Genomic DNA, 50,814 nt, shown 5'->3' with positions numbered 1-50,814 from the left:
AGCGGGGTTGCCCCGCGATGCGATTTCCCTGACCCACCGCAATCGCTGGGCAAGCCCGCTCCCACAGCTGTTTCATCGATTTGTCATTGGTGCGCCGCTAAATCGTAACGCCGCGTAGTCAGGCTGAAACTCCCGCACTCGATCAGGGAGATATGCAATGGCTCGTGAACTCGATGGCTCGTACCAACCCAACGCCAAGTCCCGCAAGCAGCAGGAGAAAGATCAGCGCCGCATGGAGTACCGCCGCGCGATCGAAAGCTACTCCGAGCAACGCCGCCTGCTTCAGGAAATTGCTGATTACCCCGAATTGCAGGCTATCAGCGTGTGGCAGGTATCGGCGGCAAACTCCCCGAAAAACGCTCAACAAGCCCGCTGATTTGCGTTCGTTCGCTACGGATGAATGCAAGAAAGGCCAAGGCCACCGGCGATTGCCGCTTGGCCTTGGACTGCACCACACACCAGCTGCGGTACAGTGGCAGCTCTTCAACCGGTAACTCGCGCAGCACACCGGTGGCCAGTTCCAGGTTCAGCGCATGGCGGGTCAGCAGGGCAATGCCCAGCCCGGCAATCACACATTCACGCTGGGCATCGGCCGAGGCGACTTCAAGGGTCTGGGTGAAGTGCACGCGCTTGTCCTTGAAGTACTCCTCGCAGGCTTTGCGGGTGCCGGAACCTTGTTCGCGAACCAGCAGGGTGTGCGGTTCCAGGTCTTGCAGGCGCAGCTTTTCAAGTTTGCACAGCGGATGGTCGGGCGGTGCCACGGCGACAATCGGATTGTTGAGGAACGGCAGGAACTCCAGACCCATGTCCTGAGGCACCATGGACATGATGATCAGGTCGTCACGGTTGTCCGAGAGGCGACGGATGGCCTGGGCCCGGTTGACCACGGTGAGGGTAAGATTGACTTCTGGGTGCTGGCGCTTGAAGGCGGCGAACAGGTGCGGGACGAAGTATTTGGCGCTGGATTCCACTGCCAGTTTCAACTGCCCTTGCAGCGAGCCTTGCATGTCGGACAGCTGCATATCGAGGCTTTCCAGGCGCCCGAAGATGTCTCGGCTGGCGCGCTGCAAGGCTTCGGCAGCCTCGGTCAGGTAGAGTTTTTTGCCGACGTACTCGAACAGCGGCTGGCCCACCAGTTCTTCAAGTTGACGGATCTGTAGACTAACGGCGGGTTGCGTCAGGTTCATCTCCTCGGCCGCGCGGCTGTAGGAACGCAAATCACAGACCTCATTGAAGATCTGCAATTGACGCAATGTCATACGCATCAATGACTTACGCATTTTTTTCTTATCTCGGCAAAACCTTGTAACAGCACTATAAGCTTTTGCTAATGCACGCCCTAATAAATATTGATTTTTGTTTATCCAGAGACAGCGCTAGGGTAAAGATGCGACTGGCCAGCGACGATTGGTCACGCGCCGACCGGCGGTGCCGGCTCGTTTGTTCTAGCGGCCTTGGGAATACTCCAGTGATAAAAAAAATCCTGATCGCCAACAGGGGTGAAATCGCAGTTCGGATCGTGCGTGCCTGCGCCGAGATGGGCATTCGCTCCGTGGCGATCTACTCCGACGCCGACCGCCATGCCTTGCACGTCAAGCGTGCAGACGAGGCCCACAGCATTGGTGCCGAGCCCCTGGCCGGCTACCTGAACCCGCGCAAGCTGGTGAACCTGGCTGTGGAAACCGGTTGTGATGCGCTGCATCCCGGTTATGGTTTTCTGTCTGAGAACGCTGAGCTTGCGGACATCTGTGCTGAACGCGGGATCAAGTTCATTGGTCCGGCAGCCGAAGTCATTCGCCGCATGGGCGACAAGACCGAAGCCCGGCGCAGCATGATCAAGGCCGGTGTGCCGGTAACCCCGGGCACTGAAGGCAACGTCGCCGATATTCATGAAGCGCTTGAAGAAGGCGATCGGATCGGTTATCCGGTGATGCTCAAGGCCACCTCCGGCGGCGGTGGTCGCGGTATTCGTCGCTGCAACAGCCGCGAAGAGCTGGAACAGGCATTCCCGCGAGTCATTTCCGAAGCGACCAAGGCCTTTGGTTCGGCGGAAGTGTTCCTGGAAAAATGCATCGTCAACCCGAAACACATTGAAGCGCAGATCCTCGGCGACAGCTTCGGCAACGTTGTGCACTTGTTCGAGCGCGACTGCTCGATCCAGCGCCGCAACCAGAAGCTCATCGAGATCGCCCCAAGCCCGCAACTGACCCCTGAACAGCGCGCCTATATCGGTGACCTGTCGGTGCGCGCAGCCAAGGCTGTGGGTTACGAGAACGCCGGTACCGTGGAGTTCTTGCTCGCCGATGGCGAGGTGTACTTCATGGAGATGAACACCCGGGTGCAGGTGGAACACACCATCACCGAAGAAATCACCGGCATCGACATCGTTCGCGAACAGATCCGCATTGCTTCGGGCCTGCCGCTGTCGGTCAAGCAGGAAGATATCCAGCACCGCGGCTTTGCCCTGCAGTTCCGGATCAACGCTGAAGATCCGAAGAACAACTTCCTGCCCAGCTTCGGCAAGATCACCCGTTACTACGCACCCGGCGGTCCCGGCGTACGTACCGATACGGCGATCTACACCGGCTACACCATTCCGCCGTTCTACGACTCCATGTGCCTGAAACTGGTGGTCTGGGCGCTGACCTGGGAAGAAGCCATGGACCGCGGCCTGCGAGCCCTGGACGACATGCGCTTGCAAGGGGTGAAGACCACTGCCGCCTATTACCAGGAAATCCTGCGCAATCCGGAATTTCGCAGCGGTCAGTTCAACACCAGCTTCGTTGAAGCTCATCCAGAACTGACCAACTATTCGATCAAGCGCAAACCCGAAGAGCTGGCCCTGGCCATCGCTGCCGCCATTGCCGCCCACGCAGGCCTGTGAGGAATCCCATAATGTCCAAGAAAATCTTTGTAACCGACACAATCCTGCGCGATGCCCATCAGTCCCTGCTGGCCACCCGCATGCGTACCGACGACATGCTGCCGATCTGCGACAAGCTCGACAAGGTTGGCTACTGGTCGCTGGAAGTCTGGGGCGGCGCAACCTTCGACGCCTGCGTGCGCTTCCTCAAGGAAGACCCGTGGGAGCGCCTGCGCAAACTGCGTGCAGCGCTGCCTAACACCCGTTTGCAGATGCTCCTGCGCGGTCAGAACCTGCTCGGCTACCGCCACTACAGCGACGACGTGGTCAAAGCCTTCGTGGCCAAGGCTGCCGTCAACGGTATCGACGTATTCCGCATATTCGATGCCATGAACGACGTGCGTAACCTTCGCGTGGCCATCGAGGCGGTAAAAGCGGCCGGCAAGCATGCCCAGGGCACTATTGCCTATACCACCAGCCCGGTGCACACCATCGACGCTTTCGTGGCCCAGGCCAAGCAAATGGAAGCCATGGGTTGCGACTCGGTGGCGATCAAGGACATGGCTGGCCTGTTGACCCCGTACGCCACGGGTGAACTGGTCAAGGCGCTGAAGGCCGAGCAGTCGCTACCGGTGTTCATCCACTCCCACGACACCGCTGGCCTGGCTGCCATGTGCCAGCTCAAAGCCATCGAGAACGGTGCCGATCACATCGACACCGCGATCTCCAGCTTCGCTTGGGGCACCAGCCATCCGGGTACCGAATCGATGGTTGCGGCACTCAAGGGCAGCGAATTCGACACTGGCCTGGATCTGGAGCTGCTGCAGGAAATCGGCCTGTACTTCTATGCCGTGCGCAAGAAGTACCATCAGTTTGAAAGCGAGTTCACCTCCGTGGACACCCGCGTGCAAGTGAACCAGGTACCGGGCGGGATGATTTCCAACCTGGCCAACCAGCTCAAAGAACAGGGCGCGCTCAACCGCATGAGCGAAGTGCTGGCTGAGATCCCACGCGTGCGTGAAGACCTCGGTTTCCCGCCGCTGGTGACCCCGACCTCGCAGATCGTTGGCACTCAGGCGTTCTTCAACGTCCTGGCTGGCGAGCGCTACAAGACCATCACCAACGAGGTGAAGCTGTACCTGCAAGGCGGTTACGGCAAGGCTCCGGGTGTGGTCGACGAGAACCTGCGCCGTCAGGCCATCGGCAGCGAAGAAGTCATCGACGTGCGTCCGGCAGACCTGCTCAAGCCGGAAATGACCAAGCTGCGTGCCGATATCGGCAACCTGGCCAAGTCCGAAGAAGACGTGCTGACCTTCGCCATGTTCCCGGATATCGGGCGCAAGTTCCTCGAAGAACGTGAAGCCGGAACCCTGACCCCTGAAGTGCTGCTGCCGATTCCAGAAGCTGGCAAGGTCGCCTCGGCTGGCGGTGAAGGTGTGCCGACCGAGTTCGTCATCGACGTCCACGGCGAAACCTACCGCGTCGACATTACCGGTGTCGGCGTCAAGGCCGAAGGCAAGCGTCACTTTTACCTGTCCATCGACGGCATGCCGGAAGAAGTGGTGTTCGAACCGCTCAACGAATTCGTCGGCGGCGGCAGCAGCAAGCGCAAGCAGGCCAGCGCTCCGGGCCACGTCAGCACCACCATGCCGGGCAATATTGTCGATGTCCTGGTCAAGGAAGGCGACGTGGTCAAGGCCGGTCAGCCGGTGCTGATCACCGAAGCCATGAAGATGGAAACCGAAGTCCAGGCGGACGTCGCCGGCAAGGTCACCGCCATTCATGTAGCCAAGGGCGACCGGGTCAACCCGGGCGAGATTCTGATCGAGATCGAAGGCTGATTTTCAGGTCTTCATCTACAAGCAGTTAACCTCTGGGGAGCAAATGCTCCCCTTTTTTTGCGCTCTGTAGGAGCGGATTCATCCGCGATGGGGCGCGTAGCGGCCCTAAATAGGCCTGCTATGCAGGCCATCGCGGATAAATCCGCTCCTACCGGCACGCTTCGAGGGTTTGCACCTGGCCGCCAGGCTTTTGGTTATCGCTGCCCAGCCAGCGCTCAAACCCCGCCGCAACCGCCGGCCACTCATCGTCGGTAATCGAGAACCACGCGGTATCGCGGTTACGGTCCTTGATCACCATATGCTTGCGGAACACCCCTTCGAAGCGGAAGCCGAAGCGTTCAGCGGCTCTTTTCGAACGGGCGTTGTCGTTGTTGCACTTCCACTCCAGGCGACGGTTGCCCAGCTCGAATGCCAGCTTGCCCAGCAGGTAGACCGCCTCGGTCCCTTTGGGGGTGCGCTGCATGGCGGCGCCGAAGGCGATGTGGCCAATTTCGATACGGCCCTGCTCAGGCACGATCGACATCAGGCTGAGAATGCCCTGGGTCTGGCCGCTGGCACTGTCGATGACGCTGTAGAACAACGGATCGCTGCTGGCCGCATTGCTGTCGAGCCAGTGGTCGAAGTCTTCGCGTTCGGTGAAAGGCCCATAGGCCAGGTAGTCCCAGAGTTTCGGGTCGGCTTCGGGGCCTTGGAACACCTGCCAGAGGTCTTCGCGGTCACGACGCGGATCGAGTTTTTCCAGGCGAATGAAACGCCCGACCAGGGTTGTCGGATGTGGGCGCTTGGCCGGGTGCCAGTTCAACGATTCACTCATGTAATGGCTCCTGGGATTACAGCGGTTTGCGAAACTGGATGAAACCAGGTCGCTCGGCGACTTGCTCATAGAGACTGATCGCAGTGGCATTGGTTTCATGGGTCAACCAGTGCACCTTGGCGCAGCCTGCTTCCTTCGCCGTAGCGTAGACGTATTCGATCAACTGGCGGCCGATACCCAGGCCACGTTGCTCATTCTGGACATAGAGGTCCTGCAGGTAGCAGGAGTTCTCGATGCTCCAGTTGGAGCGGTGATAGATCCAGTGGACCATGCCCACCGCCTTGCCTTCGACCCAGGCCAGCGCGGCATTGGTCGGCTCATCGACGTCGAGCATGCGTTGCCAGGCCACGGCACTCACCTCTTCGGCAATGCGGGTCTCGTAGAAGCGCTGATAGGCTTGCCACAGTGGCAGCCAGGCGCTGTGGTCATCGGCGGTTACCGGGCGGATCGTAACGCTGGGCATGAGAGATTCCTTCACGATTGGCGCATTACTGCGGCCAGTTGGTTGTCCAGGGGATTGGTGCTGTTGGCCAGGCTTGTACGCACACCTTCGATATCGATGGCCGAACGGTTCTGACTGAGTTTGCGGGTGCCTTGCAGGCGCTCGATGGGCAGGGCAAAACCGACGATGGCCTTGAGCATCCCGGCCATGTAATCGGCGGGCGCCTCATCCACCGACCAAGGCTTGGCCTGAGTCTGTTCATGCTGGTCGCTCAGGCGCCGGACGATGTCCAGCAGCCGCTTGGCATCGTGGTAGACCTCGGCCTTGCCCCAGGCATGTACGGCCACGTAGTTCCACGTCGGTACGGTACGCGGATCTTCAGCCTTGCTGGGATAGTAGCCGGCGCTGACATAGGCGTCGGGCCCGGCAAACACCACCAGGGCTTCGGCACCGTTTTCCAGTTCTTGCCATTGCCGGTTGGCGCGGGCGAAGTGACCGTAGAGGGTGCCGTTGCTGCCTTGGCTGCGGTCCAGCAGCAGCGGCAGGTGGCTGGCCTGCAGCCCTTGTTCACCCTGAGTGACCAGCACGGCCAGACGGGTCTGCTCAATCTGCTGCTGCAGTTGGCTGAGGTCGGTTTCCTTATAGCTCGAAGGTGTGAACATGGGCGTTGTCCTTGGCGAATGCTTCCATCCTAGGCAGGCTATTGGTCTATGGTAAGAGCCATTCCTGGCTAATTTGATAGGTCCATTGTCATGAGCGTGCATCCTTTCACCCTGCCGTTCGACCCGACCGGCATTGTTCTTGATCGCCGCCAGGGGCTGAGCCGCCAGCTATACCAGGCACTGCGTCTACGCGTGCTGGATGGTCGCTTGAGTAGCGGCACCCGCTTGCCGGCCACCCGTGACATGGCGGCGGCATTGGCGCTGTCGCGCAACAGCGTGGTGCGCGCCTATGACCAGCTTTATGCCGAAGGCTTTATTGAAAGCCGGGTAGGTGACGGGACTTACGTGAGTCAGCTGCCAAAACTATCCACAAAAGTATCCACAGGGTTATCCCTGGGTTTTTCCACAGGGTTATCCACAAAATCGCCGGATAATACTGAGTTTTTATCCAGTAAGGTTATCCACAGCGGTCCCTTGGAGCGACTCGAGAAGCATCATTTACCGGCGCCAAAAAGCGGTCCGCCGCGCGCTTTTCGTGTCGGTTTGCCGGCGCTGGATCTGTTTCCTTTCGACGTCTGGGCCAAGCTGCAAGCGGGATTCTGGCGCAATCCGGATCCGGCGGCGCTCGGTTACGGCGACCCTGCGGGTGAATCGCAACTTCGTGAGCTGATTGCCACCTATTTGCGTCGATCACGCGGGCTTTCCTGCACGGCTGAACAAATTGTGATCACCAGTGGCGCACAGCAGGCCATTAGTCTTTGTGCACAGCTGCTGCTGGAGGCGGGGGATGTGGTGGCTGTGGAAAACCCCGGCTATCGCGCCGCCGGAAATGCTTTTGCGTTAACCGGTGCGCACGTACGGGGTATTGCCGTCGATAACGAGGGTCTGGACTGCGCAGCCCTGTATGACCTGCCGCACTGTCGCTTGAGTTATGTGACGCCCTCGCACCAGTACCCCACTGGCGTCACCATGAGCCTGGCCCGGCGCCTGGAGCTGCTGGACTGGGCTCAGCGCAAAGATGGCTGGATCATCGAGGACGATTACGACGGTGAATACCGCTACAGCGGTGCGCCGCTGGCCCCGCTGGCGGCACTGGACCGTAGTGGGCGGGTGTTGTACATCGGCACCTTTGGCAAGATTGCCTTTCCCGCCTTGCGCCTGGGTTATCTGGTACTACCGCAACAGTTGGTTCAAGCTTTCTCGCGTTGCCGGGCACTGTCCGTCAGGCACTCGGAAGTCGGTACGCAGGCGGTAATGGCGCAATTCATGGCACAGGGGCATTTTCAGCGGCACATTCGCCGTGTGCGCCGTGCCGCCCTGAACCGGCGCAATGCTCTGCAGCAGGGCTGGCCTGTGGATATTCCTGGCCTCGGGCCGATGCCTGAGGTCGCGGCAGGGTTACACGTAAAGATCGATGTGGACAGTTATGCCCGCGAACAGACATTGATCGCCCAGGCCGAAGCCGTCGGGGTCGAACTCAATGCCCTGAGCGATTATTGGTTGCCGGACTCGGCCACTCCTGTGGATAACCGCGCAGGGCTGGTGCTGGGCTTCGCCGCAGTGGACGAAGCCCGGATTGCCGACGCGCTGGCACGCTTGCAGCGTGCCTGGCGTGGTTAACGATCAGGTCCCGGCCTTGATCTTGGTCCAGGCCCGGGTGCGCGCACGCTCTGCGTCGCGAGCCAGAGGCTGCAAGGTATAAAGCTTGGCCATGGCCGCTTCGGTCGGGTAGAGGTTGGGGTTGTCGCGAATCGCCGGAGCGACTAGCCCGGTCGCGTCCTTGTTAGGGTTCGGGTAACCGACAAAGTCGCTGATCGGCGCAATCACCTTTGGCTGCAACAGGTAGTTGATGAAGGTATAGGCATCTTCCGGGTTGGCTGCACCTTTAGGGATTGCCAGCATGTCGAACCAGATCGGCGCGCCTTCCTTGGGCAGGCGCATATCCACGACCACGCCGTTCTTTGCCTCCTTGGCGCGGTTGGCCGCCTGGGAGAAGCTGCCCGAGTAGCCTACGGCCACGCAGATGTCGCCGTTGGCGATGTCGGCCATGTACTTGGAGGAGTGGAAGTAGGTGATATGAGGCCTGATCTTGAGCATCAGCGCTTCAGCCTGCTTGTAATCGGCCGGTTTGTCGCTGTTGGGCGGCAAGCCCAGGTACTGCAGGGCCAACGGCAGGATCTCTGAGGGCGAGTCGAGCAGGGCAACGCCACACTGCTTGAGCTTGGCGATGTTTTCTTCTTTGAAGATCAGGTCCCAGCTGTCGACGGGGGCGTTCTCGCCCAGTACCGCCTTGACCTTGTCCGGGTTGAAGCCGATCAGCACGGTGCCGTACATATAGGGCACGGCAAACTTGTTGCCGGGATCGTTGGCCTCGATCAGCTTCATCAACTTCGGGTCCAGGTGTTGCCAGTTTGGCAGCTTGCTGCGGTCCAGTGGCTGGAACACCCCGGCTTCGATCTGCTTGGCGAGGAACACGTTGGAGGGCACGACGACGTCGTAGCCGGAGTTGCCGGTCAGCAGCTTGGCTTCGAGGGCTTCATTGGTGTCGAAGATGTCATAGATCAGCTTGACCTGGCTGTCTTTCTGGAAGTCCACCAGGGTTTGCGGGGTGATGTAGTCGAACCAGTTGTAGACGCGCAACGTGCGCTGTTCGGCGGCCTCGAGGTTGCCGACGAGCAGGATGCTACAGAGCAAGGGAGCGAATAAGCGCTTGAGCCGGGTCATGCTTGAGTCTCCTGATACGCACGTTCAAAGCCTTCCAGGACGTTCACGGCATTGATACCGATTTCTTCGACTGCATAGCCGCCTTCCATGACGAACAGCGTCGGTTTACCCAGGCGCGCGATGCGTTCGCCCATCTGCAGGTAATCGGGGCTGTCCAGTTTGAACTGGGAGATCGGGTCGTCCTTGAAGGTATCTACCCCAAGCGACACGACGATCACGTCCGCAGCATAGCTGGCGATGCGCTCGCAGGCCTGATCCAGGGCGTTGCTCCAGGTGGCCCAGTCACTGCCGGCTGGCAGCGGATAGTTGACGTTGTAACCCAGGCCTTCACCTTCACCTTGTTCGTCGGCGTAGCCGAGGAAGAATGGAAACTCGGCCTGTGGGTCGCCATGAATCGAGGCGAAGAACACATCGCTGCGCTGGTAGAAGATTTCCTGGGTGCCGTTGCCGTGATGGTAATCCACATCCAGGATCGCGACTTTGCGGTGGCCCTGGTCGAGAAATGCCTGGGCTGCAATGGCGGCGTTGTTCAGGTAGCAGTAGCCGCCCATCACATCGCTGGCGGCGTGGTGTCCCGGTGGTCGGCACAGGGCAAAGGCACTGTGGGCGCCGGCTTGCACCGCAGCCTGGGCGGTGAGTGCCACTTGCGCTGCGCTGTAGGCAGCCTGCCAGGTACCGGCAGTGATCGGCGCACCGGCGTCGAAGCTGTAGTAACCCAGCTCGCCATGCAAACCGCGGGGTTTGACGCTGCGCAAGGTGCGCGCCGGCCAGGTAAAGGGCAGCAGGTCGCCCTCGTGGCCGAGACTGGCCCAGCGCTGCCAGGCACCTTCGAAGAAGTTCAGGTAATCGGCACTGTGCACGCGTAGCAGCGGTGCGCGGCCAAAATCCGCAGGGCCTTGTACCGGACCCAGTTCACAACTCTTGACCCGCTCTAGTACATGGTCAGCGCGTGAGGGCATTTCGAAGCAAGGCATCAGTTGCCCGTCGATCAGCTCGCAGCGGCCGTGATGCAGGCGATGGTCATCGGAATATATTGTCAGCATTTGTTGTTCTCCGGGGTCACTGGCATTGATCCATTGTTGATGGATCAGCCCCGGTTCAGAACGGCGGAAACGGCCAAAAGGGGATCGATATGGCCAGTATGAGTGTCCGGATTTCGCCCCCAGGCCGTTTACCAGGTCAGGCGCGGAAATGGCTAGGTGCTACACCGCTCCAGCGCAGAAATGCATGGCGAAAGCTGGCGGTCTCGCTGAAGCCCAGTGCTTCCGCGATTTGATAGATCGGCACTTGGTCATCGGCCAGCAATTGCTTGGCCCGCTCGAATCGCAGCTCATCGAGCAACTGCTGGTAGCTGCTGCCCAGTTCTTGCAAATGCCGACGCAGGGTGCGCGATGAGCAGTTCATCTGTTTTGCCAGGCCTTCCAGCCCGGGAGCGGCGTCCAGTTGGTCGAGCAGTAGCTGACGGATGCGTCCCAGCCAGGCCTGGCGACCGGTGAACTCCAGGTTCTGGCGGCGGCAGCGTTCACTCATGGCCCGGTGGGTGATCTGGTCAGCCAACGGCAAAGGGGCATCTAGCCAGCGGCGCTCGAAGGCAAAGGCGTTATCACTGGCCTCGAAATGCAGCGGGCAGTTGAAGGTATCGGCGTAAAGCGCCTGATAATCCGGAGCGCTATGGACAAAGCGTGTCGCCAGCAGCGGCAGCGCCTGGCCGAGCAGGTCGTCACAAATGACTTTCAAGGAGGTCAGGCAGAACTCGGCATTGAAGGCTGCCAGGTGCGGATCTTCGCGATAATTGCTGGCGCTGAACCAGATGCGCTCCCCGTCTTCAATCAGGCGTAGCTGGAAAAGTGTTCCCAGCAGCGCCGGATACTGCATGGCCAGACGCAAAGCGTCACCTAAGGTGGCACTGGAGAGCAGGGCGTAACCGAGCATGCCGTAGCAGGAAACATGCATACGCCGACCCAGCTCCAGGCCCACTTCACGGCGCCGCGCCACGGCGTTGGCACAGACCATCAGCTCCTGGCGCGTGGTAATGCGCGAGTCGGCGCGGCCCAGGTCCGCCAGGCTGATGCCGCTACCCTCGAGGAGCGCTGCAGCCTCTACGCCATCGTCCTGGAAGGCCTGCAGAACCAAGGACACAGCGTTGAGGGTAGTGAGGTGTGAGTGGAGCATGTCGGGCTTCCTGCTGAAGGGCTGCCTGCAAGCGAGCAATATGCGTGCCTTGCCGGGGTCAGCGCAGCTCTCCACAGAGGTCCAGTTCGATCAGGCGTCGCACTTCTGCCGTCGGCAAGCCTGCGCCAAGCAGCAACTGCAACTTGCCGAAAGCCGCTTCGCGGGTCATTCCACCACCGGACAACACCCCGACCTGACGCAGGCGGCTGCCGGCTTCGTACACGTCCAGTTCGACCCCGCCTTCATGGCACTGGGTGATGGCTACCACCACGATGCCTCGGGCTTGCGCCAGGGCCAACGCGTCGAGAAAGTCTGGATTGTCAGCCGGCCCGGTGCCGCTGCCGAAGCATTCCAGGATCAAGCCTTGTGCACCGCTGTTGAGCGCCGCTTGCAATAACGCAGCGCCGAAGCCGGGTACCAGCGGCAGTACGGCAACAGTAGCGATTTGTTTTGACTGGCGATAATCCAGTTCGGTTGGTAACGGCTGCAGCCTGGCTGCACCGCCAGAACGCTTGAGCGTAACGAACGGGTGGCGGCCGAAGCTGCGCACCTTGGCGCTGCGGTTGGGTTCAAGCAGCTCGCCGTGAAAATACAGCTGCACACCGGCAGCAACGCCTTGGGCCAATGCCTGCAAGGCGCCGACCAGGTTTTCCCAGGCATCGCTGTCGGCAACCCCGGCCGGCAGCATGGAGCCGGTGAACAGCACCGGTGCTTGCAGACCAAGAAGCTGGAAACTCATGGCGGCGGCGCTATAGGCGAGGGTATCAGTGCCGTGCAGGATCAGCACGGCATCGCAGCCTTGGCCATCGACGGCCTCGATCACAGCTTCGCGCAGGTGCTGCCAGTACTGGGGGGTCATGTTGGCGCTGTCGATCAGCGGCTGCATTTCGCGAAACCGCCATTGCGGGATATCGGCAAGCCCGCTCAGTTGCTCGCGCATCCGCTGCTCGAACCCCGAGGCCGGGGCCAGGCCATTGGCGCTGGTCTGCATGCCGATGGTGCCACCGGTGTACAGCACCATGATGTTGCGAGCGGGGTGGGCGGTGGCCATGGGGCTGTCTCCGTGAGCGGCTTATAGTTAGCTGCCCACAGTACGCCATGCTGTCAACGATATGCCACAGGCAAAAAAAAGGGCCCTGGGAGTGATCCCAGGGCCCTCAAAAGGTGAGAGGTGTCTAGTCCCTCGACCTGGTGAGCGGTGTTACAGCATCGGTTAGCCTTTCAGCGGAACCAGACGCGGAGCAATCATGTTTTCCGGACGCAGGATGTCGGTGAGCATCTCTTCGTCCAGCAGGCCTTCCTCGCGGACCAGTTCCAGCACGCCACGGCCGCTTTCCAGGGCGATGGCAGCGATACGGGTCGCGTTTTCGTAGCCGATGTACGGGTTCAGGGCGGTGACCAGGCCGATCGAGTGCTCGACCAGTTCACGGCAGCGCTGTTCGTTGGCGGTGATGCCGACGATGCAGTGCTCGCGCAGCATGTCCATGGCGCGTTGCAGCAGACGGATCGAGTCGAAGATCTTGTAGGCGATCAGCGGCTCCATGACGTTCAGCTGTAGCTGGCCACCTTCGGCGGCGACGGTCAGGGCCAGGTCGTTGCCCATGATGGCGAAGGCCACCTGGTTAACGGCTTCCGGAATTACCGGGTTGACCTTGCCTGGCATGATCGAGCTGCCTGGCTGACGTGCTGGCAGGTTGATTTCGTTGATGCCGGTACGTGGGCCGCTGGACAGCAGGCGCAGGTCGTTGCAGATCTTCGACAGTTTGACTGCGGTACGCTTGAGCATGCCCGAGAACAGAACGAAGGCGCCCATGTCCGAGGTGGCTTCGATCAGGTCGGCGGCCGGTACCAGCGGCTGGCCGCTGATGGTTGCCAGGCGCTGAACGGCCAGCATCTGGTAGCCCGGGTCGGCGTTGATGCCGGTACCGATGGCGGTACCGCCCAGGTTGATTTCGGTCAGCAGCTCTGGCGCCAGCGAACGCAGACGGTTGAGGTCTTCGGTCATGGTGGTGGCGAAGGCGCGGAATTCCTGGCCAAGGGTCATCGGCACGGCGTCCTGCAACTGGGTGCGGCCCATCTTCAGAACGTGGCTGAATTCTTCACCTTTGGCTGCGAAGGCCTGGATCAGGCTGTCGAGGCTGGCCAGCAGGGCGTCGTGACCGAGCAGCAGACCCAGGCGGATCGCGGTCGGGTAGGCGTCGTTGGTCGACTGCGCCATGTTCACGTCGTTGTTCGGGTGCAGGTACTTGTACTCGCCCTTCTGGTGACCCATGGCCTCCAGCGCGATGTTGGCGATTACTTCGTTGGCGTTCATGTTGGTAGAAGTACCAGCACCGCCTTGAATCATGTCGACCACGAACTGCTCGTGGAAGTCACCGCGGATCAGGCGGGCACAGGCCTCGCTGATGGCAGCGTGCTTGGCATCGCTCAGGTGACCCAGCTCGCGGTTGGCGTCGGCAGCGGCCTGCTTGACCATCGCCAGGGCGACAACCAGTTTAGGGTAGTGCGACAGCGGAACACCGGAGAGGTGGAAGTTGTTGGCAGCGCGCAGGGTCTGGATGCCGTAGTAGGCATCAGCTGGGACTTCAAGGGTGCCAAGCAGGTCTTTTTCGACGCGGAACGATGCAGCAGCGGACATGATAAATATCATCTCGAGTTTGGCCCGGCACATGCCGGAATGGCGCTAATCCTAGGCCTGCGCCGATTTTGCGGCCAATGCTGTTGCACGCTAACCTATGCACAAACGGCATAATGGTTGATGTGACGCCAACCGACATTCGAGCGTGTACCATTTTGGTGCATGCCTGGAGAGACAGATGAACCTCGAAAGCAAATGGCTGGAAGACTTCAGTGCCCTGGCGGCGACCCGTAGCTTTTCCCAGGCGGCCGAGCGCCGCTTTGTGACCCAGCCGGCCTTCAGCCGCCGTATTCGCAGCCTTGAGGCCGCGTTGGGGCTGACCCTGGTCAACCGCTCGCGCACCCCGATTGAGTTGACCGCAGCGGGACAGTTGTTCCTGGTCACGGCACGTACCGTTGTCGATCAACTGGGAGAAGTGTTGCGCCATTTGCATCACCTGGAGGGCGGGCAGGGCGAGGTGATTCAGGTGTCGGCCGCTCACTCCCTGGCCTTGGGCTTCTTCCCGCGCTGGATCGCACAGTTGCGCAACGATGGTCTGAACATCGCTACCCGGCTGGTGGCCACCAACGTCGGTGATGCGGTGCATGCCTTGCGTGAGGGCGGGTGCGACCTGATGTTGGCGTTCTATGATCCGGATGCTGCATTGCAGATGGACCCCGAGATATTTCCGTCACTGCATCTGGGGCATACCGAGATGCTGCCGGTGTGCGCAGCCGACAACGACGGCAAGCCGTTGTTTGACCTCGAAGGCGAGGGTAGCGTGCCGCTCCTGGCGTACAGTGCCGGGGCGTTCCTAGGGCGATCGGTCAATCTGTTATTGCGCCAACGTAGCCTGCGTTTCACCACCGTGTATGAGACGGCGATGGCTGACAGCCTCAAGAGCATGGCCCTGGAAGGCCTGGGCATTGCGTGGGTACCGAGGCTGTCGGCTCGGGCGGAGCTTGAACGCGGTGAGCTGGTGGTCTGTGGTGGTGCTCAGTGGCACGTACCGTTGGAAATCCGTCTGTATCGCTGTGCCCTGGTGCGCAAGGCCAACGTTCGACTGTTATGGCGCAAGCTGGAGTCGGCAGGCAGTCAGGATCCCGTCTGAGTCCTCAGTGGGCGTTGGCATTTATGTAGTCGCTGATGTTCTGGCGGTTCTTGTCGCTGTATCGATAGCAGTTGGAACGAAGGGGGACCCGGGGGTGGGTATAGGTTTCGCAGAACCAGCCATTGAAGTTGACTTGCGCATCTTCATGAGTGGCCGAAAACATATGCCCTAATTCATGGGCCGGCGCTGCAAACGTAGCGAGCGAGGCTATGGCGGTGGATTGTTTAAAGTAGGCCAGACCGCCGTTGTAATTCAATCCATTCTTGTCATAGGGCTCTTTGGTGAACAGCATGTGTTTTTTCAGGAGCGAGGCGGGATTCGATTCTGGACGGTAACTCGCTTCTTGCGTGAAAAGCGCAAGGATCTCAGTGCCACTCATGGCTGAATAGTCGATGTCTGTGATACCGGGTACATTGCGCTGAAAGATGACTTCTATCGGGTGGTTTGAGATCAGGCGCATCTCCTCAATCCAGTGCTCAAAGTAGTCTTTGTTCAACTGCTCATTGCTGATGTCGGCGAGCTCATCATGGGGGTAGACCCAGACCACCAAGGATCTGGCGGCCATGGCCGAAGGCAAATGCAGGGCGCAGAGTAGCGCGAGCAGAGAGGCGAAGGGTTTGAATACGGTCATTGTGGCGTCCTCCATTGACGCTGGGGTGTTGGGAGGCTAACGCTAAGATGACTGTTGCGAGGGGGGCAGCAGGAAAAGCTGGCTGCAGTGGCCTGGCGACTCCCTGTACCCGGCAAGGGTGCAAGAAATGCTTTTGACTCTGAAGTCAGCCAAAGCCCCGAAAAATAAGGCCGACAGTTGGTCGTCAGGGTGCATCAAAGCTGCGCCTTTACGATATACTGCGCGGCCTTCGGTCGGTTTTCCCCGACCCTAATTCGTATAACAAGCCACGCCGGTTGTCCCGCGTGGCTTGTTGTTTTTTGACGCGCCTGCGGGCGCCCAAGAGAAGAGGCTCGACGATGAGTGCACTGGTTGGCGTGATCATGGGCTCCAAGTCCGATTGGTCCACCCTTAGCCACACCGCCGATATGCTGGAAAAACTCGGCATTCCCTACGAGGTCAAGGTGGTTTCCGCCCACCGTACCCCGGACCTGCTGTTCCAGTATGCCGAAGAGGCCGAAGGCCGCGGCATCGAGGTGATCATCGCCGGTGCCGGTGGCGCTGCCCACCTGCCAGGCATGTGTGCGGCCAAGACCCACCTGCCGGTCCTGGGTGTTCCGGTGCAGTCGGCGATGCTCTCCGGGGTCGATTCGCTGTTGTCCATCGTGCAGATGCCCGCCGGTATTCCGGTGGCTACGCTGGCGATCGGCAAGGCCGGTGCGATCAACGCTGCGCTGCTCTCGGCGAGCATCCTCGGGGCCAAGCACCCGCAGTTCCACACGGTGCTGAAGCAGTTCCGCGCTGAGCAGACAGACAGCGTTCTGGACAATCCAGATCCGCGCCAGGCTTGAGGTCAAACCCATGAAAATCGGTGTAATCGGTGGCGGCCAGCTGGGTCGCATGTTGGCCCTGGCAGGCACCCCGCTGGGCATGAACTTCGCCTTCCTCGACCCGGCACCGGATGCCTGCGCCGCGCCGCTGGGCGAGCACCTGCGTGCCGATTACGGCGATCAGGACCACCTGCGCCAGTTGGCTGACGAAGTCGACCTGGTTACTTTCGAGTTCGAAAGCGTACCGGCTGAAACCGTGGCCTTCCTGTCGCAGTTCGTACCGGTCTATCCGAGTGCCGAATCGCTGCGTATCGCCCGCGATCGCTGGTTCGAAAAGAGCATGTTCAAGGATTTGGGCATTCCGACGCCGTCGTTCGCCGACATCCAGTCGCAAGCCGACCTGGACGCCGCAGTAGCCAGCATTGGCCTGCCGGCGGTGCTCAAGACCCGTACCCTGGGTTATGACGGAAAAGGCCAGAAAGTGCTGCGAACGGCCGAAGATGTTGTGGGTACCTTCGCCGAACTGGGCAGCGTGCCCTGCCTGCTGGAAGGCTTCGTGTCGTTCACCGGCGAAGTCTCGCTGATCGCCGTGCGTGCTCGCGATGGCGAAACCCGTTTCTATCCGTTGGTGCACAACACCCACGAGAACGGCATTCTGCGCCTGTCGGTGGCCAGTGAAGACCACATGCTGCAGAGCCTGGCCGAAGACTATGCCGGTCGCGTGCTCAAGCAGCTCGACTATGTCGGTGTGCTGGCATTCGAGTTCTTCGAAGTCGACGGCGGCCTGAAGGCCAACGAGATCGCCCCGCGTGTGCACAACTCCGGGCACTGGACCATCGAAGGCGCCGAGTGCAGCCAGTTCGAAAACCACTTGCGCGCTGTTGCTGGCCTGCCGCTGGGCTCGACCGCCAAAGTCGGCGAAAGCGCGATGCTCAACTTCATCGGTGAAGTACCGGCGGTAGACAAGGTGGTTGCCATCGACGACTGCCACCTGCATCACTACGGCAAGGCCTTCAAGGTCGGGCGCAAGGTTGGTCACGCCACCCTGCGTTGTGACGACATGGCGACCCTGGAACAGAAGATCCAGCAGGTCGAAGCCCTGATCCAGGGCTGAAGGGAACCTTCCTCCTTCGCGGTCCCTCTGATGGCGGGATGCCAAAGCGCTGACTAGGCTTTGGCGTGCGCCATTTCATTCAGAGGGATTGCCATGGGTATCATCGGAACCATCTTCATCGGCCTGATCGTTGGTCTGCTGGCACGCTTCATCAAGCCCGGCGACGACAACATGGGCTGGATCATGACCATTCTCCTCGGCATTGCCGGTTCGCTCGCGGCGACCTACGGCGGCCAGGCGCTGGGCATCTACCAGGCCGGAGAGGGTGCAGGTTTCCTCGGTGCACTGGTGGGCGCGGTGGTGCTTCTGGTGATCTACGGCATGGTCAAAAAGAACTGACGACAGGCTAGAATGCTCGGCAATTTCCGTTGCCGAGCATTTTCATGCGCCGTGTATTGCTGCTTTCCCTTTTGCTCATCAGTGGCCTGGCTCGCGCCGAGCTGCCGGAAACCGACTGGCTGGAGCTGATGCCCAAGTCGGACCAGAAAGCCCTGGAGCAAATGCCGGAGATCGATCACAACTCCCCGGAAGCCATGGGCACCTTCACCGACAAGGGTGGGATGAAGCAAGCCAAGGGTTTGCCGGCGGTGATGTATTCGACCAAGACAGTGGCCGCCATGAACGGCAAGCACATCCGCCTGGGCGGCTATCCGGTGCCGCTGGAAACCGATGCCAAGGGCAACAGCACGCTGTTCTTCCTTGTGCCCTATCCGGGTGCCTGTATCCACGTCCCGCCACCACCGCCTAACCAGCTGGTGCTGGTGCGTTACCCCAAGGGTTTGAAGCTGGACGATATCTACACGCCGCTGTGGGTCAACGGCACCTTGAAGATCGAGAAGGTCAGCAATGACCTGGCCGATGCAGCCTATGCGATGGATGCGGCCAAGGTGCGGGTAGTGGAAGACGCCGATCTTTGAATGATCGCGGGGCAAGCCCGCTCCCACCGGCCTGTGCAGTTTACCCGGTGGGAGCGGGCTTGCCCCGCGATAGTGATCTAGAGCCGTTCGCTATCGATTTTCAGACTTAGCGAATGGGTTGCCCCAGGCGCCAGCGTCACTACATCGTCCCAGACGTTCGCCGTCTCGATACACAGCATGCGCTGCCAGCCATCGTCGGCCATGTCCGGCAGTTCAGCGGCGCGCCCGACCCACGGGTTCCAGATCACCGCTGAACGCGAGCCGCTGCTGGTCAGGCGAATGCGCCGGTTCCAGGCCGGGTCGACGATGCTTAATTGTTCAGGTGCTTGCAGGTAGATGCGATCAGTCTCACCGGCAAAGCCGAGGACGCCCTGTTGTGTGCGTTGCTCCCAGTCGGCCAGGGTTTCGATGTAGCTCAGGCCATCAACGCCTTCTATCTGCACCTCACGCACATCGCTGACTGCAAAGTAGCTGTGCAGTGCCTGGCTGATGGTGACCGGGACATTGTCGAGGTTGTAGCTGGACAGGGTGATGCTCAGTTGTGCGGCCATGACGATGGTGAGCGTCAGTTCCACATTGTGGGGCCAGCCGGGAAGATCGCCCTGGGTGTCGGGCAGGGTGAATTCAACCCGGACACTGTCGCCGCTGCCTTCGATGCCCAGCAACTGCCAGTCGCGACCCCGCACCAGGCCATGGGCCGGTGCTTCTTCAGCGCCATACATGGCTTGTACCGCAGAGGGATTGCGCTTGAGGTTGCCAAACCAGGGCCAGCACACCGGAACTCCGGCGCGCACGGATTTGCCCTGCTTGAAAATGGCCTGTTCGCTGAGCCACAGCAAAGGCGGCTCGCCGAGTCGCTGATAGCTCAGGATCTGCGCACCCTGCTGGGCAACCAGCAGTTCGGCAGTGTCGCTGGTGATGCGCCAGCAATTGAGCTCGCCGTGCTGTTCGGATTCGACCTTGGGTGTGGACATGCGCTTTATCTCGTTGGTTTGCCGTACGGTCTTGGACCGCTCGCATACCTTCGAGTTTACCGCGCAGCCGTGTCAGCGACGAGGAGGAACCGAGCGGGTGCGACCGCTGCCGTCGATGGCGACGAACACGAATACAGCCTCGGTGACCTTGCGCCATTCGCTGGACAGCGGATCGTCGCTCCACACTTCGACCATCATCTGGATCGAGCTACGGCCGATTTCCAGGGTCTGGGTATAGAAGGACAACTGCGCGCCAACGGCCACAGGGACCAGGAAGGCCATACGGTCGATGGCAACGGTCGCCACCCGGCCACCGGCAACGCGACTGGCCATGGCAGTGCCAGCCAGGTCCATCTGGGCGACTAGCCAGCCGCCGAAAATGTCGCCGAAACCGTTGGTTTCACGCGGCAATGCAGTGATTTGCAAGGCCAGGTCGCCTTGCGGGATAGGATCTTCTTGTTCGAGTTCAATCATGCCGGGGGTGCCTCTGACCCGTGACGCTTCGTTGGTTGGCGCTATGACAGACGCCTCGAAAAACGATTCAGCACAACTATTCTACGCTGCTTTCGCTTTGCCAGGCGGCGAAGGGAAACTCTGCGAAACCGACTAAGCACTTCTAGCGGCGTTTTCGCACAACATCCTTCAGACGACGCAACCCCTTCCTACAGGCGGCCAGTATATAGAGCGAAAAGCGCAGCGACGACCATGCAGTCATGAATACTTGTATTGATTTTGTACTGCGCTGTGCTTTTTCCAGCAATTTGCTATCGTTCGGAGCTTCCCAGGCCCAAACCCGCGTCGCAGGCGGCCTGTTGTCTCAATAAAGACATACCAATAAGAGATACCTATGACCTCCGTGCCCGGCAGTATCGCGCAGCCTTCGAGGCCGCTCACCCGCAGTGACTACAAGACCCTGTCGCTTTCCGCCCTGGGCGGTGCGCTGGAGTTCTACGATTTCATCATTTTCGTGTTCTTTGCCACCGTGGTCGGCAAGCTGTTCTTTCCCGCCGACATGCCTGAATGGCTGCGCTTGATGCAAACGTTTGGCATTTTTGCCGCGGGTTATCTGGCGAGGCCCCTGGGCGGTATCGTCATGGCCCACTTCGGCGACCTGCTGGGGCGCAAGAAAATGTTCACCTTGAGCATTTTCATGATGGCCGTGCCGACGTTGATCATGGGCCTGCTGCCAACCTACGCGCAGATCGGCATGTGGGCGCCGATCCTGCTGTTGCTGATGCGGGTAATCCAGGGTGCAGCGATTGGTGGCGAGGTGCCGGGCGCCTGGGTGTTTGTTTCCGAACATGTACCTGCGCGCAACACGGGTTATGCCTGCGGCACACTGACAGCCGGGCTGACCTCCGGAATCCTGCTCGGCTCGCTGGTGGCAACGTTGATCAACACTATCTACAGCCCTGAGGAAGTCGCTGACTACGCCTGGCGTATTCCATTCCTGCTCGGCGGGGTGTTCGGGTTCTTCGCGGTGTATTTGCGCCGCTGGCTGCATGAAACCCCGGTGTTTGCCGAAATGCAGGCGCGCAAGGCGCTGGCCGAAGAAGTCCCTCTGCGTGCGGTATTGCGTGACCACCGTGGCGCCATAGTCCTGTCGATGTTGCTGACCTGGCTGCTGTCGGCTGGCATCGTCGTGGTGATCCTGATGACCCCGGCCTTGCTGCAGAGCCTGTATCAGGTCAGCCCGACCGATTCGCTGCAGGCCAACAGCCTGGCCATCGTCCTGCTCAGCCTGGGTTGCATTGTCACGGGTGCGCTTGCCGACCGCTTTGGTGCCGGCCGGGTATTCATCGTCGGCAGCCTGCTGTTGCTGATTTCCTCCTGGACCTTCTATCACAGCCTGCCGACCCATCCCGAGTGGATGTTCCCGTTGTATGCCCTGACCGGGCTGTTTGTGGGTATTGTCGGCGCCGTGCCCTATGTCATGGTCAAGGCTTTCCCGCCTGTGGTGCGCTTCAGTGGCCTGTCTTTCTCCTACAACATGGCTTACGCGATCTTCGGCGGTCTGACCCCGATGGTGGTGACCGCGCTGCTCAAGTTCAGCCCCATGGCACCGGCCTACTATGTCGCCGGCATCTGCACCATTGGTCTGCTGGTGGGTATTTATCTGTTGGCCAATAAACGCTGAAAGCGCTCTAGCTCAATCCTCGCAACATTTTGAAAAGGCCATCACCGTCATTCGGTGATGGCCTTTCATCTAATTGTCACATTCGATTCATAAAGTGTTCATGCGGCCTGCAGATACTTGGGCCCGATCCATCTCACCCCAATTCCTGCTAGGAGCAAGGCATGAAACTGAAGCGTTTGATGGCGGCCCTGACTTTCGTCGCCGCTGGCGTTGCCACCGCCAATGCGGTTGCCGCTGTTGACCCTGCTATTCCGACCTACACCAAGACCACCGGTGTGTCGGGCAACCTCTCCAGCGTCGGTTCCGATACCCTGGCGAACCTTATGACTCTGTGGGCTGAGGCCTACAAGAAGGAATACCCGAACGTAAACATCCAGATCCAGGCTGCCGGCTCCTCCACTGCGCCACCCGCGCTGACTGAAGGCACCGCCAACCTCGGCCCGATGAGCCGCAAAATGAAGGACGTCGAGCTGCAGGCGTTCGAGCAGAAGTACGGCTACAAGCCAACCGCTATCCCGGTTGCCGTCGACGCCCTGGCCGTGTTCGTGCACAAGGACAACCCGATCAAAGGCCTGACCATGGCTCAGGTCGATGCGATTTTCTCGTCGACCCGTCTGTGTGGCGCCAAAGCCGACGTGAAAACCTGGGGCGACCTGGGCGTGACCGGCGACCTGGCCAACAAGCCAGTCCAGCTGTTCGGTCGTAACTCGGTATCCGGCACCTACGGCTACTTCAAAGAAGAAGCCCTGTGCAAAGGCGACTTCAAGCCTAACGTCAACGAACAACCTGGCTCGGCTTCGGTCGTGCAGTCGATCAGCAGCTCGCTGAACGGCATCGGTTACTCGGGCATCGGCTACAAGACTGCCAGCGTCAAGACCGTGCCTCTGGCCAAGAAAGACGGTGGCGCATTCGTTGAAGACAACGAAGCCAACGCCCTGAACGGTACTTACCCGCTGTCGCGTTTCCTCTACGTTTACGTCAACAAGGCACCGAACAAGCCTCTGGCCCCGCTGGAAGCCGAGTTCGTCAAACTGGTTCTGTCGCAAGCAGGCCAGCAGGTTGTCGTGAAAGACGGTTACATCCCGCTGCCAGCCAAAGTGGCTGCCAAAGCCCTGGCTGACCTGGGCTTGGACCACGCCAAAGGCGTAGCGGCAAACTAAGTGTGAGACAGGCAGGGTCTGGAAATGACCAGATCCTGCCGCAAATTGCGAGTCCGCTGCCAGGGATATCTGAGCGGCGGGCTTTTTTGCGTCACTGCATTGTCATGTTTTTGTAATACGGGACCGCTAGGGTGTGCGCATGAATGATCTGGCCAACTCCACCATGACCCAAAATTCTCCCCCCCTGCGGATTGATTTCAATACGCCGGAACTGCAACGCAAGCGCCGTTTGCGTGCGCTCAAGGATCGCCTGACCCGCTGGTATGTACTGGTCGGCGGGCTTGCCGTGCTGGCAGCGATCACCTTGATCTTCTTCTATCTGGCCTATGTGGTCGTGCCCCTGTTCCAGGGCGCCACACTGACCAGCAAGAAAGCGCTGGAGCCGACCTGGTTGAGCCAGGATGCCGGCAAGCCGCTGATGATTGCCCTGGAAGAGCAGAACCTGGTGGGCATGCGGGTTTCCGACAAGGGTCAAGTGCTGTTCTTTGACACCAAGACCGGAGTCGAGCTCAAGCGCGTCGAACTGCCGGTGCCAGCAGGCACTCAGGTGACCTCCATCGGTGCCGATCAGCCGGGCAACCCGCTGGTTGTACTGGGTCTGTCCAATGGCCAGGCGCTGGCGTTCAGCCACAGCTATAGAATCACCTACCCGGACAACAAGAAAACCATCACCCCGGCCGTCGACTTCCCGTATGGTCAGGAGCCGTTCGTGCTCGACGAGCAAGGCCGCGCGCTGGAGCACGTCAGCCTCAATGTGAACGGTGAAACCCTGGTGGTTGCCGGTTCCACCGGCGCGCATCTGCAAGTGGTGTCGCTGAGCCGCGAAGAAAACATGATGACCGGCGAGGTCACCAGCGAGCAGAACCGCATCGATCTGCCGCAGATGAGCGAACCGGTCAAAGCGATCTTCATCGACCCGCGCCAGCAGTGGCTGTATGTGATCAACGGCCGGGCCCAGGCGGATGTCTTCAGCCTGCGTGACAAGAGCCTCAACGGTCGCTACAAGCTGCTCGAAGACGGTAATGCCGAAGTCACTGCCAGCACCCAGCTGGTGGGCGGTATCTCGCTGATCATCGGTGACTCCAAAGGCGGTCTGGCCCAGTGGTTCATGGCTCGCGATCCGGATGGCGAGCAGCGCTTCAAGCGCATCCGTGAATTCCAGATGGGCACAGCGCCGATTGTGCAGATCGATGCCGAAGAACGTCGCAAGGGCTTCGTTGCCCTGGATGCCAGCGGCAAGCTGGGCGTGTTCCACAGTACCGCACACCGCACCTTGCTGGTTGAGCCGGTAGCCGAAGGCGCAGGCGTTCTGGCGCTGTCGCCACGGGCCAACCGCATCATCGTCGAAGAGGGCGGCAAGCTGCTGCCACTGACGCTGAAGAACCCGCACCCGGAAGTGTCCTGGAGCGCGTTGTGGAGCAAAGTCTGGTACGAGAACTATGACGAGCCGAAGTACGTCTGGCAGTCCACCGCGTCGAACACCGACTTTGAACCGAAGTTGAGTCTCTCTCCGTTGACCTTCGGTACCCTGAAGGCAGCGTTCTACGCGATGATCCTGGCAGCTCCGTTGGCAATTGCCGCAGCAATCTACACCGCTTACTTCATGGCCCCGGGCATGCGCCGCAAGGTCAAGCCAGTGATTGAGCTGATGGAGGCAATGCCGACGGTAATTCTCGGCTTCTTCGCCGGTCTGTTCCTCGCTCCGTACCTGGAAGGGCACCTGCCGGGTGTGTTCAGCCTGTTCCTGCTGATGCCGATCGGCATCCTGGTCGCCGGCTTCGCCTGGAGCCGTCTGCCCGAGTCGATTCGCCTTCGTGTTCCGGATGGTTGGGAGGCCGCGATCCTGATCCCGGTGATCCTGCTGACCGGCTGGTTCGCGCTGTACATGAGCCCGTTGCTGGAGACCTGGTTCTTCGGTGGTGACATGCGCCTGTGGATCACTAACGACCTGGGCATCACTTACGACCAGCGCAACGCACTGGTAGTGGGTATCGCCATGGGCTTTGCGGTGATCCCGAACATCTATTCGATTGCCGAAGACGCCGTGTTCAGTGTGCCGCGCAGCCTGACCCTGGGTTCCCTGGCACTCGGTGCAACGCCATGGCAGACCCTCACCCGCGTGGTCATCCTGACCGCCAGCCCGGGCATTTTCTCGGCGCTGATGATCGGTATGGGCCGTGCAGTGGGTGAAACCATGATCGTACTGATGGCTACCGGCAACACCCCGGTCATGGAAATGAACCTGTTCGAAGGCATGCGCACCCTGGCCGCCAACGTTGCGGTGGAGATGCCGGAGTCGGAAGTCGGTGGCAGTCACTATCGCGTGCTGTTCCTCGCCGCGCTGGTGCTGCTGATGTTCACCTTCGTGATGAACACCTTGGCCGAGCTGATTCGCCAGCGTCTGCGCAAGAAATACTCGTCGCTTTGATAGAAAGGTAGAGATCCGTGAAAAAGGATTCCCTCAAAAGCTGGTTCAAGAGCGGCGCCCCTGGCGTCTGGATCAGCGGTGGCGCGGTAGCCATCGCGGTGATCATGACCATCGGTCTGCTCTCCGTGATTGCCGTACGCGGCCTCGGCCACTTCTGGCCGGCCGACCTGGTCCAGGCCACCTACAAGGTGCCTGGCCTGGCCGACCACGTCGTCGTCGGCGAAGTGGTGCAGAAGGAAGAAGTACCTCTGGCGCGTTTGAAAGGGGCCGGCTTGCCGGTGCCTGACAACGGTCCGGAGTTCATGACCCGTGAGCTGATCAAGGTCGGTAACCGTGACCTCAACGGCAGCGACTTCACCTGGGTGGTCGGCGACTGGCTGACCGACATGCAGACCCCGGTCGACCTGATTGCCCTGGAGCGTCGTGAGTGGGGCAACTTTTACGGCTACCTGGTGAGCGTCAAGGAGAACGGCAAGGTCGTCGCCGAAGGCAAAGCGGCCTGGGCTGAACTGCAAGCGCGCCTCAAGCGAGCCGACCAGTTGAACGGCGAGCTGCAAAAGCTTGAGAAGAAGGACATCGGTGCCATCAACTATGGCCTTGAGCGTCTTCGTCTGCAGTCCCGCAAGCTGGAGCTCGACGGTAAGCTGGATGCCGCCGCCCAGGCCGACATGGACGCCGAACGTGCCGAGCTGAACAACCGCTACAAGGCCATCGAAGAGCGTCTGGGCAACCTGCATGCGGACTTCGGTCGCGACAGCCTGGTGGCCAAGGACGGTAACGGCCGTGAAATCGAGATCAACCTGAGCAAGGTGGTTCACGCTTACCAGCCGAACGCCATGGGCTACTTCACCAAACTGGGTGTGTACTTCGCCAAGGTCTGGGAGTTCCTGAGCGACGACCCGCGGGAAGCCAACACTGAAGGCGGGATCTTTCCTGCGATCTTCGGCACCGTGATGATGACCCTGATCATGGCCGTGATCGTCACCCCGTTCGGCGTGCTGGCGGCGGTGTACCTGCGTGAATATGCACGTCAGGGGCCGGTGACTCGTTTGATCCGTATCGCGGTGAACAACCTGGCCGGTGTACCGGCAATTGTCTACGGTGTATTCGGCCTGGGCTTCTTTGTCTACGTACTGGGTGGCTCGCTTGACCGCCTGTTCTTCCCCGAAGCACTGCCGGCGCCAACCCTGGGTACTCCAGGTCTGCTCTGGGCGTCGCTGACTCTGGCACTGTTGGCGGTACCGGTGGTAATCGTGGCCACTGAAGAAGGTCTGGCGCGTATTCCGCGTACGGTTCGCGAAGGCTCGTTGGCCCTCGGTGCAACCAAGGCTGAAACCCTGTGGAAGATTGTTCTGCCAATGGCCAGCCCGGCGATGATGACCGGCATGATCCTCGCCGTGGCACGTGCCGCTGGTGAAGTGGCGCCGCTGATGCTGGTGGGTGTAGTGAAACTGGCGCCATCGCTGCCAGTCGACGGCAACTACCCGTACCTGCACCTGGACCAGAAGATCATGCACCTGGGCTTCCACATCTACGACGTCGGCTTCCAGAGCCCTAACGTCGAGGCCGCGCGGCCGCTGGTGTATGCCACCGCGTTGCTGCTGGTGCTGGTGATCGCCACGCTCAACCTGTCGGCGGTGTGGATTCGTAACCACCTGCGCGAGAAGTACAAAGCGCTGGACAGCTGATCGATACACCTTTTTTGCAAGTGCCGCCCGTGTGTTGTGCCGGGCGGTTCGATGAAACGAAATTGATAGCGTATGGAGTCTGACCATGCAGCAAGAATCCCACGCCCACGGCATCGATATGTCAGCCCTGGGTCGTACCAAGCAGAGCCTGCAACTGGCCGATGAAACCGTAGCCATTGAAGTACCTGGCCTGAGCTTGTACTACGGCGACAAGCAAGCCCTGTTCGATGTCAGCATGAACATTCCGAAGCAGCGCGTGACCGCCTTCATCGGTCCGTCCGGCTGCGGTAAGTCCACCTTGCTGCGTACCTTCAACCGCATGAACGACCTGGTTGACGGTTGCCGTGTCGATGGCGCGATCAACCTGTACGGCAACAACATCTACCGCAAGGGCGAAGACGTGGCCGAGCTGCGTCGCCGGGTCGGCATGGTGTTCCAGAAGCCCAACCCGTTCCCCAAGACCATCTACGAAAACGTGGTCTACGGTCTGCGCATCCAGGGCATCAATAAAAAGCGCGTGCTCGATGAAGCCGTGGAATGGGCACTTAAAGGTGCGGCGCTGTGGGATGAAGTCAAAGACCGCCTGCACGAGTCGGCACTGGGCCTGTCCGGTGGTCAGCAGCAGCGTCTGGTGATTGCCCGGACCATCGCCGTGGAGCCTGAAGTACTGCTGCTCGATGAACCGTGCTCGGCACTCGACCCGATCTCGACGCTGAAAGTCGAAGAGCTGATCTACGAGCTGAAGTCCAAGTACACCATCGTCATCGTTACCCACAACATGCAACAGGCCGCGCGGGTTTCCGACTACACCGCCTTCATGTACATGGGCAAACTGATCGAGTTCGGTGATACCGACACGCTGTTCACCAACCCGGCGAAGAAGCAGACCGAAGATTACATCACCGGTCGGTATGGCTAGGATTCAACGACTGAACGCCGCCTGACAGCACTTACCGGACGCTCCAAGGATTTCTCATGATCGATAAAGACAGCCTTACCCACCACATCTCCCAGCAGTTCAACGCCGAACTCGAGGAGGTCCGCAGTCACCTCCTGGCGATGGGCGGCCTGGTCGAGAAGCAGGTCAACGACGCGGTTACCGCGCTGATCGAGGCCGATTCGGGCCTGGCCCAGCAGGTGCGTGAAGTCGACGAGCAGATCAACCAGATGGAGCGCAACATCGACGAGGAATGCGTGCGCATTCTCGCCCGCCGCCAACCGGCTGCTTCCGACTTGCGCCTGATCATCAGCATTTCCAAGTCGGTGATCGACCTGGAGCGTATTGGTGACGAGTCGACCAAGATTGCCCGCCGGGCTATCCAGCTGTGCGAAGAAGGCGAGTCGCCGCGTGGCTATGTCGAAGTGCGTCATATCGGCGACCAGGTGCGCAACATGGTCCGTGATGCGCTGGATGCCTTTGCCCGTTTCGACGCCGACCTGGCGTTGTCGGTGGCCCAGTACGACAAAACCATCGACCGCGAGTACAAGACTGCACTGCGCGAGCTGGTCACTTACATGATGGAAGATCCGCGTTCGATTTCGCGGGTACTCAGCGTGATCTGGGCCCTGCGCTCGCTGGAGCGGATTGGCGACCATGCCCGTAACATCTCCGAGCTGGTGATCTACCTGGTGCGCGGCACCGACGTGCGTCACCTGGGCCTGAAGCGAATGAAAGAAGAGGTCGAGGGTGTCAGCGAAAAGGCTAATGTTCCGGCTGAAACTGACGATAAGTAAGACTGCCCCGAGAATGAACGCCCGGCCCTGGCCGGGCGTTTTCGTTTGCGGTCGAGCACCTCAAGGCAGCCGCGAACGAAACCACGAGTCCCGGCGTGAGCCGATATTTGGCAAATGGCCATCAGTCAGCGTTATGCTAGTCGGGATGTAATAGGAGTGGCGATGAGTAAAGTCAGTGTGTTGGTTGTGGATGATGCGCCGTTCATTCGTGACCTGGTGAAGAAGTGTCTGCGCAACTATTTCCCGGGTATTGTCATCGAAGACGCCGTCAACGGCCGCAAGGCCCAGACGTTGCTGTCGCGTGAAGCCTTCGACCTGGTCCTGTGCGACTGGGAAATGCCGGAAATGTCCGGGCTGGAGCTGCTGACCTGGTGCCGTCAGCAGGAATCCATGAAGACCCTGCCGTTCATCATGGTGACCAGCCGTGGCGACAAGGAAAACGTCGTCCAGGCGATTCAGGCAGGTGTCTCCGACTTCGTCGGCAAGCCGTTCACCAACGAGCAATTGCTGAGCAAAGTGAAGAAGGCCCTGACCAAGGTAGGCAAGCTCGATACCTTGCTGGCCAGCGCACCGACGCGCGCTTCTTCGGCCTTTGCCAACGACTCGCTAAGCGCCTTGACCGGCGGGCGTGCCGAAGCGGTGAAGCCAGCGGCGCCAGCGGCTCCGGTTGCGCCAGCCAAACCATTGATCAGTGCGCCTAAGCCGGCCGCTGCCGCGCCTGCGGGTCGTGGCCAGGGGCAGTTGCGTCTGCCAAGTGGGGTTCAGCCCTGCGTGATCAAGGCCCTGAGCCTCAAGGAGGCGTTGCTGGTGGTGCGCCGTGGTGAGACCCTGCCACAGGTGCTGGAAGGCGCTGTGCTCGATCTGGAGCAGGGCGAGAACGCCGAAATCGCCCGGCTCAATGGTTATCTGCATGCAGTTGCAGCACTGGAACCCAAGCCAGACAGCGATTGGCTGCAGCTGACCTTCAAGTTTGTCGATCAGGATGCGCAGAAGCTGGACTACCTGTCGCGGCTGATTGCCCGCGGTACCGCGCAGAAACATTTCGTACCTGGGGCCTGATAAAACCTATCGCGGGGCAAGCCCGCTCCTACCGGTGGGAGCGGGCTCGCCCCGCGATGGTGACACCGCTCGTCTCCTGGCACACCGCTGAAACACTCTCGGCATTCCCCCGGCAAAATCCCCTGCTAGTCTTCGACAGAACTAACCTGTCAAAAAGCCACTGCTCATGCCAGCACGTTCGCTGCTGTTCTGTGCCTTGTTCGTGGCTTGCAGCCCGATCCTGGCCTCGACCCTCTACAAAAGCACCGATGCCTACGGTGTAGTCTCGTACTCCGATCGTCCACTGCCTGGCGGGCAGGTCCTGGTCTTTCGCGACCGGATGGTTGAACAGTTGGGCGACCAGGTGCGATTGCACGCGATCAAGTTCGCCACCGGTGTGAGCTTCAGTGCCCGCAACGATACCTATGCGCCGGTGGAAGTAGAGTTGCGTCTGGAACGCCTGAGCAATACCAAGGGCGAAGGCACGCGGCTTGTGCGGCGCGTGGTGCCTGCGCGTTCAGCCGTGCTGCTGACGGTGGTCAACGCACGGCAGGCCGAGCGTCCGGTGAGCTATCAGGAGAAGTTCAGCTACGCCCTGGGCAACCCGGCACAGCGCCAGCAGGCTTTTAAATACCCGCTGCCATGGCGCGGTGGGCCTTTTCGCGTCACCCAGGGGGCCAATGGCAGCTACAGCCACTTCGGCCCCAAAGGCCGCTACGCCATGGACATCGCCATGCCTGAAGGCACGCCGATCATCGCTTCACGGGCGGGGGTGGTGATCAAGACCGAGAACAATCAGAGCGGGCGCGGGACTCACCCGGCCGGTAACTTCGTGCGAATTCTGCATGACGACGGCACCATGGGTGTCTACCTGCACTTGATGCGCGGTTCCGTGGTGGTTCGCGAGGGCCAGCGGGTGGTGTACGGGACGGCCTTGGCAAAATCCGGCAACACCGGCAACAGCACCGGCCCGCATCTGCATTTTGTCGTGCAGCGAAACGTCGGGCTGGCGCTGGAGTCGATTCCTTACCAGTTCAACCAGCCCGTCGGTGGCTTGCCGAACTTTACCGCCGGCAACCCCTGAGGCGGCTCAATCGAGCTTGAGCACCTTGGCCAGGACAATCTTCGGGCCTTTCATCTTCTTGATGATGATGCGCAGACCTTCGACTTCCAGCAGCTCTTCCTCTTCCGGTACCCGCTTGAGAGTCTCGTAGACCAGGCCGGCGAGGGTTTCTGCCTCGATATGGTCCAGGTCTACGCCGAGCAGGCGCTCGACCTTGAACAGCGGCGTGTCGCCACGTACCAGCAACTTGCCTGGCTGGTAGGCAAGGATGCCGCGTTCGGCCTTGCGGTGCTCGTCCTGGATATCACCTACCAGCACTTCCAGCACGTCTTCCATGGTCAGGTAGCCAATGACCTTGCCATCGGCTTCCTCCACCAGGGCAAAGTGCGCGCCACCTTTGCGGAACTGCTCCAGCAGGTGGGACAGGGGCATGTGACGGGACACGCGCTCCAGCGGCCGGGTTAGCTCGGCGAGGTTGAAGGATTCGGGAATATGCTCAAGATCCGCCAGCTCCAGCAGCAGATCCTTGATGTGCAGCAGGCCGATGAACTCACCGCGTGTGGCATCGAGCACCGGGTAGCGGCTGAACTTGTGCCGACGGAACATCGCCAGGATTTCCTTGAGCGGCGCATGGGCGTCCAGGCAGACCATGTCTTCACGCGAGTTGGCCCAGTCGACCACTTCCAGTTCGCCCATCTCCACTGCCGACGCAAGTACACGCATGCCCTGGTCGCTAGGGTTCTGACCACGGCTGGAATGGAGGATCAGCTTCAGTTCGTCGCGGCTGTAATGGTGCTCGTGGTGTGGTCCGGGTTCTCCCTGGCCGGCGATACGCAAAATGGCGTTGGCGCTGGCGTTGAGCAGGTAGATGGCCGGGTACATCAGCCAGTAGAACAGGTACAGCGGCACGGCAGTCCACAGCGACAGCAGTTCGGGCTTGCGGATTGCCCAGGACTTGGGTGCCAGCTCACCGACCACGATGTGCAAATAGGAAATCACAAAGAAGGCGCTGAAGAACGACACTGCCTTGATCACTTCCGGCGACTCTACGCCGATGGCGCCCAGCAGCGGTTCAAGCAGATGTGCGAAGGCCGGTTCACCGACCCAGCCCAGGCCCAGCGAGGCGAGGGTGATACCCAGCTGGCAAGCCGAAAGGTAGGCATCAAGCTGGTTATGTACGGTGCGCAGGATTTGCCCGCGCCAGCCATGCTGCTTGGCAATCGACTCGACCTTGGTCGAGCGCAGTTTGACCATGGCGAACTCGGCAGCAACGAAAAAACCGTTGAGCAGCACCAGCAGCAGAGCAAAAAGAATCATGCCGAAGTCGGCGAAAAGTGAGGCGAAGCTAATACCAGGGGAAGGGTCCATGATGGGGTTTTACGGGGTCCGTCATCTGAAAAAAGAGAGAAGTGCGGTGCCAGCATTTGCTGGCACAAGTCCGCCAATGTAGCGGCTGGGGGCGCGATTGCCTAGAGGTTAACCCTCAGGAGGCAATGCGCTGAGCAATTTGAACGGGGGCGAAATGGCAGGTAAAGGTGCTGCCATGGCCGGGTACGCTACTGATCTCCAGGCGTGCACGGTGACGCAACAGCACGTGCTTGACGATCGCCAGGCCGAGCCCGGTACCGCCGGTATTCGACGCACGGCTGGAATCGACCCGGTAGAAACGTTCGGTCAGGCGTGGCAGGTGCTTGGCGTCGATACCAATCCCCGAGTCCTGAACGCTCAGGTGCGCACCTTGCTCGTCTGCCCACCAACGGATGCGGATCTGCCCTTCGTCCGGGGTGTACTTGACCGCATTGAACACCAGATTGGAGAAGGCACTGCGCAGCTCCGCCTCACTGCCCTTGAGGCGAATGCCGGGGACGGCTTCGAGGGTAATGCGCTGGTTGCGCTGGCCGGACAGGGCCTGGGCGTCGCTTTTGATCGTCTGCAGCAGTGCTTCGACCGCTACTGGCTGATTGTCCGAGGGGTAGTCGGTGGCTTCCAGCTTGGCCAGCAACAGCAGGTCATTGAGCAGGGTCTGCATGCGCAGGCCCTGTTGCTGCATCTGCTGCAAGGCACGAACCCAGCGCGGATTCACCTCCTCGACGTTGTCGAGCAGGGTTTCCAGATAGCCGGCGATTACCGTCAATGGCGTGCGTAGCTCATGGGATACGTTGGCAACGAAATCCTTGCGCATCTGTTCGAGCTGATGGATGCGGGTCACGTCGCGAACCAGCATCAGGTGCTCGTTGTTGCCGTAGCGGGTGATATGCAGCTGGACGCGCAAGCGGTCATTGATCGGCGACGGGATTTCCAGCGGTTCGAGGTAGTTCTCCTGTTCGAAGTACTCCTTGAAGCGCGGATGACGCACCAGGTTGGTCACGGGCTGGCCGCTGTCCTGAGGGGTTTTCAGGCCCAGCAGGGTTTCGGCGGCGCGGTTCCACCACTCCAGGTTGCCGTCGCTGTCGAGCATGATCACCGCGTCCTTGAGGGCTGCGGTGGACTCCTGCACACGGTCGATCACCGCCTGCAGACGGCCACGCACGCGCTGGTCGCGGCGTTGCAGATGATAAATGCTGTCGAACACTTCGCCCCACAGGCCATAGCCATCGGGAGGCGCTTCATCGGGCTTGTGCAGGCGTAGCCACTCATGCAAACGCAGCAGTTGCTTGAGGGTCCAGCCCAGGTAGAGCGCCAGGCCCAGGGCCAGGCTCCAGCCGTAGTAGCCGCTGATCAGGCCGACCAGCAGGCAGGCGGTGATCAGGAGCAGCATGTGGCGAATCAGGGTGCCATGCCAGTTCTGGTTCAATTAACGACGCGTCCTTTCCAATACCTTGGCCTGATTACCGGTTCAGCTCTTGGTCGAGAAGCGATAACCGGTGCCGCGCACGGTTTGTACCAGATTTTCGTAGGCATCACCCAGCGCCTTGCGCAGGCGACGGATATGCACATCGACGGTGCGCTCTTCGACATAGACGTTGCCGCCCCAGACCTGATCGAGCAACTGGCCACGGGTGTAGGCGCGTTCCTGGTGGGTCATGAAGAACTGCAGCAGGCGGTATTCGGTAGGGCCCATTTCGGCCGGCTTGCCATCAATGGTCACCCGATGGCTGATGGGGTCGAGCATCAGACCGCCCACTTCAATAGGGGCTTCGCCATCGCTGGGGCCTGCACGGCGCAGCACAGCTTTCAGGCGGGCAACCAGCTCGCGAGGTGAGAAGGGCTTGGTAATGTAGTCATCGGCACCGACTTCAAGACCCTGGATCTTGTTGTCCTCTTCACCCTTGGCGGTGAGCATGATGATCGGGATGTCGCCGGTCAGCTCGTCGCGCTTGAGGCGGCGGGCCAGCTCGATACCCGACGTACCCGGGAGCATCCAGTCGAGCAGGATCAGGTCGGGCTTGCGGTCGACAATGATGGCGTGGGCCTGCTGGGAGTTCTCTGCCTCCAGGCAGTCATAGCCGGCCATTTCCAACGCAACGGCGATCATCTCGCGGATTGGTGCTTCGTCGTCAACGATCAGAATGTTTCTGCCAACCATGTTCAAACCTCTTCCCATTCAGGTGTCTTGGCCCGCATTAGATAACGGAATTATTGCAGTCGTGTGACAAGTCGTGGGGGGTTCAGCAACATTCGGTTACTGGGCTAGGCTTAAATTCCCTCTCCCGAGAAACACGGTGGATCCAATGACACGACATACGCTGAACTGGATGGCGCTTTTCGCTGCGGTGGCACTGGCGTTGCCAGGGATAGCGTCGGCCCATCATGCCATGATGAAAGACGGTGTGATGGTCGACCATGCAGGCATGACGCTCTATACCTTCGACAAGGATTCGGGCGGCAAGTCCATGTGCAACGATGAGTGCGCCAAGAACTGGCCGCCGTTGATGGTCAAAGACGGCGACATGGCCGAAGAGGGCTGGACACAGATCAAGCGCGATGATGGTTCAATGCAATGGGCCTACAAAGGCAAGCCGGTGTACACCTTCGTCAAGGACAAGAAAGCCGGCGACATGACCGGTGACGGCATGAAGGATGTCTGGCACGTGATCAAGTAGTCGTGTCGCGGTGGGGGGCAGTCCCTCTCCCACATTTTTGGGACCTTGTGGGGGGGTGTTTTCCCCCGCGATAATTCAGAAGCTGTAATCCAGCACTACTCCCACAAACACCAGAAAACCGGCCCAATGATTGTGCAGGAAGGCCTTGAAGCACGATTCGCGATCCAGGTTGCGCGTCGACCAGAATTCCCAGACAAAGCACACCAGGGCCGCCAGCAGCCCGAGGTGGAACCAGCCCCCCAGCTCAAAGCGGTTGCCGGCAAGCAGCAAGCAGCCCAGCGACAGCACCTGCAGCGACAGGATAATCACCCGGTCAGCCTCGCCGAACAGGATCGCCGTGGACTTGACCCCGATTTTCAGGTCGTCGTCGCGGTCGACCATGGCGTAGTAGGTGTCATAGCCCACCGTCCACAGCACATTGGCAATGTACAGCAGCCAGGCGATGGCCGGCAGCTCGCCGTTGGCTGCGGTGAAGGCCATGGGAATGCCCCAGGAATAGGCCGCCCCGAGCACCACCTGCGGGTAATAGGTGTAGCGCTTCATGAACGGATAACAGGCGGCCAGAGCCACCGCGGCGAACGACAGCCACACCGTTGTGGCGTTGGTACACAGCACCAGCAGGAAACTGGCACCGACCAGCACGGCAAACAGCACCAGCGCTTCGCGGGCCTTGATCCGGCCGGCTGCCAGCGGGCGGTCGGCGGTGCGTTTGACGTGGCCATCGACCTTGCGGTCGGCGAAGTCGTTGATGGCGCAACCGGCAGCGCGCATCAGCACCACGCCGAAGGTGAAAATCAGCACATTGGCCAAGGTTGGCGTGCCTTTGGCGGCAATCCACACTGCGCAAAGTGTTGGCCACAACAGCAGGTAGATGCCGATCGGCCTGTCCATGCGGCTCAGTTGGATGAAGTCCCAGGCCCGCGGATGCAGGCGATTGAGCGACTTGAGCAACTGCAGGTACATCAGCGGATCTCCCCGGCAATCTCAGCGGCCTGCCACAGCGATGGCAGAAAGACTTCGGCAACCAATACGCTCAGCGCAGCGCGGTCAAAGCGCGAGCGACGCCCCCAGAGCGCGTCGCTGGCATCTGCGACCGGCAACCAGGCACTGGGGTAATGACAGACTTCAATGGCGCGGCGAGTGAAGGCCTGGTCGCAGAACAACAGCTCACCCAGGGAGCGACTGCCCAGCGCCTCCATGTCCAGCCCGCCGCTTTCCAGGGCGCTGCGCGCCGCTACACTGCGGGCGAAGACCCAGGCCTGGCCATGGCCGCGCAAATACACTTCACGTACCCAGCCTTCGCTGCCGGGCGGCAGATCCAGCGCCTGGCATTCGTCGTCACGCAGCGGCTGCCAGCCCTCGTAAAGGGGTGTAACAGAAAAGTGATCGGCGGATAATTGGGTCAGGCGACGGGTCAATGATCCTTGATCGAACAACCAGTCAAGGAGCGCAGGCGTTGTGCTGTCTGCCACCTGAGAGTACTGCAACCATTCTGCAGCGGGCGCTTGCAATGTTTCGTACGGCACGATGGTATGGATTAACAGGCCAAAGAGACCGCGAGCTTAGCATGATTGCCCGATCCGGCTTGCATGCTGGCACCTGGCTCCAGTACAAAGCCCGTCCGTAGATGGTTGCCAGTGTAATTATCCCGAGAGCGACCACTCCAATGCCTGGGTTTGTTGAGGAAGTAAGTGATGAAGAAGTGGCAGTGTATTGTTTGCGGCCTGATCTACGATGAGGCCGAAGGTTGGCCGGATGACGGCATCGCGCCGGGTACCCGATGGGAAGATGTCCCGGCTGACTGGCTGTGCCCGGACTGCGGCGTGGGCAAGATGGACTTCGAAATGATCGCCATCGGCTGATCATCTTTTAACCAGTATTCAAGGAAAGCACGGCATGACGGCTCCAGTGGTAATTGTCGGTACAGGGTTGGCGGGTTACAACCTGGCCCGCGAATTTCGCAAGCTCGACGGTGACACACCGCTGCTGCTGATTACCGCCGACGATGGCCGTTCCTACTCCAAACCGATGCTTTCCACCGGTTTTGCCAAGAACAAGGATGCCGACGGCCTGAGCATGGCCGAGCCCGGCGCCATGGCCGAGCAACTCAAGGCCGAAGTGCGTACCCATACCCGCATCAGCGGTATCGACCCGGGCCACAAGCGCCTGTGGATCGGTGAGGAGCAGGTGGTCTATCGCGACCTGATCCTGGCCTGGGGTGCGCAAACCGTGCAGGTGCCGGTGGAAGGCGATGCGGGTGAGGCGGTTTTTCCGATCAATGATCTGGAGGATTACGCCCGTTTCCGTGCTGCGGCTGTCGGCAAACAGCGCGTGCTGATCCTGGGTGCCGGGTTGATCGGCTGCGAATTTGCCAACGACATGAGCCTGGGGGGTTACCAGGTCGAGCTGGTGGCGCCGTGCGAACAGGTCATGCCGACCTTGCTGCACCCGGCTGCCGCAGCCGCCGTACAGACGGGTCTGGAGGGGCTTGGCGTGCGCTTTCACCTGGGGCCGGTGTTGACCCGTCTGCAGCGGGTTGGCGACGGGCTGGAGGCGCACCTGTCCGACGGCACGCTGATTCCTTGTGATCTGGTGGTATCGGCAGTGGGCTTGCGTCCGCGCATCGACCTGGCCGCCGCTGCCGGTCTGCAGGTGAACCGCGGTGTTGTGGTCGACCGGCAGCTGCGTACTTCGCACGCCAATATCTACGCCCTGGGTGACTGCGCCGAAGTCGACGGCCTCAACCTGCTCTACGTCATGCCGTTGATGAGCTGCGCACGTGCGCTGGCGCAAACACTGGCGGGCAACCCGACAGCAGTTGCCTATGGCCCCATGCCGGTGACGGTGAAAACCCCTGCCTGCCCCTTGGTGGTCTCGCCGCCACCCCATGGCCGCGAAGGAACCTGGCAGGTTGAAGGCCAGGGCATTGACCTCAAAGTGCTCTGCCATGACGCCGACGGCAACCTGCTGGGATACGCCCTGACAGGCTCGGCGGTGATGGAGAAACTGGCTCTAAATCGGCAACTCCCAGCGCTTATGGCGTAAATAACCGGCGTTCTGTCGGATTTCCCCTGCCTTTGCCTTAACAATGGCCGCCCAGAGACTGGCGCGGCCCCTGACGGCATGCCATCCTCACTCCCGTCTGCCGCAGTTTAGAGCCTGCGGTGCCTTGGGCGCTGTTCTTGAAGAGCAGCACGGCATAACAACAAAAAACCGTCTAAGAGGCTTCACTATGCGCAAACCAGAACTCGCCGCAGCCATCGCTGAAAAGGCCGACCTCACCAAAGAGCAAGCCAATCGCGTGCTCAACGCCGTGCTCGAAGAAATCACCGGCGCCCTGCATCGCAAGGACAGTGTGACGCTGGTCGGATTCGGTACCTTCCTGCAACGTCATCGCGGCGCCCGCACCGGCAAAAACCCGCAAACCGGTGAGCCAGTCAAAATCAAAGCCAGCAACACCGTTGCGTTCAAGCCAGGCAAATCCTTGAAGGACAGCGTCAATCCGACGCTTGAGACCATTGGTTGCTGGGCGGTGGTCGGCACAGCGATTTAAGGACAGCGTCAATCCGTGATGCCTCGCACCGATTGATCGCATCGAAAAACGGGCGCCGACACAGCGCCCGTTTTTTATTGCCTGGTGGGAGCCACATAAGAGCCAAATGCCATGATCTTCGCGAAATGTGCGGCAAAGTATGGTGTTTTTATAGCGAGACTATAAACTGCTTCGCCAGTCACTTTTTAGCCGAGGCGTGCACATGAAGTTTCGCTTTATCCTTTGGGCCATGGGGTTGTTAATGGCCAAGGCCAGTCGCAACAACCCGGCTTTCCAGCAACAACTGGCCGACAAAGATCTGGTGTTCCAGCTGCAGACCCTCGATGGCAAAGTTGCGCGCCATTTCATCGTCAAGGACCTGCGTATCAGCAGCCAGTCCGGCACCCATCCGCAACCGGCGTTTGCCATTGCCTTCAAGGATGCAGCCTTCGGCTTTGCCACCTTGCAAGCGAAGAACAAGCAATTGGCATTCATGCAGGGGATTCAGGACAAGAGCATCCAGATCAAGGGCAACCCGGCGCTGGTGATCTGGTTCCAGGGCCTGATGAAGTACCTGAAACCGAAGAAAAAGGCCTGACCCCGTAAGGGCAGGCCATCTGCTTAGTGCTGCTGATTGAACTGCGAGGCCAGCTCGCGCAGCAGCACTTCTGCCTCCAGCACCTTGTTCACCACATCGGCTGCTTTTTCGCGGCTGATGTTCAAGCGCTCCAGCAATTCGTCCGGGATCGACTCGTCCGGCCCCGAACCGATGCCGCGGGCACGCAGCAGGCGTATGGCCAGGCACACCAGGTTCGGGAAGGCTGCATGGTCACCGTCGTACAGCGGGTCGTGCTGGAAACGCAAGGCGGTGGACAGTTCTTCCGGCATATCCCAGTAGCGCATCAACCAGGCACCGATCTGTTCGCGGCTGATGCCCAGCAGATGCTGTTCGACATAGCTGTGGCACAAGTGCGGGTTGACCTCCAGATGGCGGCAGATCAGCGAAAAGTGCGGCGGAAAAACGTGCGCCAGCAGCAAGTAGCCGAAGTTGTGCAGCAGCCCGGCCAGGTAGGTCAGGCCGGCCTCAGGGCGTTCTGCACGCGGCATGGCGCGGGTCAGGCCTTCGATCACGGCGGCGGTGTAGATCGACTGCTGCCAGTACGGAGTGGTGTGCTGTGGATGGTCTTTGGGCAGGCTCAGGGTTTTGCCCAGCGCCAGGCCAAGGGCCAGGTTGATCACCAGATCGAAGCCCAGCACGCGAACGATGGCATCTTCTACTGAACGGATTTTGCCGGGTGAGGCGTAATAGGGCGAGGCGGCCCAGCTGACTACTTGAGCAGCCAGCGCAGGATCGGTCTCGACTACGCCGGTGATGTCGTCGATGGTCGCGTTGGGGTCGACGCGCAGCTTGATGATCTTTTGCGCAGTTTCAGCCAGCGGTGGAATCTCGATGGTGCTTTCCAGGCGCTGCTGGATGCGCCGGGCGGTGAAGGCCTGGACTGCCTGGGTAATTTCTTCGCGGTCGTCGGTCGGACGATCAAGGTTTGGACGGATGCTGCTCAGGGGTTCGCCGAAATTGCCGGCGCTGGCCTTGCTCAGCATCTTCTTGAAATCATCACGCTCGATTTCCAGCAGCAGGCCTGCTTCGCCGGAGTGGATCAGCAGTTTTTCTGGCTGCAGAAGGCTCTCTTCATACAGGCAAGGTGAGCTGGTCAGTGCCGGAATACCGGGCAGGATTCTCAAGCCATGTTTGTCGAGCATGGCTTTGAGACGATCCAGGGGTACGGCAGCCAGCTTGCGACCGGTGAGTTCGGTCAGACGGTTCAGATCCAGCAGCTGGTTCTGCGGGAACAGCACCATCAGTGCGCCGACCGCGTCGTCGAGTAACACCGCCTGGACCTTGCGTTCGGTCAACAGGTTCGGGTGATCGAGCACTTCACGGTAGGCAATGCCGAGCTTTTCCAGCAATAGCCGGATAACAGACGGAGCGTGGGGGGTTGCGGTATCCAGAGCAACTTCAGTCATGGTCTGTATCCAGAAATTTTACGATCGCAAGAGTATAACCAGCTTGGACCTGCAGATGGATCCATTCTGGGACGGGCGTCACACCTGGCCATATTGCTGGCCATGACGCAGCCAGCGCTCCAGCAGCGGGCTGACATGCTGCGGCCAGCGTGCCAGTAGCGCCTGCGCAGCATCGCGCACGGCGGGCAGCAGGTCGGCATCGCGCATCAGGTCGGCCACCTTGAACTGCAGCAGGCCGGTCTGGCGGGTGCCCAGCATTTCGCCGGGGCCGCGCAGTTCCAGGTCTTTCTCGGCAATGATGAAGCCGTCGTTGGTTTCACGCATGATTCCCAGGCGCTCACGACCGATCTGCGACAGCGGCGGATGGTAGAGCAATACACAGTAGCTCGCCGCGCTACCGCGACCGACCCGGCCACGCAACTGGTGCAGCTGGGCAAGGCCCAGGCGTTCGGGGTTCTCGATAATCATCAGGCTGGCATTGGGTACATCGACCCCGACTTCGATCACCGTGGTGGCCACCAGCAATTGCAGGTGACCTTGCTTGAATTCGGCCATGACCGCGGCTTTCTCGGCGGGCTTCATGCGTCCGTGAATCAAGCCGACACGCAGCTCGCCCAAGGCGCTTCCGAGCTCCTCAAAAGTGGTTTCGGCAGCCTGGCAGGTCAGCTCTTCGGACTCTTCGATCAGGGTACAGACCCAATAGGCCTGACGTCCTTCGGCGCACGCGGCGCGCACCCGTTCGACCACTTCGAAACGCCGGCTGTCAGCGACCAGCACGGTGTTGACCGGCGTACGCCCGGGTGGCAGCTCATCGAGGATTGAGGTGTCCAGGTCGGCGTAGGCACTCATCGCCAAGGTCCGTGGGATCGGCGTTGCGGTCATGATCAACTGGTGCGGACAGAGCTGGCCGCCTACGCCTTTCTGGCGCAGCGCCAGGCGCTGCTGGACGCCAAAGCGGTGCTGTTCGTCGATGATTGCCAGGGCCAGGTTCTTGAACTTCACCTCGTCCTGGAACAGTGCATGGGTGCCGACCACCATGGGGGCACCACCTGCGATCTGTTCCAGGGCGCTGGCGCGGGCTTTGCCCTTGAGCTTGCCGGCCAACCAGGCGACTTCTATGCCCAGCGGCTCCAGCCAGCGTTTGAAGGTCGCGAAGTGTTGTTCGGCGAGAATCTCGGTAGGTGCCATCAGCGCCACCTGATAGCCCGCCTCGAGCGCTTGCAGGGCCGCCAGGGCCGCGACCACGGTCTTGCCGGCGCCAACGTCACCCTGGACCAGGCGCAGCATCGGCTCCGGCTGGCTGAGGTCGTAGGCAATCTCGTTGCCGACCCGTTGTTGCGCGCCTGTCGGCGCAAAGCCGAGGTTGGCCAGGTACTGCTGGGGCAAGCGCGTAGCCTTGGGCAGCGCGGGTGCACGCTGAGCACGCAGGCTTTCGCGCAGGCGCTGCTGGGACAGCTGGTGGGTCAGCAGCTCTTCGAACGCCAGGCGGTGCTGGGCCCAGTGCTGGCCTTCGGCAAGTTCGTCCACGTCAGCATCGGCGGGCGGGTGATGCAGGTAGCGAATGGCATCGTCCAGCGGCGCGAGCTGGTAGTCCCGGGCCAGCTCCAGCGGCAGCCAGTCGGGCAGGCTGCGCGGGCCGAGCATGGACAGGCTCTGCTGGCACAGCTGGCGCAGGCGTTGCTGGGTCAGGCCTTCGGTGGTGGGGTAAATCGGTGTCAGGGTCTGCTCCACCGGGGCCGGCTCGTCGCCGGTCAGGGCGCGATACTCCGGGTGGTAGATCTCCAGGCCCGAGGCGCCGGGGCGGGCTTCACCGTAGCAGCGCAGGTGGGTGCCGCGTTTGAGGCCTTCCTTTTGCGCGTTGCTGAAGTGATAGAAGCGCAGGCTCAGTACGCCGGTGCCATCGCCCAGACGCACCAGCAGGCTGCGGCGCTTGCCCATGACCACATCGGTGCCGCTGACCACGCCTTCGATCACTGCGTCCTGGCCGGGGCGCAGGGCGCCGATCGGGACCACACGGGTGCGGTCCTGATAGCGCAGGGGTAGGTGGAAGAGGACGTCCTGAAGGTTCTCCAGGCCGACCTTGGCGAGCTTCTCGGCCATGGCTTCGCCCACGCCCTTGAGGGCAGTCACCGATACCTGGGACAACTCCGGCATGGCGCTTTCCTACTGGCTCGCGGCGGGTTTGGCGACCGAGCACAGGCGGACCGAATCGGCGAGGATCTCGATTGCCTTGGGGCGCGGGAAGCTGGCGCGCCAGGCGATCGCCACGGTGCGAAACGGTGCCGGCGGGCTCAAGGGCCGTACTTCAATGACGCCAGGCGCGTAGTGATGGCTGTGCACCGCCGACAACGGCAGGATCGACACGCCCAGGCCGGACGCGACCATGTGGCGGATGGTCTCCAGCGAGCTGGACTCAACCGTGGTGTGCTTGGCGCCATCGCTGCCTTTGGCCAGGGTCGGGCAGGCTTCGAGCACCTGGTCACGGAAGCAGTGGCCTTCACCGAGCAGCAGCAGGCTCTTGTCGTTGAGCAGGCTGGCGTCGATGGTGTCCTTCTTGGTCCAGGGGTGTTCGCTGGGCATCAACACATAGAAGGGTTCATCGTACAGCGGCAGGGTCAGGACATCGGCCTCGTTGAACGGCAGGGCGATGATCACGGCGTCCAGCTCACCGTTGCGCAGCTTGTCGCGCAGGATGTGGGTGAAGTTTTCTTCGATGTACAACGGCATCTGCGGGGCGACCCGGTGCAGTTGCGGAATCAGGTGCGGGAACAGGTAGGGGCCAACCGTGTAGATCGCCCCGACTTTCAGCGGTGCGGTCAGCTGGTTCTTGCCGGCCTGGGCCAGTTCGCGGATACCTTGGGCCTGTTCGAGGACCTTCTGGGCCTGGGCGACGATGCCTTCGCCAACCGGGGTCAGGCGAACGGCACTCTTGCTGCGTTCGAAGATCAGTACACCGAGCTCGTCCTCAAGCTTTTTCACGCCGACCGACAGGGTCGGCTGGCTGACATGGCAGCGCTCGGCGGCATGGCCGAAGTGCTGCTCTTGAGCGAGGGTGACGATGTAGCGCAATTCTGTGAGGGTCATAACGTGCGTCCATGAAGTTGCGGCCCCAGCATAGCGGCTGCAATCGATAGACGCACGTTATCAGAGTTGCTTGTTTGTGACAGAAACAATGCGTTAGCGCTTGTCCAGCGAGTAGACGAATGGCGCGATCACTTCAATGCTGCCGTTGGTAAGCAATTCCTTGGGCGGTGCCGGAACCGGCTGGGCACGACGGATCATCTCCAGGGTAGCGCGGTCCAGTGCTGCACTGCCCGATCCACCTGCCAGGGTGTAAGAAAGAATCTTACCCTCGCCATCGACTACGAAACGCAGGCGATTGATACCTTCCATGCGCATGCGCCGGGCGTTCTCCGGATAGCGCTTGTACTTGGCCAGGTGGCGCAACAGATCGCTCTGCCAGGTCGGCAGGGCATTGCTGTTGGTGGCGATGCTCGGTGCAGGCGCTGCGGATTTCTGCGCGGGCGCGTTGCTTGGCGGCGTGTCGACCACTTGCTCGTCGGTAGGCTTGTCTTGCGGCGGCTCAGGCTTTTTCTCTGGCTTGGGCGGCTGCGGTTTGGCCTTTGGCTTGACCTGTTTGGCGACAGCGATCTTGGGCTTCGGTGCCTCGGCCAGTTTCGGCAGCGGCAATTCTTCCACCGGCGCTGGCGGCTGTGGCGGGGTCACTACCTTGGGTGGCGGCGGAGGCGCCGGTACCGGCATCGGCGCCATCTCGATCATCATCGCCGCAGGCGGCAACTCGATCGCCTGGGGTACCGACCAATTGAGCGTCAGCAGCACGGCGACAGCATGGATACCCAACACAATCGCCAGACTGGTGCTGTAACGCGCGAACTTATGCCGCGTCTTGATCATTTCTTGGCTGCCGTCTCAAGCCCGACCAGACCGACTTTCAGGTAACCGGCCGCGCGCAGCGAATTCATGACTTCCATCAGATCGCCGTAATCCACGCCTTTGTCGGCCTGGAAGAAGATCGTGGTGTCCTTGTCGCCCTTGGTCTTGGCGTCGAGTACCGCGCCGAGCTGGTCGCGCTGGACCTGCTCTTCGCCGACATAGACATTCTGGTCCGCCTTGACGCTGAGGAAGATCGGCTTTTCCGGCCGCGGTGCCGGCTTGGCAGTCGAGGCGGGCAGGTCAACCTTGATATCAACGGTCGCCAGAGGCGCTGCCACCATGAAGATGATCAGCAGGACCAACATCACGTCGATGAACGGCGTGACGTTGATTTCGTGGTTCTCGGCGAGGTCGTCGCCACCTTCGTTAAGATGCAGGCCCATGGATTACCCCACTTTCACCATGTGAGGTGCAGTGGCGCGATCACCTGGCTGGTGGTCCAGGTCGCGGCTGACCAGCAGCAGGACTTCTGCCGAAGCGTCCGATACCTGCGCCTTGTAACCGGCGATGGAGCGGGCGAAGACGTTGTAGATGACTACCGCCGGGATTGCTGCAACCAGGCCCAGCGCGGTGGCCAGCAGGGCCTCGGCAATACCTGGGGCAACGACAGCCAGGTTGGTGGTCTGGGTTTTGGCAATGCCGATGAAGCTGTTCATGATGCCCCACACGGTGCCGAACAAGCCGACGAACGGTGCGGTAGAACCGATGGTGGCGAGTACGCCGGTGCCGCTGCTCATGTTACGGCCGCTGGCAGCTACCAGGCGCTCAAGACGGAAGCTGACGCGTTCCTTGATGCCTTCTTTCTCGCGAGCATTGGCCGACAAGCGCATTTCATCCAGCGCATCATGGACCAGCAGGTGGGCCAGGGTGCCTTCCTTGTTGGCGCCATCGCTGGCTTCCTTGAGGGTGGTGGACTTTTTCAGCAGGGCGATTTCACCGCGCAGACGACGCTTGGCGCCCATCAGCTCGAAGCCTTTGGCAATCCAGATGGTCCAGGTGATGATCGAGGCAATGGCCAGGCCGATCATGACGATCTTGACCACGATGTCGGCGTTTTTGTACATGCCCCATGGCGACAGGTCGTGGGCCATGCCCAGGCTGGTGTCTTCAACCAGTGCTTCGACTTCTTCGGCCTCGGTAACCGCCTGGCCATCAACCGGCGCTGCAGCAGCACCCGCGGCGGCAGGCGCAGCTGGCGTGGCGGCTGGCTCGGTACCTGGGGCAGCAGGGGTTGCGGCGGGGGCTACGGCAGCAGCGGGGGCGGCGGCAGTGGTCGGCTCATCGGCCAGTGCAGCCGGGGCCACTACCAGGCTGAACATCAGCGCGGCAATGGCGCGCCATACGCGCGGCGTGGTTGGCGAAGCGGAAGGTTGGATACGTGTCATGCTGGCCGGACCTGATGAAGAAGAAAGAGGTGGTTGTCCTTCTAGGCCTCGATACAGGCCGAGAACAAAAATGCGGCGGCCATTATTGCAAGTAATTCTTGTTAGCAGAAGTAATAAAGTTACTTTTTTTCCATCATAGCTAGCCGCCTATCGATTTATTTGGATAGGCTGGGCCTTTGATTTACGGAGTTCCAGGATGTCTGCGCCATCAGTTTTGATCGTTGGTTGTGGTGATGTCGGTAGCCGTCTAGCCAAGCAAATGCTGGCTTGCAACTGGCAAGTGAGCGGCTTGCGCCGCAGTGTGGAGCAGTTGCCGGCAGGCGTGACGGGAATCGCTGCCGACCTGTTCGACGCGCAGTGCCCGGGTAGCTGGCCGCTTGCTGCGCCCGACTATCTGGTCTACTGCGCGGCGGCCAGTCAGCATGATGAGGCGGGCTATCGGGCCGCCTACGTCGATGGCTTACGGCATGTTCTCAGGTGGTTGGCAGAGCGTGGCCAGAAACCGCGGCGCTTGCTGTTTGTCTCCAGCAGCGGCGTGTATGGCCAACAGGACGGTGAGTGGATCGACGAATCCTCGGCTGCCGAGTCGAAAAATTACACCGGTTCGATAATGCTTGAGGCCGAGCAGTTGGCCCTGGCCAGCGGTATACCCGCATCAATCGTACGACTGACAGGCATTTATGGTCCGGGACGTGAGTGGTTGCTCAGCCAGGTGCGTCAGGGTTACCGGGTTACCGAAGAGCCACCGCTGTATGCCAACCGTATTCATGCCGAAGATGCCGCCGGCTTGCTGGCCTTTTTGATCAAGGCTGACGCCCAGGGGCAGGCGCTCGAGGATTGCTACATTGGCGTGGATAACACGCCGGCACCCTTGGCTGAAGTCGTAGCCTGGCTGCGGGATTACATGGGCGTCACCCAGTGGTCGGATCAGGATCGGGTGCGCCGTACCGGCAGCAAGCGCTGCAGTAACGCCCGTGCCCGGGCACTGGGCTGGGAGCCACAGTATCCGAGCTACAAGGAAGGCTATGCGGCGATCCTGGGCGACAAGGCCTGATGTATTAGTCGTCAGTCGCGCTCAAGCAGCCACTGGCGAGGGCCGGGATTGAGCTGCGGCTTCTCATCGGGCTGGGCGCTGTTAAGGGCACGCAGGATTTCCAGCTGGTCGCCGTCGCGCTTGAAGATGAATGGCGCGCCTTGCTGATTGCGTTCCAGCCAGAGGCTGTCGTTTGCACCGCTCATGTCGGCGCAGTCGCCAGCCAGGCACAGCGCGTAGCGGTCCAGGTTGGGCAAGCCTTCGACACTGCCATTGTCGCGAAAATGCACCTGGCCACCTTGGCCTGGGCCTTCAATGATCTTCCATTCACCGCCGAGGTAGGCGCTGTACAAAGCCTGCTCAAACGTGGTGCCGGTGCGTGCGCCCATCGGTGCGGGCGTGCGGGCTTTCTCGAAGCTTTGTTGCGGTGCCGACTCGCTGGTTTGCACTAGCTCGTCACCATCGAGAACCAGGGTTTCGACGTGATTGCCAGGGAATTCCACCTGGTACTGCTTCTCGCCGGCCTTGAGTTGGCCTTCGCCAATTTCAAAACCGTTGGCGAAGCTCGCCTGGGCAGCGGCGACATTGACCTTCCATTCGAAGTTGGGGCCGTTGTCTTGAAGCGCCTGTCGCAGGCTTACGCCTTTGGCAGCGGTATCGATGGCTTTCTGGTTGATCCAGATGCCGTTGTAGTCTTCGGGTTTGTGGCTAGCGCATCCGCTCAGCAGTGCGGCAGCCAGGGTCAGGGCGAGCGCGTGGCGCATGGCGGGGTCCTTTCCGGGGCAGAGCGAGGGCGAGCCGGGCGGCTCGCCGCGCGGGGTATTACTCGAGGACCAGGATCGCGTCCATTTCAACTTGCGAGCCACGTGGCAGGGCGGCAACACCGATGGCGGCGCGCGCTGGGTACGGCTGTTCGAAGTACTTGCCCATGATCTCGTTGACCTTGGCGAAGTGGCTCAGATCGGTCAGGAAGATGTTCAGCTTGACGATGTCCTTGAACGAACCACCTGCAGCTTCAGCAACAGCCTTGAGGTTTTCGAAGACCTGAACGGTCTGAGCTTCGAAGCCTTCGACCAGTTCCATGGTTTTCGGGTCCAGTGGAATCTGGCCGGACATGTACACCGTGTTACCGGCCTTGATCGCCTGGGAGTAGGTGCCGATGGCGGCGGGGGCCTTGTCGCTGGTGATGACGGTCTTGGTCATGATGACTCCTTGCTGTTATTGGGCTACGTGCGCATGCGGGTGATGCGGATCACCCCGGTCAGGGCACGCAGTTTCTTGATCACACGAGCCAGGTGCACGCGGTCGTGTACGCTGACCACCAGTTGGACCACGCTGATGCGACCATCGCGCTCGTCCATGCTGATTTTTTCGATGTTGCCGTCGGCGGCGTTGACGCTGCTGGCCAGCAGGGCGATCAAGCCGCGTTGATGCTCCAGCTCGACACGCAGCTCGACATTGAACTCACCGGTGACATCCTTGGCCCAGGACAGCTGTACGCATTTTTCCGGGTTGTGGCGGATTTCACTGATGTTTCGGCAATTCTCCAGGTGCACGACCATGCCTTTGCCAGCGGACAAGTGGCCGACAATCGGGTCGCCCGGGATCGGCGTGCAGCATTTGGCGTAGCTGAGCACCAGGCCTTCGGTACCGCGGATCGCCAGCGGGCCTTCGGGGCTCGGCAAGTGCTCGCCTTCGCTGGACAGCAGGCGGCGGGCGACGACATAGGCCATGCGGTTGCCCAGGCCGATGTCTTCGAGCATGTCCTCGAGCTGTTCCAGGCGGTACTCGCTGAGCATGGCCTGGATGCGTTCCTGGGGAATCTTCTCCAGGGCGCTGTCGAAGCCGTTGAGCACCTTGTTCAGCAGGCGTTCGCCGAGGCTGATGGACTCGGAGCGGCGTTGCAGCTTGAGGGCATGGCGGATATGTGTACGGGCCTTGCCGGTGACCACGAAGTTCAGCCAGGCAGGATTCGGGCGTGCGCCCGGTGCACTGACGATCTCGACCGTCGAGCCGCTCTGCAGCGGCTCGGACAATGGTGCCAGGCGTCGATTGATCCGGCAGGCGATGCAGCTGTTGCCGACGTCGGTGTGCACCGCGTAAGCGAAATCGACCGCGGTGGAGCCTTTGGGCAGCTCCATGATGCGGCCCTTGGGCGTGAACACGTAGACCTCGTCCGGGAACAGGTCGATCTTCACGCTTTCGATGAATTCCAGGGAGTTGCCTGCACGCTGCTGCATTTCCAGCACGCCTTTGACCCACTGGCGAGCGCGGGCATGGGTGCCCTTGGGCTGCTCGTCGTCGCTGGACTTGTACAGCCAGTGGGCGGCAATGCCGTTATTGGCCATCTCTTCCATTTCGCGGGTGCGGATCTGGATCTCGATAGGCACACCGTGCATGCCGAACAGCGTGGTATGCAGCGACTGGTAGCCGTTGGCCTTGGGGATCGCAATGTAGTCCTTGAAGCGTCCGGGCAGCGGCTTGTACAGGTTGTGCACGGCGCCGAGCACGCGGTAGCAGGTGTCTACCTTGTCGACGATGATGCGAAACGCATAGACATCCATGATCTCGTTGAAGGCTCGGCGTTTGCCGCGCATCTTCTTGTAGATGCCATAGAGGTGTTTCTGTCGGCCGCTGACTTCGCCTTCGATGCCGTCGACGGCAAGGCAGTGGGCCAGCGACTCTTCGATCTTGTTGACGATTTCCTTGCGGTTGCCGCGGGCACGCTTGACCGCCTGGTAGATGCGCGCGGAGCGCATCGGGTGCATGGCCTTGAAGCCCAGGTCTTCGAATTCCACGCGCACACTGTGCATCCCCAGGCGGTTGGCGATGGGGGCGTAGATTTCCAGGGTTTCCTTGGCGATGCGCCGGCGTTTTTCGCCTGACAGCACCTCGAGGGTACGCATGTTGTGCAGGCGGTCGGCCAGCTTGACCAGGATCACGCGGATATCCCGGGCCATCGCCATGGCCATTTTCTGGAAGTTTTCCGCCTGGGCTTCGGCCTTGGTCTCGAAGTTCATCTGGGTCAGTTTGCTGACCCCATCGACCAGTTCGGCCACCGTTTCGCCAAATTGCGAGCTGAGGGCTTCCTTGGCGATGCCGGTGTCTTCGATCACGTCATGGAGCATGGCGGCCATCAGGCTCTGATGGTCCATGTGCATGTCGGCAAGGATGCTGGCCACCGCCAGCGGATGCGTGACGTAAGGCTCACCGCTACGACGGCGTTGGCCATCGTGGGCTTGTTCGGCGTAGAAGTACGCTCGGCGCACCAGGTTGACCTGGTCAGCGCCGAGGTAGGCCGACAGGCGATCGGCGAGGGCGTCTATGCTCGGCACAGGATTACCTCCTGCCGAGGAAAGGGGACCTGCGCCGTACTACGTCGACCAGGCATAGGCTTAGACCGCCTCGTTGGCCTCTTCCTCACTACCGAAGGCAAAGGCAGGCTCGACTTCGACAATGGATTCGGCAGCGATGAATTCAGGAGTGCAGATGCCTTCAGCGATTTCACGCAGGGCAACGACGGTAGGTTTGTCGTTTTCCCACGCCACTTTCGGCTCTTTGCCGCCGGTGGCCAGCTGACGGGCACGCTTGGTAGAGAGCATGACCAGCTCAAAACGGTTATCCACGTGTTCTAGGCAGTCTTCAACGGTTACGCGGGCCATGGTCTTCCTCAAGTAGCAAATGCGGTGTTCAGCCCGAATGGGCGAGCGGACTCGATAGTTTAAAAAATCACCAGCCTTTAGGGAAGCTTTGATTTCATTTCGGGTCCTTGATACCCCTGACGATAACCACTTCCGAGGCTCTGGCACAACTGTTTGTGGTGTTGTCGGATTAAACCGCATCGCGGGGGAAGACCCCCTCCCCAAACGTCCTTCGGGGTGGGGTTTTTCCCCCGGGGTCAAT

General features: G+C 60.7%; 50 protein-coding genes. 23 read left to right on the top strand and 27 right to left on the bottom strand.

Translation table 11 applies throughout. The annotated features are described in order from the left end of the window. Nucleotides 1-157: 157 nt before the first annotated feature. Nucleotides 158-376, top strand: a complete 219-nt coding sequence (locus ACO6VD_RS08490; protein WP_075226612.1) for a PA3496 family putative envelope integrity protein — start codon at nt 158-160, stop codon at nt 374-376. Here ACO6VD_RS08490 and ACO6VD_RS08485 read toward each other — a convergent pair. Next, complete coding sequence (locus ACO6VD_RS08485; protein ID WP_422418293.1) at nt 318-1,265, bottom strand: LysR family transcriptional regulator; 948 nt, start codon at nt 1,263-1,265, stop codon at nt 318-320. The two genes, ACO6VD_RS08490 and ACO6VD_RS08485, sit on opposite strands and share 59 nt — an antisense overlap. Before the next feature lie 203 nt (nt 1,266-1,468). Here ACO6VD_RS08485 and ACO6VD_RS08480 point away from each other — a divergent pair, with 203 nt between their 5' ends. Both ACO6VD_RS08480 and oadA read left to right on the top strand, forming a co-directional pair. After that, nucleotides 1,469-2,884 carry an acetyl-CoA carboxylase biotin carboxylase subunit gene (locus tag ACO6VD_RS08480; RefSeq protein ID WP_422418292.1) on the top strand — a complete coding sequence of 472 codons (1,416 nt, stop codon included), beginning with the start codon at nt 1,469-1,471 and terminating at the stop codon, nt 2,882-2,884. Nucleotides 2,885-2,895: 11 nt separating this feature from the next. After that, nucleotides 2,896-4,704, top strand: coding sequence for a sodium-extruding oxaloacetate decarboxylase subunit alpha (gene oadA, locus ACO6VD_RS08475; RefSeq protein WP_422418291.1), 1,809 nt, complete (start codon nt 2,896-2,898; stop codon nt 4,702-4,704). A gap of 148 nt (nt 4,705-4,852) precedes the next feature. Here the strand turns inward: oadA and ACO6VD_RS08470 are convergent, their stop codons facing one another. From ACO6VD_RS08470 to ACO6VD_RS08460, 3 genes are read right to left on the bottom strand one after another with little or no spacing between them, the layout of a single operon-like run. Then, the gene (locus ACO6VD_RS08470) at nt 4,853-5,518 is read right to left on the bottom strand and encodes a GNAT family N-acetyltransferase (protein ID WP_422418290.1); all 666 of its coding nucleotides are present in this window, start codon (nt 5,516-5,518) and stop codon (nt 4,853-4,855) included. A 16-nt stretch (nt 5,519-5,534) separates the two neighbouring features. After that, nucleotides 5,535-5,981, bottom strand: a complete 447-nt coding sequence (locus ACO6VD_RS08465; RefSeq protein ID WP_422418289.1) for a GNAT family N-acetyltransferase — start codon at nt 5,979-5,981, stop codon at nt 5,535-5,537. 11 nt (nt 5,982-5,992) lie between these two features. Next, nucleotides 5,993-6,622 (bottom strand): FMN-binding negative transcriptional regulator, encoded by a 630-nt coding sequence (locus ACO6VD_RS08460; protein ID WP_422418288.1) that lies wholly within the window; start codon nt 6,620-6,622, stop codon nt 5,993-5,995. Nucleotides 6,623-6,712: 90 nt separating this feature from the next. Here ACO6VD_RS08460 and ACO6VD_RS08455 point away from each other — a divergent pair, with 90 nt between their 5' ends. Further along, on the top strand, nt 6,713-8,242 hold the full coding sequence (locus ACO6VD_RS08455) for a PLP-dependent aminotransferase family protein (protein WP_422418286.1): 1,530 nt from the start codon (nt 6,713-6,715) through the stop codon (nt 8,240-8,242). Between the two features lie 3 nt (nt 8,243-8,245). Here ACO6VD_RS08455 and ACO6VD_RS08450 read toward each other — a convergent pair whose 3' ends face one another. The 5 genes from ACO6VD_RS08450 to aspA all read right to left on the bottom strand — a co-directional run bounded on the left by ACO6VD_RS08450 (nt 8,246) and on the right by aspA (nt 14,156). Then, complete coding sequence (locus tag ACO6VD_RS08450; protein ID WP_422418284.1) at nt 8,246-9,346, bottom strand: polyamine ABC transporter substrate-binding protein; 1,101 nt, start codon at nt 9,344-9,346, stop codon at nt 8,246-8,248. Next, a complete protein-coding gene (locus tag ACO6VD_RS08445) occupies nt 9,343-10,389 on the bottom strand; it encodes a histone deacetylase family protein (protein WP_422418283.1) in 1,047 nt (348 codons plus the stop codon). Before ACO6VD_RS08445 ends, ACO6VD_RS08450 begins: the two co-directional genes overlap by 4 nt. A gap of 136 nt (nt 10,390-10,525) precedes the next feature. Continuing rightward, entirely contained in the window at nt 10,526-11,518 is a 993-nt protein-coding gene (locus tag ACO6VD_RS08440) for an AraC family transcriptional regulator (RefSeq protein ID WP_422418282.1), read from the bottom strand. A 58-nt stretch (nt 11,519-11,576) separates the two neighbouring features. After that, entirely contained in the window at nt 11,577-12,569 is a 993-nt protein-coding gene (locus tag ACO6VD_RS08435) for an asparaginase (protein ID WP_422418281.1), read from the bottom strand. A gap of 162 nt (nt 12,570-12,731) precedes the next feature. After that, nucleotides 12,732-14,156, bottom strand: coding sequence for an aspartate ammonia-lyase (gene aspA, locus ACO6VD_RS08430; RefSeq protein ID WP_400173890.1), 1,425 nt, complete (start codon nt 14,154-14,156; stop codon nt 12,732-12,734). Between the two features lie 178 nt (nt 14,157-14,334). Here aspA and ACO6VD_RS08425 point away from each other — a divergent pair, with 178 nt between their 5' ends. Continuing rightward, entirely contained in the window at nt 14,335-15,246 is a 912-nt protein-coding gene (locus tag ACO6VD_RS08425) for a LysR substrate-binding domain-containing protein (RefSeq protein ID WP_422418280.1), read from the top strand. Nucleotides 15,247-15,250: 4 nt separating this feature from the next. Here the strand turns inward: ACO6VD_RS08425 and ACO6VD_RS08420 are convergent, their stop codons facing one another. Further along, nucleotides 15,251-15,877 (bottom strand): hypothetical protein, encoded by a 627-nt coding sequence (locus ACO6VD_RS08420; RefSeq protein ID WP_422418279.1) that lies wholly within the window; start codon nt 15,875-15,877, stop codon nt 15,251-15,253. Between the two features lie 338 nt (nt 15,878-16,215). On the opposite strand from ACO6VD_RS08420, the gene purE reads away from it, so the two are divergent. The 4 genes from purE to ACO6VD_RS08400 all read left to right on the top strand — a co-directional run bounded on the left by purE (nt 16,216) and on the right by ACO6VD_RS08400 (nt 18,717). Then, entirely contained in the window at nt 16,216-16,707 is a 492-nt protein-coding gene (gene purE, locus ACO6VD_RS08415) for a 5-(carboxyamino)imidazole ribonucleotide mutase (RefSeq protein ID WP_400173891.1), read from the top strand. A gap of 10 nt (nt 16,708-16,717) precedes the next feature. After that, entirely contained in the window at nt 16,718-17,800 is a 1,083-nt protein-coding gene (locus ACO6VD_RS08410; protein WP_422418276.1) for a 5-(carboxyamino)imidazole ribonucleotide synthase, read from the top strand. A gap of 93 nt (nt 17,801-17,893) precedes the next feature. Next, nucleotides 17,894-18,139 (top strand): GlsB/YeaQ/YmgE family stress response membrane protein, encoded by a 246-nt coding sequence (locus tag ACO6VD_RS08405; protein ID WP_400173893.1) that lies wholly within the window; start codon nt 17,894-17,896, stop codon nt 18,137-18,139. Between the two features lie 44 nt (nt 18,140-18,183). Beyond that, a complete protein-coding gene (locus ACO6VD_RS08400) occupies nt 18,184-18,717 on the top strand; it encodes a DUF3299 domain-containing protein (RefSeq protein WP_422418275.1) in 534 nt (177 codons plus the stop codon). Nucleotides 18,718-18,794: 77 nt separating this feature from the next. Here the strand turns inward: ACO6VD_RS08400 and ACO6VD_RS08395 are convergent, their stop codons facing one another. Together ACO6VD_RS08395 and ACO6VD_RS08390 are read right to left on the bottom strand one after the other, a co-directional pair. Beyond that, the gene (locus ACO6VD_RS08395) at nt 18,795-19,691 is read right to left on the bottom strand and encodes a D-hexose-6-phosphate mutarotase (RefSeq protein WP_422418274.1); all 897 of its coding nucleotides are present in this window, start codon (nt 19,689-19,691) and stop codon (nt 18,795-18,797) included. Nucleotides 19,692-19,763: 72 nt separating this feature from the next. Then, nucleotides 19,764-20,165: an acyl-CoA thioesterase gene (locus ACO6VD_RS08390; RefSeq protein WP_009402429.1), complete on the bottom strand. Its 402-nt coding sequence runs from the start codon at nt 20,163-20,165 to the stop codon at nt 19,764-19,766. A 373-nt stretch (nt 20,166-20,538) separates the two neighbouring features. Between ACO6VD_RS08390 and ACO6VD_RS08385 the strand changes: the two genes are divergently transcribed. The 8 genes from ACO6VD_RS08385 (at nt 20,539) to ACO6VD_RS08350 (ending at nt 30,960) form a co-directional block, all read left to right on the top strand. Continuing rightward, nucleotides 20,539-21,828: an MFS transporter gene (locus ACO6VD_RS08385; protein WP_422418272.1), complete on the top strand. Its 1,290-nt coding sequence runs from the start codon at nt 20,539-20,541 to the stop codon at nt 21,826-21,828. 161 nt (nt 21,829-21,989) lie between these two features. Further along, the gene (locus ACO6VD_RS08380; RefSeq protein ID WP_422418271.1) at nt 21,990-22,988 is read left to right on the top strand and encodes a phosphate ABC transporter substrate-binding protein PstS; all 999 of its coding nucleotides are present in this window, start codon (nt 21,990-21,992) and stop codon (nt 22,986-22,988) included. A 139-nt stretch (nt 22,989-23,127) separates the two neighbouring features. Continuing rightward, nucleotides 23,128-25,416 carry a phosphate ABC transporter permease gene (locus ACO6VD_RS08375; protein ID WP_422418269.1) on the top strand — a complete coding sequence of 763 codons (2,289 nt, stop codon included), beginning with the start codon at nt 23,128-23,130 and terminating at the stop codon, nt 25,414-25,416. Nucleotides 25,417-25,433: 17 nt separating this feature from the next. Beyond that, nucleotides 25,434-27,104, top strand: coding sequence for a phosphate ABC transporter permease PstA (gene pstA, locus ACO6VD_RS08370; protein WP_422418267.1), 1,671 nt, complete (start codon nt 25,434-25,436; stop codon nt 27,102-27,104). Between the two features lie 85 nt (nt 27,105-27,189). Next, nucleotides 27,190-28,023: a phosphate ABC transporter ATP-binding protein PstB gene (gene pstB, locus ACO6VD_RS08365; protein WP_400173900.1), complete on the top strand. Its 834-nt coding sequence runs from the start codon at nt 27,190-27,192 to the stop codon at nt 28,021-28,023. A gap of 56 nt (nt 28,024-28,079) precedes the next feature. After that, nucleotides 28,080-28,838 carry a phosphate signaling complex protein PhoU gene (gene phoU / locus ACO6VD_RS08360; RefSeq protein ID WP_400173901.1) on the top strand — a complete coding sequence of 253 codons (759 nt, stop codon included), beginning with the start codon at nt 28,080-28,082 and terminating at the stop codon, nt 28,836-28,838. A 162-nt stretch (nt 28,839-29,000) separates the two neighbouring features. Then, the gene (locus tag ACO6VD_RS08355) at nt 29,001-29,897 is read left to right on the top strand and encodes a response regulator (protein ID WP_422418265.1); all 897 of its coding nucleotides are present in this window, start codon (nt 29,001-29,003) and stop codon (nt 29,895-29,897) included. Nucleotides 29,898-30,063: 166 nt separating this feature from the next. Next, nucleotides 30,064-30,960, top strand: coding sequence for a peptidoglycan DD-metalloendopeptidase family protein (locus ACO6VD_RS08350; RefSeq protein ID WP_422418263.1), 897 nt, complete (start codon nt 30,064-30,066; stop codon nt 30,958-30,960). A 6-nt stretch (nt 30,961-30,966) separates the two neighbouring features. Here ACO6VD_RS08350 and ACO6VD_RS08345 read toward each other — a convergent pair whose 3' ends face one another. The 3 genes from ACO6VD_RS08345 to phoB all read right to left on the bottom strand — a co-directional run bounded on the left by ACO6VD_RS08345 (nt 30,967) and on the right by phoB (nt 34,465). Continuing rightward, the gene (locus ACO6VD_RS08345; RefSeq protein WP_422418261.1) at nt 30,967-32,307 is read right to left on the bottom strand and encodes a hemolysin family protein; all 1,341 of its coding nucleotides are present in this window, start codon (nt 32,305-32,307) and stop codon (nt 30,967-30,969) included. A 115-nt stretch (nt 32,308-32,422) separates the two neighbouring features. Continuing rightward, nucleotides 32,423-33,733 (bottom strand): phosphate regulon sensor histidine kinase PhoR, encoded by a 1,311-nt coding sequence (gene phoR / locus ACO6VD_RS08340; protein WP_422418260.1) that lies wholly within the window; start codon nt 33,731-33,733, stop codon nt 32,423-32,425. Nucleotides 33,734-33,775: 42 nt separating this feature from the next. Beyond that, nucleotides 33,776-34,465, bottom strand: coding sequence for a phosphate regulon transcriptional regulator PhoB (gene phoB, locus ACO6VD_RS08335; protein WP_400171571.1), 690 nt, complete (start codon nt 34,463-34,465; stop codon nt 33,776-33,778). Nucleotides 34,466-34,610: 145 nt separating this feature from the next. Here phoB and ACO6VD_RS08330 point away from each other — a divergent pair, with 145 nt between their 5' ends. Further along, the gene (locus ACO6VD_RS08330) at nt 34,611-34,982 is read left to right on the top strand and encodes a hypothetical protein (protein WP_422418258.1); all 372 of its coding nucleotides are present in this window, start codon (nt 34,611-34,613) and stop codon (nt 34,980-34,982) included. A 75-nt stretch (nt 34,983-35,057) separates the two neighbouring features. Here ACO6VD_RS08330 and ubiA read toward each other — a convergent pair whose 3' ends face one another. After that, complete coding sequence (ubiA, locus tag ACO6VD_RS08325) at nt 35,058-35,945, bottom strand: 4-hydroxybenzoate octaprenyltransferase (RefSeq protein WP_422418257.1); 888 nt, start codon at nt 35,943-35,945, stop codon at nt 35,058-35,060. After that, nucleotides 35,945-36,469, bottom strand: coding sequence for a chorismate--pyruvate lyase family protein (locus ACO6VD_RS08320; protein ID WP_422418255.1), 525 nt, complete (start codon nt 36,467-36,469; stop codon nt 35,945-35,947). The genes ubiA and ACO6VD_RS08320 overlap by 1 nt, the downstream gene beginning before the upstream one ends. 207 nt (nt 36,470-36,676) lie before the next feature. Between ACO6VD_RS08320 and ACO6VD_RS08315 the strand changes: the two genes are divergently transcribed. The 4 genes from ACO6VD_RS08315 to ACO6VD_RS08300 all read left to right on the top strand — a co-directional run bounded on the left by ACO6VD_RS08315 (nt 36,677) and on the right by ACO6VD_RS08300 (nt 39,112). Then, nucleotides 36,677-36,844, top strand: coding sequence for a rubredoxin (locus ACO6VD_RS08315; protein ID WP_028942479.1), 168 nt, complete (start codon nt 36,677-36,679; stop codon nt 36,842-36,844). A gap of 34 nt (nt 36,845-36,878) precedes the next feature. Next, nucleotides 36,879-38,027, top strand: coding sequence for an NAD(P)/FAD-dependent oxidoreductase (locus tag ACO6VD_RS08310; RefSeq protein WP_422418253.1), 1,149 nt, complete (start codon nt 36,879-36,881; stop codon nt 38,025-38,027). Nucleotides 38,028-38,214: 187 nt separating this feature from the next. Beyond that, nucleotides 38,215-38,535 carry an HU family DNA-binding protein gene (locus ACO6VD_RS08305; RefSeq protein ID WP_422418251.1) on the top strand — a complete coding sequence of 107 codons (321 nt, stop codon included), beginning with the start codon at nt 38,215-38,217 and terminating at the stop codon, nt 38,533-38,535. 202 nt (nt 38,536-38,737) lie between these two features. After that, nucleotides 38,738-39,112 (top strand): helicase, encoded by a 375-nt coding sequence (locus ACO6VD_RS08300; RefSeq protein ID WP_422418249.1) that lies wholly within the window; start codon nt 38,738-38,740, stop codon nt 39,110-39,112. A 23-nt stretch (nt 39,113-39,135) separates the two neighbouring features. Here the strand turns inward: ACO6VD_RS08300 and ACO6VD_RS08295 are convergent, their stop codons facing one another. The 6 genes from ACO6VD_RS08295 to exbB all read right to left on the bottom strand — a co-directional run bounded on the left by ACO6VD_RS08295 (nt 39,136) and on the right by exbB (nt 45,878). Beyond that, nucleotides 39,136-40,539 carry an aminoacyl-tRNA deacylase and HDOD domain-containing protein gene (locus tag ACO6VD_RS08295; protein ID WP_422418247.1) on the bottom strand — a complete coding sequence of 468 codons (1,404 nt, stop codon included), beginning with the start codon at nt 40,537-40,539 and terminating at the stop codon, nt 39,136-39,138. 78 nt (nt 40,540-40,617) lie between these two features. Continuing rightward, a complete protein-coding gene (gene recG / locus ACO6VD_RS08290; protein ID WP_422418246.1) occupies nt 40,618-42,693 on the bottom strand; it encodes an ATP-dependent DNA helicase RecG in 2,076 nt (691 codons plus the stop codon). A 9-nt stretch (nt 42,694-42,702) separates the two neighbouring features. Beyond that, the gene (locus tag ACO6VD_RS08285; protein ID WP_422418244.1) at nt 42,703-43,623 is read right to left on the bottom strand and encodes a LysR substrate-binding domain-containing protein; all 921 of its coding nucleotides are present in this window, start codon (nt 43,621-43,623) and stop codon (nt 42,703-42,705) included. 93 nt (nt 43,624-43,716) lie between these two features. Continuing rightward, nucleotides 43,717-44,454 (bottom strand): TonB family protein, encoded by a 738-nt coding sequence (locus tag ACO6VD_RS08280; RefSeq protein ID WP_422418243.1) that lies wholly within the window; start codon nt 44,452-44,454, stop codon nt 43,717-43,719. Beyond that, nucleotides 44,451-44,876 (bottom strand): TonB system transport protein ExbD, encoded by a 426-nt coding sequence (gene exbD / locus ACO6VD_RS08275; protein ID WP_038615935.1) that lies wholly within the window; start codon nt 44,874-44,876, stop codon nt 44,451-44,453. The genes ACO6VD_RS08280 and exbD overlap by 4 nt, the downstream gene beginning before the upstream one ends. 3 nt (nt 44,877-44,879) lie before the next feature. Beyond that, entirely contained in the window at nt 44,880-45,878 is a 999-nt protein-coding gene (gene exbB / locus ACO6VD_RS08270; protein ID WP_422418241.1) for a tonB-system energizer ExbB, read from the bottom strand. Nucleotides 45,879-46,074: 196 nt separating this feature from the next. Here exbB and ACO6VD_RS08265 point away from each other — a divergent pair, with 196 nt between their 5' ends. Beyond that, nucleotides 46,075-46,932, top strand: a complete 858-nt coding sequence (locus ACO6VD_RS08265; RefSeq protein WP_422418240.1) for an SDR family oxidoreductase — start codon at nt 46,075-46,077, stop codon at nt 46,930-46,932. Nucleotides 46,933-46,943: 11 nt separating this feature from the next. Here the strand turns inward: ACO6VD_RS08265 and ACO6VD_RS08260 are convergent, their stop codons facing one another. Genes ACO6VD_RS08260 through rpoZ form a run of 4 tightly spaced genes read right to left on the bottom strand, consistent with a single transcriptional unit; the run spans nt 46,944 to nt 50,573 of the window. Then, nucleotides 46,944-47,675: a hypothetical protein gene (locus ACO6VD_RS08260; protein WP_422418239.1), complete on the bottom strand. Its 732-nt coding sequence runs from the start codon at nt 47,673-47,675 to the stop codon at nt 46,944-46,946. Nucleotides 47,676-47,733: 58 nt separating this feature from the next. Next, nucleotides 47,734-48,114: a RidA family protein gene (locus ACO6VD_RS08255; protein WP_038615925.1), complete on the bottom strand. Its 381-nt coding sequence runs from the start codon at nt 48,112-48,114 to the stop codon at nt 47,734-47,736. A gap of 23 nt (nt 48,115-48,137) precedes the next feature. Next, nucleotides 48,138-50,246, bottom strand: coding sequence for a bifunctional GTP diphosphokinase/guanosine-3',5'-bis pyrophosphate 3'-pyrophosphohydrolase (gene spoT / locus ACO6VD_RS08250; protein ID WP_422418238.1), 2,109 nt, complete (start codon nt 50,244-50,246; stop codon nt 48,138-48,140). A gap of 60 nt (nt 50,247-50,306) precedes the next feature. After that, nucleotides 50,307-50,573: a DNA-directed RNA polymerase subunit omega gene (rpoZ, locus tag ACO6VD_RS08245; RefSeq protein WP_028942466.1), complete on the bottom strand. Its 267-nt coding sequence runs from the start codon at nt 50,571-50,573 to the stop codon at nt 50,307-50,309. Nucleotides 50,574-50,814: the final 241 nt, after the last annotated feature.

The sequence above is a fragment of the Pseudomonas sp. GZD-222 genome (genome assembly GCF_049310525.1).
Lineage (GTDB): Bacteria > Pseudomonadota > Gammaproteobacteria > Pseudomonadales > Pseudomonadaceae > Aquipseudomonas.
This window is presented reverse-complemented; position numbering and strand designations above follow the sequence as displayed.

Excerpts from the sequence above, each read along its gene's own strand:
- ACO6VD_RS08490 (WP_075226612.1), top strand. The coding sequence starts at position 158 with ATGGCTCGTGAACTCGATGGCTCGTACCAACCCAACGCCAAGTCCCGC.
- ACO6VD_RS08485 (WP_422418293.1), bottom strand. The coding sequence starts at position 1,265 with ATGCGTATGACATTGCGTCAATTGCAGATCTTCAATGAGGTCTGTGAT.
- oadA (WP_422418291.1), top strand. The coding sequence starts at position 2,896 with ATGTCCAAGAAAATCTTTGTAACCGACACAATCCTGCGCGATGCCCAT.
- ACO6VD_RS08470 (WP_422418290.1), bottom strand. The coding sequence starts at position 5,518 with ATGAGTGAATCGTTGAACTGGCACCCGGCCAAGCGCCCACATCCGACA.
- ACO6VD_RS08465 (WP_422418289.1), bottom strand. The coding sequence starts at position 5,981 with ATGCCCAGCGTTACGATCCGCCCGGTAACCGCCGATGACCACAGCGCC.
- ACO6VD_RS08460 (WP_422418288.1), bottom strand. The coding sequence starts at position 6,622 with ATGTTCACACCTTCGAGCTATAAGGAAACCGACCTCAGCCAACTGCAG.
- ACO6VD_RS08455 (WP_422418286.1), top strand. The coding sequence starts at position 6,713 with ATGAGCGTGCATCCTTTCACCCTGCCGTTCGACCCGACCGGCATTGTT.
- ACO6VD_RS08450 (WP_422418284.1), bottom strand. The coding sequence starts at position 9,346 with ATGACCCGGCTCAAGCGCTTATTCGCTCCCTTGCTCTGTAGCATCCTG.
- ACO6VD_RS08445 (WP_422418283.1), bottom strand. The coding sequence starts at position 10,389 with ATGCTGACAATATATTCCGATGACCATCGCCTGCATCACGGCCGCTGC.
- ACO6VD_RS08440 (WP_422418282.1), bottom strand. The coding sequence starts at position 11,518 with ATGCTCCACTCACACCTCACTACCCTCAACGCTGTGTCCTTGGTTCTG.
- ACO6VD_RS08435 (WP_422418281.1), bottom strand. The coding sequence starts at position 12,569 with ATGGCCACCGCCCACCCCGCTCGCAACATCATGGTGCTGTACACCGGT.
- aspA (WP_400173890.1), bottom strand. The coding sequence starts at position 14,156 with ATGTCCGCTGCTGCATCGTTCCGCGTCGAAAAAGACCTGCTTGGCACC.
- ACO6VD_RS08425 (WP_422418280.1), top strand. The coding sequence starts at position 14,335 with ATGAACCTCGAAAGCAAATGGCTGGAAGACTTCAGTGCCCTGGCGGCG.
- ACO6VD_RS08420 (WP_422418279.1), bottom strand. The coding sequence starts at position 15,877 with ATGACCGTATTCAAACCCTTCGCCTCTCTGCTCGCGCTACTCTGCGCC.
- purE (WP_400173891.1), top strand. The coding sequence starts at position 16,216 with ATGAGTGCACTGGTTGGCGTGATCATGGGCTCCAAGTCCGATTGGTCC.
- ACO6VD_RS08410 (WP_422418276.1), top strand. The coding sequence starts at position 16,718 with ATGAAAATCGGTGTAATCGGTGGCGGCCAGCTGGGTCGCATGTTGGCC.
- ACO6VD_RS08405 (WP_400173893.1), top strand. The coding sequence starts at position 17,894 with ATGGGTATCATCGGAACCATCTTCATCGGCCTGATCGTTGGTCTGCTG.
- ACO6VD_RS08400 (WP_422418275.1), top strand. The coding sequence starts at position 18,184 with ATGCGCCGTGTATTGCTGCTTTCCCTTTTGCTCATCAGTGGCCTGGCT.
- ACO6VD_RS08395 (WP_422418274.1), bottom strand. The coding sequence starts at position 19,691 with ATGTCCACACCCAAGGTCGAATCCGAACAGCACGGCGAGCTCAATTGC.
- ACO6VD_RS08390 (WP_009402429.1), bottom strand. The coding sequence starts at position 20,165 with ATGATTGAACTCGAACAAGAAGATCCTATCCCGCAAGGCGACCTGGCC.
- ACO6VD_RS08385 (WP_422418272.1), top strand. The coding sequence starts at position 20,539 with ATGACCTCCGTGCCCGGCAGTATCGCGCAGCCTTCGAGGCCGCTCACC.
- ACO6VD_RS08380 (WP_422418271.1), top strand. The coding sequence starts at position 21,990 with ATGAAACTGAAGCGTTTGATGGCGGCCCTGACTTTCGTCGCCGCTGGC.
- ACO6VD_RS08375 (WP_422418269.1), top strand. The coding sequence starts at position 23,128 with ATGAATGATCTGGCCAACTCCACCATGACCCAAAATTCTCCCCCCCTG.
- pstB (WP_400173900.1), top strand. The coding sequence starts at position 27,190 with ATGCAGCAAGAATCCCACGCCCACGGCATCGATATGTCAGCCCTGGGT.
- phoU (WP_400173901.1), top strand. The coding sequence starts at position 28,080 with ATGATCGATAAAGACAGCCTTACCCACCACATCTCCCAGCAGTTCAAC.
- ACO6VD_RS08355 (WP_422418265.1), top strand. The coding sequence starts at position 29,001 with ATGAGTAAAGTCAGTGTGTTGGTTGTGGATGATGCGCCGTTCATTCGT.
- ACO6VD_RS08350 (WP_422418263.1), top strand. The coding sequence starts at position 30,064 with ATGCCAGCACGTTCGCTGCTGTTCTGTGCCTTGTTCGTGGCTTGCAGC.
- ACO6VD_RS08345 (WP_422418261.1), bottom strand. The coding sequence starts at position 32,307 with ATGGACCCTTCCCCTGGTATTAGCTTCGCCTCACTTTTCGCCGACTTC.
- phoB (WP_400171571.1), bottom strand. The coding sequence starts at position 34,465 with ATGGTTGGCAGAAACATTCTGATCGTTGACGACGAAGCACCAATCCGC.
- ACO6VD_RS08330 (WP_422418258.1), top strand. The coding sequence starts at position 34,611 with ATGACACGACATACGCTGAACTGGATGGCGCTTTTCGCTGCGGTGGCA.
- ubiA (WP_422418257.1), bottom strand. The coding sequence starts at position 35,945 with ATGTACCTGCAGTTGCTCAAGTCGCTCAATCGCCTGCATCCGCGGGCC.
- ACO6VD_RS08315 (WP_028942479.1), top strand. The coding sequence starts at position 36,677 with ATGAAGAAGTGGCAGTGTATTGTTTGCGGCCTGATCTACGATGAGGCC.
- ACO6VD_RS08310 (WP_422418253.1), top strand. The coding sequence starts at position 36,879 with ATGACGGCTCCAGTGGTAATTGTCGGTACAGGGTTGGCGGGTTACAAC.
- ACO6VD_RS08305 (WP_422418251.1), top strand. The coding sequence starts at position 38,215 with ATGCGCAAACCAGAACTCGCCGCAGCCATCGCTGAAAAGGCCGACCTC.
- ACO6VD_RS08300 (WP_422418249.1), top strand. The coding sequence starts at position 38,738 with ATGAAGTTTCGCTTTATCCTTTGGGCCATGGGGTTGTTAATGGCCAAG.
- ACO6VD_RS08295 (WP_422418247.1), bottom strand. The coding sequence starts at position 40,539 with ATGACTGAAGTTGCTCTGGATACCGCAACCCCCCACGCTCCGTCTGTT.
- recG (WP_422418246.1), bottom strand. The coding sequence starts at position 42,693 with ATGCCGGAGTTGTCCCAGGTATCGGTGACTGCCCTCAAGGGCGTGGGC.
- ACO6VD_RS08285 (WP_422418244.1), bottom strand. The coding sequence starts at position 43,623 with ATGACCCTCACAGAATTGCGCTACATCGTCACCCTCGCTCAAGAGCAG.
- ACO6VD_RS08280 (WP_422418243.1), bottom strand. The coding sequence starts at position 44,454 with ATGATCAAGACGCGGCATAAGTTCGCGCGTTACAGCACCAGTCTGGCG.
- exbD (WP_038615935.1), bottom strand. The coding sequence starts at position 44,876 with ATGGGCCTGCATCTTAACGAAGGTGGCGACGACCTCGCCGAGAACCAC.
- exbB (WP_422418241.1), bottom strand. The coding sequence starts at position 45,878 with ATGACACGTATCCAACCTTCCGCTTCGCCAACCACGCCGCGCGTATGG.
- ACO6VD_RS08265 (WP_422418240.1), top strand. The coding sequence starts at position 46,075 with ATGTCTGCGCCATCAGTTTTGATCGTTGGTTGTGGTGATGTCGGTAGC.
- ACO6VD_RS08260 (WP_422418239.1), bottom strand. The coding sequence starts at position 47,675 with ATGCGCCACGCGCTCGCCCTGACCCTGGCTGCCGCACTGCTGAGCGGA.
- ACO6VD_RS08255 (WP_038615925.1), bottom strand. The coding sequence starts at position 48,114 with ATGACCAAGACCGTCATCACCAGCGACAAGGCCCCCGCCGCCATCGGC.
- rpoZ (WP_028942466.1), bottom strand. The coding sequence starts at position 50,573 with ATGGCCCGCGTAACCGTTGAAGACTGCCTAGAACACGTGGATAACCGT.